We start from the raw sequence: 55,194 nt of genomic DNA on the forward strand, positions 1-55,194 counted from the left end.
CGGCGGCCGAGCTGGCGCTGACCGCAAGGGGCCAGGCTGCGGGCATCGAGGGCACGGTGCGCATCACCGCAAGCCGCGTGGTGTCGCATGCCATCCTGCCGCCGATCCTGGCCCGGCTGCGACAGAGCGAGCCGGGGATCCAGATCGACCTTGTCCCTTCGGACACGACCGAGAACCTTCTCTTCGGCGAGGCGGACATCGCGCTGAGGATGTATCGACCGACCCAAGGCGACCTTGTGGCGCGGCAGATCGGGGCGGTCCCTCTCGGTCTATACGCCGCGAGATCCTATCTTGACCGCCGGGGGCGCCCCGCAACCCTGGACGACCTGATGCACCACGATTTCATCGGCCAGGACCGGATGGACCAGATCATCCGGGTGATGCGGGCGCTGGGGATGGAGGTCGACCGCAGCTTCTTTCCGGTGCGCTGCGACGACCCGCTGACCTATGTCGAACTGGTCCGCGCGGGCTGCGGGCTGGGGGGCATCCTGCGCGCGGTGGGCGACCCCGACCCGGCGCTGGAGCGGATCGACCTGGTGGCCGATCTGCCCTCTCTGCCGGTCTGGCTGACGGCCGCGCCGCGCCTGCGCCAGTCGCCCCGGCTGCGGCGGGTCTGGGACGCGCTGGCCGAGGCCTTCGCCGCTTGAAGTTTTCCGGCCGAAGGGCTAGGCCCTCGCCCGACCCATCTCAGCGGAGCGTCCCATGCCCAACCCGTCCCTTTTGATCCTTGCCGGCGACGGCATCGGCCCCGAAGTCATGGCCGAGGTGAAGAAGATCATCGGCTGGATGGGCGAAAAGCGCGGCATCCACTTCGACGTGTCCGAGGACCTGGTCGGCGGCTGCGCCTATGACGCGCATGGGGTGCCCTTGACCGACGCGACGATGGCCAAGGCGCAGGCGGTGGACGCGGTGCTGCTGGGCGCGGTGGGCGGGCCGAAATACGACAAGCTGGACTTTTCCGTCAAACCCGAGCGGGGCCTTCTGCGTCTGCGCAAGGAGATGGACCTGTTTTCGAACCTGCGCCCGGCGCAGTGCTTTGACGCGCTGGCGGATTTCTCCAGCCTGAAGCGTGAGGTGGTGGCGGGCCTCGACATCGTCATCGTGCGCGAACTGACCAGTGGCGTCTATTTCGGCGAGCCGCGAGGGATCTTCAAGGAAGGCAACGAACGCGTCGGGATCAACACCCAGCGCTATACGGAATCGGAAATCGCCCGGGTGGCGAAATCGGCCTTCGAGCTGGCGCGCAAGCGCGCGAACAAGGTCTGCTCGATGGAGAAGGCAAACGTGATGGAATCGGGTATCCTGTGGCGCGAGGTGGTGCAGGAAGTGCATGACCGCGACTACCCGGATGTGGAGCTGAGCCACATGTATGCCGACAACGGCGCGATGCAGCTGGTGCGCTGGCCCAAGCAGTTCGACGTGATCGTGACCGACAACCTCTTTGGCGACGTGCTGTCGGATTGCGCGGCGATGCTGACCGGGTCGCTGGGGATGCTGCCCTCGGCCAGCCTGGGCGCGCCGATGGCCAACGGCCGCCCGAAGGCGTTGTACGAACCCGTCCACGGCTCGGCCCCGGACATTGCAGGTCAGGGAAAGGCGAACCCGATCGCCTGCATCCTGAGCTTTGCCATGGCGCTGCGCTACAGCTTCGACATGGGCGAAGAAGCGACCCGTGTCGAGAAGGCGGTGGAAAAGGTGCTGGCCGATGGTGTGCGCACGGCCGACCTGATGGGCCCCGAGGGCGGCACTCCGGTCTCCACCGCCCAGATGGGCGACGCGATCCTTGCCGCGCTGGACGCAAGCCTGTGATCCCCGCGCCCGGGGGCTGTCCCCGGGCCGCTGACCCCGCCCGGAGCCATCATGTCCCCTGCCCTGAAGGGTGCGCTTTACGGGCTGCTGGGCTTTGGCCTGTTCTCGCTGGCCGATGCCACCATCAAGTTCCTGGGCGGAACCTACAGTCCGGTGCAGATCGTGGCCTTTGCCGGGGCCTTCAGCCTGCCGCTGATCGGGCTTCTGTGGCTGCGGGCGCCGGTCAGTCTGCGGCCGGTGCATCCCTGGCTCATGGCGATTCGCACGGCGGCGCTGATCGGCAACGGGCTTCTGGTGACCTATACCTTCACGGTGATGCCGCTGGCACAGGCCTATGCGATCTTCTTCACCCTGCCCCTGGTGCTGACCCTTCTGGCCTGGCCGGTGCTGGGCGACCGGATCGACCTGATCTCGGGGCTGGCCGTCGTGGTCGGCCTTGTCGGCGTGATGGTCGCGCTGGACCCGGGCCGGATCGAGTTCGGCATCGGCCATGTCGCCGCCTTGGGCGGGGTGATCCTGGCCGCCGTCCACTATCTGATCGTGCGCAAGACCGGCGGGGACGAGGCGAATGTGCCGATGCTGCTTTATCCCGTGCTGGGGCAGACGATGTCGGCCTTCCTGCTGCTGCCGGGGCGCCATGTGCCGATGCCCGCCGCCGATCTGGCCACGGTCGCCGGGCTGGCGCTGGCGGGGTTCTGCGGCACGCTGATGATGTTCGCCGCCTACCGCGCCGCCGCACCGATCATCGTGGCCCCGACGCAGTATTCGCAGATCGCCTGGGCCGCCCTGTTCGGCGCCCTGCTCTTCGGCGAGCCGATGACCTGGCAGACGGGGTTCGGCATGGCGATCATCGCGCTGGCCGGGATCATGGTGCTGGTGCGCAAGGACGGGTCGCGTCAGACAGCCTGAGACGAACCGCTCACCCGCCCTTGTGGCCGGAGCCGATCCAAGCGATAGTGTTTGCGCAATCAGTCGTGGCCAATGTGCCGCGCGCCCAGGCGGACTGACCAACATGCATTCCCACCTTCGCGGTGCGCTTCTGTCGCTGGCCGCCTTTGCCTTCTACGCCACGCATGACGTGGTGGTGAAATATCTCGGCGGCCATTACTCGCCGTTCCAGACCATGTTCTTCGCGGGGCTGATGGGCTTTCCTCTCATCACCATCCTGCTCTTGTCCGACCGGCGCGACGGCACCCTGATCCCCCGGCATCCCTGGTGGACCGTGATCCGCACGGTCAGCGCGGTGGCCACGGGCGCGATGGGGTTCTACGCCTTTTCCGTCCTGCCGATGACGACCTGCTATGCGATCTTCTTCGCCATGCCGCTGCTCATCACGCTGATGGCGATTCCGATGCTGGGGGAAAAGGTCGGCCTGCGCCGCGGCATCGCGGTCATCGTCGGGCTACTGGGGGTGATCATCGTCCTGCGCCCCGGCAGCGGCGACGGGTTTTCGCTGGGCCATCTGGCGGCGCTGGGGGCGGCGACCACGGGATCGCTGAGTTCGATCATCGTGCGCAAGATCGGCAGGGATGAACGATCGGTCGTGCTGATGCTGTATCCGATGGTGCTGACCTTCCTTGCCACCGGGGCGCTGATGCCGCTGGTCTATCAGCCGATGCCGCTGACCGACCTGTCGCTGACCGCGGTGATGGCGCTTCTGGGCACGCTGGGCGCCCTGGCCAGCATCGCGGCCTATCGCACCGCGCCTGCCGTGATCGTGGCACCCATGCAGTATTCCCAGATCATCTGGGCGGCCCTTTACGGCTGGATGTTCTTCAACGAATCCATCGATCTGTACACCGGCATCGGTTCGGCCGTCATCATCGCGTCGGGCATCTACATCGTCCTGCGCGAAAGCACACCGTCGATCAGCCAGAACCGCCCCGTGCTGGAGAACCGCTCGCGCTGGGAGATCGGCACCTTCCCCCGGGTCTCGACCTGGCTGAAGCGGTTCGAAAGGGGCGGCGATCAGGCGTGAGCCCTCTTGCCAAAGCCGGGCTTAGGGTTTAACCCCCGGCGCACGGTCGGAGCGTAGCGCAGTCTGGTAGCGCACCTGCTTCGGGAGCAGGGGGTCGGAGGTTCGAATCCTCTCGCTCCGACCAATTTCCCGACATTCCCTATGCAGAACGATTGGCCCAGGCCCGGGCGATGTAGGTCGCCGTCATCAGGTCCAGATGCGCGCCGCCGCCGTTCTTGGCGATGGTGATCTCGTCCTCGGACCGGCGGGCGTAAAGCGCGGGGTCGTCGTAGAAATCGGCGATCACGTCGGCTTCGGTGATCGCGCCCGAAGCAATCGGGTCCATCAGCTCGCCGATGTGGTGGATCGTGGTGGCGCGGCTGTCCACGAAGACCCGCGCGCGGGCCATGGCGGTATCGTCCACCTCGCGCATGCCGGGCTTGTAGGCGCCGATCAGGTCCAGATGCTGGCCCGGTTGCAACCAGTCGCCCCGGATCAGCGGTTCGGTCGCCATGGTGGCGGTGCAGATGACATCGGCCCCGCGCACCGCCGTTTCCAGATCCTCGGCCACCGGCAGGCCCATCGCCTGAGCCGAAGCGCGGGACCGGCTCCAGACGGTGAAGCGCGCGTCGGGGAACAGGGCGGAATAGGCTTCGACCATGCTGCGCGCCACCGCCCCGGCGCCGACCAGGAGGAAATGGCGCGCATCCTTCCGCGCGAGGCGCGAGGCGGACAAGAGGCTGTCGCCCGCCGTCTTCCATTTGGTGACCAGATGGAAATCGACGATGGCCGAAAGATCGCCGGTCACATCGTCGAACAGCGTCACGGCGCCGAAGATCGTCGGCACGCCGCGGGCGGCATTGCCCGGGAAGATCGTCGCCACCTTGACCAGCGCACCCAGCCCGTCGATCCAGGCCGCACGGTCCAGCAGCGTATCCTGACCGCGATGGAGGAACATGTCCCTGATCTCGGCCCGGGGCAGGCGGTGCCCGGCTTCGAAGGCGTCCAGCAGGCCCTGCCAGGACAGAAGCGCCTCGGCCTCTTTCGGAACGATCTGGGTCATAGCCCTGCCTCTTCGTTGGTCAATAGTCCCTCGGCCACCAGTCGCGCGGCCCAGCCTTGCCAGCTTTCGAACTGATGCGTGCGCCAGCTGCGGCGCGCGGCGGCGGTGATGTTCTCGGCCTTGTCATCGGTGAACAGCAGGCGATCCGGCGCGATGCCGCAATCCTCTTCCACCGCCTGATAGATGCGGGGATCGGGTTTCGAGACCCGCAGTCGGCCCGAGACATATTCGCGGTCGAACTCGCCGAGGAAATCCAGCTTGGTCCGCGCCTCCTCGTAGGAATAGCTGCCGAAGTTTGTCAGGCAGAAGACCGGCACGCCCTTGCCCCGCAGCGCGCGCAGAAGGGCGATGGAGCCTTCGATGCGGGGCGAAGCCAGCTCGATCCAGCGGTCGTACCACATGCGGATTTCGGCGGCCCAGTCGGGGTGGCGGTCGGCCCAGTCGTAGATCGTCTCGCGGAACAGCGCGCCGTCATCGATCAGCGCGTTCATGCCGTGCAGATCGACCTCGGCAAACAGGCGACGGCGGCGGTCCTGGCCGATGACGCGGTCGTAGAAGGCCTCGGGCTGCCAGCGGGTCAGCACGTTGCCGATGTCGAAGATCACTGCCTCAGGCTGCATCGCTTTTCCGTCTGACCACCGTTTCGCGCCAGATCACATAAAGGCCCGAGCCGCAGATCAGCGCAATCCCGACCCAGGACACCGCGTCGGGAAAGGTGCCGAAGACGACCAGCCCCCAGAAGATCGCCAGCGGCATGCCCACATATTCGAAGGGCGCGATCAGCCCGGCCTCGGAGGTGCGGTAGGCCTGCGTGACCATCATCCCGCCGATGCCCACGGACAGGCCCGTGGCAAGGAAGATCGGCCAGTCGGCCAGCGGCGGCCAGATCCAGGGGCGGAACAGGAAGGCCCAGATCCCGTCTTCGGTGGCCAGATGGCCGTCTCCGGCCCAGGCGCCCATCGCCAGGCTGACGAGGACAAAGCCGAGCTGGACGTAGAAGGACAGCGTCATCGCGCTTTCGGTGCCGCCCATGTGGCGGGCCAGGAGGTTTCCGGTGGCGTAAAGGACGGCCGAGACCAGGACGAGGAGCGCGGCGGGCTGGATCACTCCCGCCCCGGGGCGCAGCATGACGATGACGCCGACCATGCCGACGAAGACGGCGGCCCAGCGCCGGGGGCCGACCTTTTCGCCCAGGACCAGGATCGACAGCAGCGTGATGACGATCGGGCTGACATAGGCCACGGCCACCGCATCGGCGAGGTCCATCACCGCAAGCCCGGTGAAATAGGTGACGTTCGACAGCATGACGATGGCCACGCGCAGTAGGTGCGTTGCGGGGCGACGCGTGACCAGCTGCGACCAGCCCCGGTCCGACCAGTGGATCACGCCCAGGATGAAGGCCATGGCGATGATGGCGCGGATCAGGATGACCTGATGCAGCGCATAGCCGCCCGACAGGAACTTGATCGAGACATCGTTGACCGAAAAGATCAGCGTGCCGCCGATGGCGAAGAGGATGCCGGTCAGGGCGGGGGAACGGGCCATGCGGCCACAGAAGCCGGGGGGCCGGGTTCCGTCTGTTCCGCCCGCGACATCAGGTGACGCGGGCAGGCCGGGGATCAGGGGTTGGTCGCCGGGGCTTCGGTCGCCGGGACTTCGGGGGCGGGTGCTTCGGCCGCCGGGACTTCGGGGGCCGGGGGGGCTGCGGGGGCCTCGGTCTGCGGCGGCGCAGCGGCGGCGGCCTCGATCGCGGCTTCAAGTTTGTCGCCGAGTTTGTCGACCTGAGCCTGAAGGTCAGCCACCTGCTTTTCCAGCGCCTCCTTCTCGGTCTCCTTCATCACGAGCGCGCTCTCTTTCGCCGCCAGTTCCTTTTGCAGGTCGGCGACCTTCTGGCTGGACTGATAGGCATAGAACCCGAGGATGGCGAGCGACGCCACGATGATGGCAACGAACAGATTCTTCATCCGCATCTCTCCGGAACTGCGATATCCGGCGGCACCTGACCACAAGCGTCGCCATCGCACAAGCGGCTTGGCAGGCGGAGTGGCGGTCCGGGAGGGACTGCCGCAACCGATCCAGAGATCAGAAAATGGTCAAGGTCTGAAGGACAGCTACCTGTCCACCGCCGTGACCTTGCGCAACAGGAACAGGGCGTAGAGGAGGTTCGGCATCACGATCGCCGTGGCCATGAGCAGGGCCTGCAAGGTCGGGGCCGGCTGGGGCTGCTGCTCGCCGACGGCCTCGAACGTCAGAAGCAGGAGGCCGAAGTTCCACAGCATGTGCATGGCGATGGACGGCCAGATCGATCCGGTGCGGATCAGAAGCGCACCCAGAAAAACGCCCGTCATCGTTGCCGCGACCGCCTGCACGCTGGACTGAGTCAGGTCGCCATAGGAGAAGCCGTTCAGCACATGCATCGACCCGAAGATGACCGAGGTCAGAAGAAGCGCGGGCCAGAGCCTTTGCCGGACGGCCATGGCTCGAAACAGGATGCCGCGGAACATCCATTCCTCGGACAGGGCGATCAGCAGCGTGTTCAGCGCCAGAAACCCGACCGCGCGCAAGGGTGGCAGGCCGATGGCGCTGGCCAGCGCGAAAATGGGCAGCAGCATCAGGACCGGAAACCAAAGGAGGCGCAGGGCGAGCCACAGCGGGGTCGGGCGGAAGCCGAGGTCCGACCAGCCGAAAAGGCGGGTGGCGATGGCCAGGACGGCCAGGCCGAGAAGAAGGTTCACGGCGACGCCTTGCGACAGGAGCGCGATCAGATCGGCCAGCGATGAGACACGCTCCTGACGCAACAGCAGGCCAAGCCCGAGGGTTGCGATGACCCACAGCGCAAGGGTCAGAAGCGCCTGCCGCAGACGGATGTCGATCGTCGCCTCTGGCCTGTCCATCCCGTGCAGTTCCGCCCCTTGTGGACCCGCGCGCCAGGTCCGTCCCATTCCCGCGAAACCGCCGGTCCGGCCCGCAAAAACCGCAGACTACGACCATAAACCCCCGGTTTCTACGACCATAGGGTGGTCCGCGCTTGACGCAAGTCAAACCCGTAGCCCTGTTCAGAGGCGCAGTCTGGCAGGGCAATCACCAGCCCCGGGAGGCCCTGCCATGCTCCGTTTCATCGCCCATCCGCTTGCCGTCGCCCTGACGATCCTGTCGCTGTCACCGGTGGCCGCTACGGCGGACGAGGCCGGGTCGTTCGGCCAGATCAAGATCGGTGCCGGCAAGGCCCTGTTCGAGGCCGAATGTCGCCGTTGCCACGCCACCGATGCCAGCGACCCAAGCTATGGCCCGCCGCTGGAGGGCGTCTTCGGCCGCAGGGCGGGAACCTTTGCGGGCTACCCCTATTCGGAGGCGTTGAAAACAGCCGGCTTTGTCTGGACTGCGGGCGCGTTGAAGGCCTGGATGGCGGACAATGACGGTTTTGTCCCGGGAACCAAGATGCGGCATGTGGGCATCGAGGATGCGACAGTGCAGGACTTCATCCTCGAATATCTGAAGTCGATCTCGGGCTGAAGGTTCGGCGGGTCCTCATCCCGGGCCCTCCAGGGGAGAGGGGCCGGTGTGGCCCCGGAACGGCGAAGGGGGCCGATGGCGTGCCTGCGGCGGGAGTGTTCGGGAGGTGAGCCGGCGCGGGGTGGCGGCAGATACGACCATTGGCCAATATCCCGGCCCGGCCTTGCGGCGCAAAGTGTCGCAGGACAGGAGCCCGGGGGAGGGACCGGCGCGCCGTCCTGTCGTGAAAACCCGAGGGAGGGATCCTGATGAACCGTTTTGTCGCTGCCGTCTCGGCGGCCCTGTTGCTTGCTGCCCCGGCCTATGCGGGGATCACCGAAGAGGACCTGGCGGGGGATGCGGCCTCGACCGGGGACGTGCTGACCAACGGCATGGGGCGCGATCTTCAGCGTTACAGCCCGCTGGCCACGATCAACAAGGACAACGTCGGCAAGATGGTCCCGGTCTGGGCCTTCTCCTTGGGCGGCGAGAAGCAGCGCGGGCAGGAGACCCAGCCCTTGATCCATGACGGGGTGATGTACATCACCGGGTCCTACAGCCGCCTCTATGCCATCGATGTGAAGACCGGGAAGGAGCTGTGGCAATACGACGCCCGCCTGCCCGAGGGCATCCTGCCCTGCTGCGACGTCATCAACCGGGGCGCGGCGCTGTACGGCGACAACATCTATTTCGGCACGCTGGACGCGCGTATCGTGGCGTTGAACGCCAAGACCGGAGATGTGGTCTGGAACAAGAAGATCGCGGAATACAAGGAAGGCTACAGCTACACCGCCGCGCCGCTGATCGTGAACGGGCTGGTCATCACCGGCAATTCGGGCGGCGAGTTCGGGATCGTGGGCGAAGTGCAGGCCCGCGATGCCGAGACCGGCGAGCTGGTGTGGACACGCCCGACCATCGAGGGCCACATGGGCACCTACATGGGCAAGGAAAGCACCATGACGGGGACGCTGAACGCCTCGTGGCCCGGCGATCTGTGGAAGACCGGCGGCGGGGCGACCTGGCTGGGCGGGTCCTATGACATCGAGACCAACACCATCGTCTTCGGCGCGGGCAACCCCGCGCCCTGGAACAGCTGGCTGCGCGATGCGGGGCAGAAGAACGACGGCACGGGCGACAACCTGTATGCCGCCTCGCGGCTGGGGCTGGACCCGGCGACGGGCGAGATCAAGTGGCACTACCAGACCACGCCGCGCGAGGGCTGGGACTATGACGGGGTGAACGAGGTCGTCGCCTTCACCGACAAGGACGGCAAGAAGAAGTTCGCCACCGCCGACCGCAACGGGTTCTTCTATGTGCTGAACCGCGAGGACGGGAAGTTCCTGAACGCCTGGCCCTTCGTGAAGGACATCACCTGGGCCAGCGGCATCGACGAGAACGGTCGGCCGATCTACAACGAGGCGAACCGTCCGGGGAACCCTGCCGCCGCGGCAGACGGGGCGAAGGGCGAGGTGATCTTCGCCTCGCCGTCGTTCCTGGGCGGCAAGAACTGGATGCCGATGGCCTACAGCCAGCGGACGGGGCTGTTCTATGTGCCCTCGAACGAATGGGGCATGGACATCTGGAACGAGCCGATCACCTACAAGAAGGGCGCGGCCTATCTGGGCGCGGGGTTTACCATCAAGCCGAACTACGAGGACCACATCGGCAGCCTGAAGGCGATCGACCCGATGACCGGCGAGTGGAAGTGGGAATACAAGAACCCCGCACCGCTCTGGGGCGGGGTGATGACCACGGCCGGCGGGCTGGTGTTCTTCGGCACCCCCGAGGGCGAGTTCAAGGCGCTGGACGACGAGACGGGCAAGGAGCTGTTCAGCTTCCAGACCGGATCGGGAATCGTGGGCCAGCCCGTCACCTGGGAGATGGACGGCGAGCAGTATGTGGCCGTGGTCTCGGGCTGGGGCGGTGCCGTGCCTCTGTGGGGCGGCGAGGTGGCCAGCAAGGTCAACTATCTGAACCAGGGCGGCATGGTCTGGGTGTTCAAGCTGCCCAAGGAACTGGCGATGGCGAACTGACCCCCTCTGGTCGATTGCTGCGCAGGGCCATGCGCGTCCGGGAAACCGGGCGCGCATGTGCTTTCGGGGCATAGGACTTTTGGCCTGTATCGGGCAGGGGCAGAGGGGGTTAGAGTTGGTCATGGACTTTGAAGGTTGAAGATCATGGTTCCACAGGCTGACCTCCGCCCGATGCATTCGGCCCTGATCGTGGACGACCATCCGCTGTTCTGCGACGCGCTGTCGATGACGCTGAAGTCGGTCGCGGGGATCGAGGAGATCGAGACGGCGGACCGGCTGGAGACGGCGATCCACCGCGTCGATCTGAGCCCGGCGCCGGATGCCATCGTGCTGGACCTGAACCTTCCGGACGTCAACGGGATCGACGGGTTGATCCGGTTGCGGCAGGCGGCGGGCGAGGTGCCGGTGCTGGTGGTGTCCTCGCTGGCGGACAACCGGGTGATCGGGGCCTGTCTTGCGGCAGGGGCGGCGGGCTTCGTGCCGAAACATTCCCGGCGCGAAGTCTTTCGTGCGGCCTTTGATGCCCTGCGCGAAGGCAGGCGTTTCCTTCCCGAAGGCTATGAGCCGGTGCCGGAGGGCAAGGCCAAGGGCTCGGCGAAGGAAGAGGCCATCGGGCGGCTGTCGCTGCTGACGCGGCAGCAGGCGAAGATATTGCAACTTATCTGCGAGGGGCTTCTGAACAAGCAGATCGCCTATGAGCTGTCGATCGCCGAGACCACGGTGAAGGCCCATGTCACCGCGATCATGCGCAAGCTGGGGGTTCAGAGCCGGACACAGGCGGTGCTGATCGCGCGCGAGACCAATTTCTCCAGCCTGATGCCCGAGGACGGCTGAACGCGCCCCAAATCCCTTGCCCTGATCGGACCCGGCACCGTAGCATCGGCGTCGGGAGAAGGACCAGATGATCGCGCCCGACAGCTTGGCCCCTGCCGATGCCGCTTCGGTGATGCCGCGCGCCCATGCCGGGGCGCGTGACCCGGACGCCCTGGCAAAGATTGCCCGCGACCTGGGACCCGGGCCCTTCGCGGCGGTGATCCTGTTCGTCTCGCCCGAAGCCGACCGCGCCGCGCTGGAGGCCGGGCTGCCGCTGGCCTTTCCGGGAGTGACGGTGATCGGCTGCACCACGGCGGGGGAAATCTCGCCCGAGGGCTATTGCGAAGGCGAGATCGTCGCGGTCGCCCTGCCCCGCTCATGCTTTGCGGTCGACTGTCTTGGGATCGACCTGACCGCGCTGGACGGGCAGGAATTGATCGGAAGGCTGATCCGGGCGCGGGCCGGTCTTGCGCGGGCGCATCCCGGCTGGGAGGACGAGTTCGCCTTCGTTCTGGTGGACGGCTTGTCGATCCGCGAGGACGAGTTGACGGCCGCTCTGGGGCCGGGTCTCGGGCCGGTGCAGCTTTTTGGCGGCTCGGCCGGGGACGGGACGCGGTTCGCCGAGACCTATGTCCTGCAGGACCGGCAGTTCCGGCAAGGCTGGGCCGTGCTGATGCTGGTGCGCACGGCCTGCAAGGTGCGGGTCTTCAGCCTGAACCACCTGACCCCGACAAACCGGCGCATGGTTGTGACCGGGGCCGATCCGGCGCGGCGCATCGTGCATCAGATCAACGCCGAACCGGCGGCGCAGGAATATGCCCGCCTTCTGGGCAAGGACCCCGCGCAACTGACCACCTTCACCTTCGCCGCCCATCCCGTTGTCGTGCGGATCGGCGGCAGCCACCACGTCCGCGCGATCCAGCAGATGGCCGACAACGGCGATCTGGTGTTCTTCTCGGCCATCGACGAGGGGCTGGTCCTGACCCTGGCCGAGCCGCAGGACATGGCCCTGCACCTGGACCGCGCGCTGTCCGACCTGTCGGCAGAGCGCAAACCGGCGGCGATCCTGGCTTGCGACTGCATCCTGCGGCGGATCGAGGCGATGGAGAACCAACGCTTCGGCGCGGTGTCAAACCTGCTGAAGCGGCACGGTGTCGTGGGCTTTTCCACCTATGGTGAGCAGTTGAACTCGATGCATGTCAACCAGACGATGACCGGGGTGGCGATCTACCCGCCGAAGGCAGGGTCATGAGGGCGGGCGCATGATCGAGACGCTGATCAACCCGGCCGACAGCGCCGAGCGGCGGGCGGAAAAGCTGCTTACCATCGCCGAGGCGCTGATGCGGCGGGTCGAACAGGCGACGGATGACAGCGGCGCGGCCTACGCCCAGTTCCAGCGCGCCGCGCTGCTGGAGGATCAGGTCCGCGAGCGCACGCATGATCTGGGCCGGGCGCTGGACCTGTTGAACGATTCGAACGCTCGGCTGGCCGAGGCGATGCGCGAGGCGGAAACCGCGCGGCAGAACCTGTCGAACGCCATCGAGACGGTGCAGGAGGGCTTTGCGCTTTTCGACCGCGAGGATCGGCTGGTGATGTGCAACAGCCGGTTCGCCATGCACATGCCGGATGTCCATGCCCGGTTGCAGCCCGGGCTGGCCTTTGCAGAGTATGTGGCGATGGTCAGCCTCTCGCCGCATCTGGCGCTGCCCGATGGCGAGGCTGCGCAGGATTGGGCGCAGTCCCGGATGCGGCGGCACAAGGACCGGCATGTCATCTTCAACGTGCGGATGACCGGCGACCACTGGGTGCAGGTCAGCGAGCATCGCACGGCGGACGGCGGCACGGTGATCCTTCAGACCGACGTGACCGACATCATCCGCGCCGAGCGGCACGAGCGCGGCAAGCTTCTGGACGATCAGGCGCGGGTGATCCGGGCGACGCTGGACCATATCAACCAGGGCGTTGGCATCTTCGACGCCGAAGCGCGGCTGATCGGCTGGAATCAGCGGCTTGGGGCGCTTCTGTCGCTGCCGATGGGGCGGCTGCGCATCGGGGCGAGCTTCGAGAACCTGTTCAGCAGGTTCCGGGCCGAGATGCAGTCCGACGACATCAGCGTCGAGGCGCTGATGGCCTGGGTCACGGCGGGGGGCGTGCGACCGCCCCTGGAGTTCGAGGTGCGGCGCGGCGAGGACCTGATCCTGGACGTCTTTGCGCAAGGGATGCCCGACGGGGGCTTCGTGTTCAGTTTCACCGATGTCACGGCAGAGCGTGCCGCGCTGGTGGCGCTGAGCCGGGCGAACGAGACGCTGGAAGCCCGGGTGATGGAGCGGACGCTGGAGCTGGAGGACGCGCTGGCCCATGCCGAACGCGCCAATGCCAGCCGGTCGCGCTTTGTGGCGGCGGCGAGCCATGACCTGTTGCAACCCCTGTCGGCGGCGAAGCTGTTCATCTCCTCGATCAGCGGCGAGGGGCTGGAGCCGGGGGCGCGGGTCGCGCTGGAGAAGGCGCAGAATGCGCTGATGTCGGTGGAGGGCATCCTGGATGCTCTTCTGGACATCTCGAAGCTGGAATCGGGGAAGGCGGCGGTCAGCGTGGGGGCGGTGCAGCTGAACCGTCTGCTGCGGACCCTGTCCGAGGAATTCGCGCCGATGGCAGCGGCCAAGGGGCTGAAGCTGGTGGTGGTCCCCTGCGGCGCGGTGGTCGAAAGCGACCCGGCCTATCTGCGGCGCATCCTGCAGAACCTGATCGGCAACGCAATCCGCTATACCGCGAAGGGCCGGGTGCTGGTGGGGGCGCGCAGGCGCGGCGCGGCGGTGCGGCTGGAGGTCTGGGATACGGGGCCGGGTATCCCGGAAGAGGCGCAGAACGACATCTTCAAGGAGTTCCACCGGCTGAACGCCCGCGCTTCGGCCAGCGAGGGGATGGGGCTGGGGCTGGCGATCGTGGAGCGGGCCTGCGCGCTGCTGGGGCATCCCCTGGGCCTGCGGTCCGAGGTGGGGCGCGGGACCTGCTTCATGCTGCAGCTGCCCCTGTCCGAGGCGGGCGAGGGTCTGCCGCTGCCGGTGGAAGTGCCCGAGCGGCGCAGCGGCCCGGTGGCGGCGGAGAAGATCGCGTTTCTGGTGGAGAACGACGCCGAATTGCTGCGGGCGCTGAGCCTGTTGCTGGAGAAATGGGGGATGACGGTGCTGGAGGCGGCTTCGGGCGAGGAGGCACTGGCGCTGATCGAGGAGATCGGCATCCTGCCGGATATCTTCCTGGTGGATCACCAGCTGGGTGCGGGGATGACGGGGATCGAGTTCCTGATCCGCATCCGCGCGGCACATGGGCCGGTGCCCGCCAAGCTTATCACCGCGCACCGGGGCTGGGACCTGCGGGCGGCCGCGACCTCGGCGGGGATCGAGGTGCTGTACAAGCCCATCGACCCCCGCGCGCTGGAGGCGGTGGTGGCGCGGCTTTGACGGGTAGATCTTGCCTCGCGCCTTGCTTTTCGTCGCGGGCGCGGAGAACCGAAGGGCCCGAGGAGCGGTCAGCCCTTACTGCGGGTGAAGCCGCGGGCAGGGTCGTAGCCGTACAGCGCCGCGGCGGCGAAGGCGGCAGTGGCAAGGCAGGTCCAGCCTAAGGCGGGCCAGTTCGGCGCAAGGTAGAGCGAGAAGCGGATCAGTTCGACCGCCTGGGTGAAGGGGTTGATCGCACAGGCCTTTGCGAGGGCGGGGCTCGCTTCGGCCATCTTCCACAGCGGGTAGAGCGCGGAGGAGAGGAAGAACATCGGGAAGATCACGAAGTTCATCACCCCGGCGAAGTTTTCCAGCTGGCGGATGAGCGAGGAGAGGAGGAGGCCGAGCGCTCCCAGCATCAGGCCGGTCAGCAGGAGAGCGGGGATCACTGCGATCAGGCCCATCAGCGGCGGACGGATGCCCCAGGCGTAGCCGATGGCCAGGAATACCGCGCATTGCAGCAGGCTGATGAGCGTGCCAGCGAGGAGTTTCGCGAACAGAAGCCAGCCGCGCGGCAAGGGCGCCGTCAGGAGGAGCCGCATCGAGCCCATCTCGCGGTCATAGACGAGGGAGAGCGAGGACTGCATGCCGTTGAAGAGGCAGATCATGCCGAGCAGGCCGGGGAGGATGTAGGTCTCGTAGGTGATGTAGGTCTGATAGGGCGGCGTGATCGACAGGCCAAGCGCGGCGCGAAAGCCTGCGGCGAAGACGAGAAGCCAGACGAGCGGGCGGACGAGGGCGGCGATGAGGCGGCTTTTCTGGCCGAGGAAACGCGAGAGTTCGCGGTGGAGGATGGCTTTCAGCGCGATGAGGTAGCGCCCCTTGGCAGGCCCCGGGGGGCGTGCGCCGCCCCCCGGCCCCCCCTGCGGGATATTTGTGGACAGATGAAAGGGATCGGGAGTCATGCGCTTGCCCCGATCAGGGCGAGGAAGCGGTCGGTGAGCGTGGTGCCTTCGGCGAGCGCGGCGGCGGTGTCATCGGCCAGAAGGCGGCCCCTGTGCAGGATCAGGCAGCGGTCGGTGGGGGAGACCTCGTCGGTCAGATGGGTGGCCCAGAGGACGGTGGTGCCGTCCCGCGCCAGTTGGTGCGCGTGGTCGGTGATCGCCCGACGCGAGGCGGCGTCGAGGCCGACGGTGGGTTCGTCGAGGAGAAGGACCTGCGGGCGGTGGATCAGCGCCCGGGCGAGTTCGACGCGGCGGCGCTGTCCTCCGGAGAGGCTGCGGGCGGGGGTGTCGGCGCGGTCGGTGAGACCCAGGGTTGCCAGCACCTCGTCGGCGCGGAACCGGGCGGCGGCGCCGGTCAGGCCGTGCAGCGCGGCGTAGTAGAGAAGGTTGCGCCGGGTGGTCAGGTCGAGGTCGAGGGTGGGCTGCTGGAAGACGACGCCAAGGGCGGCAAGAGCCTTGAGCGGCGTCTTGTTCAGGTCGTGGCCGGCGATGGTGATCCGGCCCTGCGGCGCGGTGAAGAGGCGGGTCAGAAGAGAGAACAGGGTGGATTTGCCAGCCCCGTTCGGGCCGAGGAGCGCGGTGAAGCTGCCGGGGTCGAGCGTGAAGGACAGGCCATCAAGCGCCTTGCGCGGTCCGTAGGCGAAGGAAAGGTTCTCGACGGCAAGGGTCATCGGCTGGGTCCTTCGGGGACGGCAGGCGCGGCCCGGCGCGGCGCCATCCTTCCCCATCCCCTCTCTACAAGGGGGGAGGGCAGGTGCACTTGCCCCACGGTTTCGCGTTGAAGCCAACGAATCTTGCGCATCGTCTGGCTCATTCGATGGTGATCCGCAGGGTCTGGGTCTCGCCGCCCTGCGGGGTGCGCAGGGTGTAGGTGCCGGGCTTGATGGCGATGAAGCCGATCTCCATCGTCCCGGCCTCGTCGAATTCCACGCTGTCCAAGCCGAGGGGGCGGATCTCCAGACCCTCGATCACGATCTCGTCGATCCAGATCGCGCGGAAGAAGTCGGGGCCGGACAGGGCAAGTTCCTGAGAGCCGTCCGAAGTGATCTCGACCTCGTAATAGGTGCCGGACTTCAGCACCCAGGGGGGGCCGAGGGGTTCGCCTGCGGAGAGGATGATCTCGGGCAGGTCCTGCTTGTTCGTGGCGGCGAAGAGGCCGGCGGGGGCGTCCTGGGCCTGGGCGGGGAGGGCCAGCAGGGCCAGAATCGCGGCCCCCCTCCCCCATCCCCTCCCCATAGGGGGGAGGGGAGGCGCGGGGCGCTGGTGTCGGGCGGGATCGGGCATCGGTCATTCCGTGGGGCGGAAGGCGGCGCCCCAGGGGAAGCGGCCGACCTTGATGGATTTGAGTGCGGTGCGCGAGGCGACGTCGATCACGGTCACGTCGCCCGACACGCCGTTTGTGGTGAAGAGCTGCGAATGGTCGCGGTTGAAGGCCAGATGCCAGACGCGACGGCCGACGAGGATGTAGGTCTCGACCTGATAGGTCTGCATGTTCACCACGGCGACATGGTTCGAGGGGCCGAGCGCCACGAAGGCGGTGGAATGGTCGGGGGTGAATTCGAAGCCGACGGGCTGGATCAGGTCCTTGTTGACGCCCGGAATCTCGAAGCGGATCTTCGCCTTTTCGGCCTTGGTCGCGATGTCGAAGACGGTCACCGTGCCGCCGACTTCGGAAGAGACCCAAAGTTCGGTGTCGGTGAATTCGGCGTGGCGGGGGCGGCTGTCCACCAGGGTGTTGGCGATGATCTGATGCGTCGCGGTGTCGATCCAGTGCGCCATGTTCGTCGTCTCGGAGGTGGTGACGACGATGGAGCCGTCGCGCGAGACGCCCATGCCTTCGGGCTCGATCCCGACGTTGATCTGGGCCACGACCTTGCGGGTGTCCACATCGACAACGGTGGTCACGGCGTCGTCCTCGTTGGCGATCCAGAGATGGCGGTCGTCGGGGTGGAGGACGAATTGCTCCGGGTCCTCGCCCGAGGGCAGGTCGTGCAGGACTTCCCCCGTGGCCGGGTCCATCACCTGCACGGTGTCGCTGTCGGAGGCACAGATGTAGACGCGGGAGAAGTCGTGGGAGAAGGTGATCCCGCGCGGGCGTTCGCCGGTGGGGATGGTGCGGATGACCTCGAGCGTTTCAGTGTCGATCACGCTGATCGTGTCGTCCTTTTCGTTGGTCACCCAGATTTCGTCGGCCATGGCCGGGGCGGCGAGAAGGCACAGTGTGAGGGCGCGGATCATGCGGGGTCCTTGAAGGCGGTGCAGGCGGATTCGGGGGCGTCGAGGCCGAGAGTGTCCATCTCGTTGCGCTGGTGCAGGAAGCCCTCGACCGGGGCGAGGGTGACGAGCGCGCGGGCGTTCACCACGGCGATGGGCTGACGCAGCTGACCGTTCCAGGCGCGGAAAGAAAGGCCGCGGCCCTTGAAGCCGTCCATCTGGAAGGCGGGGTCCAGCAGGAAGGCGCGCAGCGTCGCAGGGTCGTTGGCGTTGGTGCGGGTGACGGCCTCGCCGATGGCGCGGACGGCGGCCCAGGCGGCATAGTCCTGGCCGCGCATGGGGCGATGGGCATGGGCTTCGAACCGGTTCTGCAACTGGACGGCGCCCCAGCTTTCGATCACGGGACTCCAGGCGGTCGGGACCATGCCGTCCGAGCCCGCGACGGGGCGGGGAAGCCAGGAGTTGTGCTCGACATAGCGGCCGAAGTCGTCCGTCTCGTCGGCCACAAGGATCACGTCATGGTCGGGGAAATCCTGGGTAAACCGCGGGACTTCGTCCATCGTGGAGTCGCGCAGGTCGGTGTCGAAGGTCCATTCCTTTTCGGCCGCGATGGTGATGCCGAACTTGGTCGCCGAGCGACGGAGGGCCTCGGCGAAGGCCAGGTCGGCGGGTTTCGGGCCGGTGATGAGGACGGTGGTCTGCCACTGCTTGCGTTGCAGAACCTGCATCAGGGCATCGGTGCGCGCGGCATCTTCGGGGATCGTGTGCAGCAGGTTCGCGCGACAGTCGGCAGAGCGGAGGCTTTCGGCGCCGGAGGAGACGTTGAAGAGCAGAGCGTCCTGCGCCTGAGGCAGGTCGGCGACGGACAGGATCGCGGCGGGGTCGGCGTCGATCAGGATGAGGCGAGAGGTCTTCAACACCTCTCGGGCGGCGGCGGGAAAGTCGCCTTCCGGGGGAACCGAGACCACGGTCAGACTGTAGCCGTGGCCGAGGAAGCTGCCGGTGGTCTGGGTATCCTTCACGGCGATCTCCGCCCCGGCGAGGCCGAGATCCTCGGGCACCGGATCGAGGTTGGACAGGACCGGGGGGCGGTCCACCTCGAGCCGCAGATAGGTGATGGCCACCGGTAGATCGGCCCAGGCGGGCGCGGCGACCGCCAGGGTGGCGACGGTGAACAATCGGCGGAACATGGAGCCCTCCCTCCAGTCCTTGCAGCCTGCGGCAGGGGGGCGGCGGGGCCAATACGACCATCGTCGCACGGCCGACGCGGGCGGGTTGCACCTTGGTCGAATGGCGGGGTGGACGGGTCGGCGTTACGCCTTGGGCCGAGGACCTGGAGGAGGACCCCCGAATGAAGCGCATGACCCTGGCGGGCCCCGCCTTTCTGGCAACCCTGACCTTGACCGCGACGCTGGCCTTCGGCCATGGCGACGTGGCCCCTCAGCCGGTGAACACCGATGCCCTGCCGGATGTGGGCGAGGAATGGCTGACCGAAAACCCCTACCGGGCCGAGAAGGCAGGCGAGGAGGTCTGGTGGCAGGCGGTGCTGATCGGGGATTCGGGCTACAACCAGAACTGCGCGCGCTGCCACGGGCTGGGCGTCGTCTCGGGCGGGCTGGCGCCGGATCTGCGCTATCTGGAGGCGGCGGAATACGGCGACGAATGGTTCGCCGAACGCTTCCAGCACGGTTTCACGCAGAACGGGACGACGAAGATGCCGGCCTTCGGCGAGATCCTGGGCCAGAAAGCGGCCTGGGCGATCCGCACCTACATCGAGACCCGGCCCGAGGATGGCGCCCTGGACGCCCACAAGGAGAGGCTGGGCGCGATCCGGGACCAGCTGAATGCAGGCGAAGGCGACGAGGCGGAACTGAAGGCGGAACTGATGGAAATCGCGGCGGGGATCGCCACGGCCTCGGGCGCGCCCAAGGCGGACTCGGCGGCCCTGCGGGCGGCGCTTGCGCTGGACGGGACGCCGGCAGCAAAGAAGCACGCGGCCGAGATGCTGACGATCGGGCTGTCGGCTGCGCACTAGGATGTGGCGCGCGGCGGTTCTAGCTCTTGTGCTTTCGGCGGGTCTGGCACAGGCCCGCTGCGAGGATCATGTGCCGGGCGCGAGGCCGCAGAATACCCCGCGTCAGGATGTCGGCCAGACACTGGACAGCATCGTCGAACGCGGCTGGATCGAGATCGCCGTCTATGAGGACTTTCCGCCCTATTCCTGGCAGGACGGCAGCACCCCGAAGGGTGTCGATGTCGAGGTCGGCCGGATCATCGCGGAAAGCCTGGGGGTCGAACCCCGCTTTCGCTTTGTCCAGTCCGGCGAGACGCTGGAGGCGGATCTTCTGAATTATGTCTGGAAGGGGGCGGCGATCGGCGGGCATGTGTCAAACCTGATGATGCGGGTGCCCTACAACAGCGATTTCACCTGCCGGGTCGAGCAGGTGATCTTCACCGGCCAGTATGCCGGCGAGAAGGTGGGCATCGCCTATCGGATCGACGCCTATCCCGATGCGGTGCAGAAGCCCAATGCGGATGGACGTCACCCCGATGCTCCGGTCCCGTCGTTCTTCGTCTATGATCCGGTGGGGGTCGAGAACGACTCGATCTCGGATTTCTACCTGACCGCGACCTTCGGGGCCTCGGCGAAGATGACGCGCTACAAGACCACGGGCGCGGCGATGGCGGCGCTGAACGCGGGCGAGGTCTGGGCGGTGATGGGGCCGCTGTCCCAGCTTGAAGCGGGGGCCGGCCCGGGAGTTGCGGTGCATGCGCCCCTGCTGCCTGGGTTCCAGCTGTCGCACTGGACGCTGGGCGTGGCGGTGCATCAAAGCCACCGGGACCTTGGCTATGCCGTGGACGATGCCGTGGCGGCGGCGTTGGCCGACGGACGGATCGCGGCGATCTTCGCCGACTACGGGCTGGACTTCACGCCACCTGACCGCTGAACCTACGACTTAGGCAGCATAGCCGCAGCCTGCCCGGCCCCTTAGGCTATGCCCCAACAGAGGGATCAATCCGATGAAACTGACCGACACCCGCGAGATCAAGGCGGACCCGAAGGTCGTCTGGGACGCCATCCTGAACCCCGAGGTCCTGAAGGCGTGCATCCCCGGCTGCGAAAGCATGTCCGGGTCCGTGGCCGAGGGCTATGAGGCGGTGGTCAAGCAGAAGGTAGGCCCCGTGTCGGCGACCTTCACCGGGTTGGTGCAGCTGTCCGACATCGTCGAGGGCCGGTCGCTGAGGATTTCCGGCGAGGGCAAGGGCGGCGTCGCGGGCTTTGCCAAGGGCGGCGCCAATGTCGCCTTCGAGCCGATCGAGGGCGGCACCCGCCTCACCTACGAGGCCGAGGCCAATGTCGGCGGCAAGATCGCCCAGCTGGGCAGCCGGATCATCGACAGCTTTGCCAAGAAGCTGGCGGACGAGTTCTTCGCCCGCTTTCAGGCCGCGGTCGAGGAGCCCGAGCCCGAGCCCGAGCCGGAACATGTGACCGAAGAAGCTGTTGCCGATTCGGGAGAAAAGAAGAAGGGTTGGTTCAAACGACTGATCGGTTGAACCGACGGATAGCCAGGACGACCCAGGGAGGAACAAGGATGACCAAGGTCTCGATGACCGTGAACGGCAAGGCCGTTTCCGGCGAGGTGGAAGGGCGGACGCTTTTGTCCTCTTTCCTGCGTGAGGGGCTGGGCCTGACCGGCACCCATGTCGGCTGCGACACCAGCCAGTGCGGCGCCTGCGTGGTGCACGTGGACGGCAAGCCGGTGAAAAGCTGCACCGTCTTTGCGGCGGACGTCGCGGGGGCGAGCGTCAGGACCATCGAGGGGATGGCCAACCCGGACGGCTCCCTGTCGGTGATCCAGCAGGCGTTTCAGGACCATCATGGGCTGCAATGCGGCTTCTGCACGCCGGGCATGGTGATGTCGACGGCCGCACTTCTGGCGGAAAACCCGAAGCCCACCGAGGCGGAGGTGCGCCATTACCTGGACGGCAACATCTGCCGCTGCACCGGCTATCATAACATCGTCAAGGCCGTGATGGCTGCCTCGGGGCAGGACGTCTCGGCTCTGGCTGCGGAATAGGGGGGAAGGATGCCGAAGGATCATGGGATTGGCGCGTCAAGCAAGCGCCGTGAGGATGTCCGCTTTCTGACCGGGCGCGGGGTCTATACCGACGACATGGCGCTGCATGGGCAGACCTATGCGGTCTTCGTGCGCTCGACCGTGGCGCATGGGCGGATCAAGTCCATCAAGACCGCGAATGCGGCCGGGATGCCCGGCGTGCTGGCGGTGTTCACGGGCGAGGATTTCAAGGATGTCGGCGGCAACCCGGCGGGTTGGCTGATCAACAGCCGTGACGGCACGCCGATGCGCGAGCCCAAGCGCCCGGTTCTGGCCTATAGCAAGGTGCGGCATGTGGGCGATGCCTATGCCGCAGTGGTGGCCGAGACCTATGCCCAGGCGCGGGATGCGGCGGAACAGCTGGCCGCCGACAGCGAGATCGAGGAACTGCCCGCGATCATCGACATGAAGGCGGCGGTGGCCGACCCGTCGAACCGCGTGCATGACGAGATTCCGGACAACCTGTGTTTCGACTGGGGCTGGATCGAGGACAACCGCGCCGCCGTGGATGCCGCGATGAAGGCCGCGCCGCATGTGGTGACGCTGGAGCTGGTGAACAACCGCCTGGTGCCGAATGCGATGGAGCCGCGGGCCAGTATCGGCGAATACAACCCGGGCACGGGCGATTACAAGCTGACCACGACCAGCCAGAACCCGCACCTGACGCGGCTCTTGGTTGCGGCCTTCGTCCTCGGCATCCCCGAGAACAAGCTGCAGGTCGTGGCCCCGGATGTGGGCGGCGGGTTCGGGTCGAAGATCTACCACTACGGCGAAGAGGCGCTGGTGCTGGCGGCGGCGAAGAAGCTGGGCCGCCCGGTGCGCTGGACGGCGGAGCGCAGCGAGTCCTTCCTGACCGATGCGCATGGCCGCGACCATGTGACGAAGATCGAGCTGGGCTGCACGAAGGACGGGCAGATCCTGGCGATCCGCACCGAGACGCTGGCCAATGTGGGGGCGTATCTGTCGAACTTCTCGACCGCGACGCCGACCTTCCTGCACGGCACGCTGATGGCCGGGCCCTACAAGGTGCCACATGTCTATGTGAACGTGAAAACCGTTTTCACAAACACGGCACCCGTCGATGCCTATCGCGGCGCGGGCCGGCCCGAGGCGACCTACAGCCTGGAGCGGGTGATCGACAAGATGTGCCGCGAGCTGAACCTCGACCCGTTCGAGGTGCGGCGGAAGAACCTGCTGACGCCCGACCAGTTCCCCTACACCACGCCGGTCGGCCTGGTCTATGACACCGGCAACTATCAGGCGACGCTGGACCGCGTGATGGCGATGGCCGATGTCGCGGGCTTCGAGAAGCGCGCGGCGGAGTCGAAGAAGCGCGGCAAGCTGCGCGGCATGGGGCTTTCGACCTGGATCGAGGCCTGCGGCATCGCGCCGTCGCATCTGGTGGGTGTGCTGGGGTCGCGCGTTGGCCTTTACGATGCGGCAACGGTGCGGGTGAACGCCACCGGCAACATCAGCGTGATGACCGGGGCGCACAGCCACGGCCAGGGGCACGAGACGGTCTTCGCGCAGATCGTGGCGGAAAAGCTGGGCATCCCGGAGTCCTCGGTCGAGATCGTGCATGGCGACACCGCGAAGATCCCGTTCGGGATGGGCTCTTACGGGTCGCGGTCGCTGGCGGTCTGCGGCACGGCGATGGCCAAGGCGGTGGACAAGATCATCGCCAAGGGCAAGAAGATCGCCGCCCACATGCTGGAGGCGTCCGAAGGCGACATCACCTTCGAGAACGGCAAGTTCCAGGTGGCGGGCACCGACAAGGCCAAGACCTTCGGCGAGATCGCCTTCTCGGCCTACGTCCCGCACAACTACCCGCTGGAGACGCTGGAACCGGGGCTGGAAGAGACCGCCTTCTACGACCCGGCCAACTTCACCTATCCGGCGGGCGCCTATATCTGCGAGGTCGAGGTGGACGAGGGCACCGGCAAGGTCGATGTCGTGGCCTTCCACTGCGCCGACGACTTCGGCAATGTGATGAACCCGATGATCGTCGAGGGTCAGGTGCATGGCGGCGTGGGCCAGGGGATCGGACAGGCGCTCTGCGAGTTCACCGCCTATGACGAGACCGGCCAGCTGCTGACGGGGTCCTACATGGACTACCCGATGCCGCGGGCCGAGGACGTGCCGTTCTACAACGTGGACTATTCCTGCCAGACGCCCTGCACGCACAACCCGCTTGGTGTGAAGGGCTGCGGCGAGGCGGGGGCGATCGGGTCGCCTCCGGCGGTGGTCAACGCGGTGATCGACGCGCTGCATCGCGGGGGACACACCCACGTGACACATATCGACATGCCGGTCTCGCCGTCGCGGGTCTGGTCGGCGATCAACGGGTAAGGGGGACACCATGCACAACTTCGATTTCGCAAAACCCTCGACCATCGCGGATGCGGCCAGGGCCCTGGCAGCGGAAGGCGCGCAGGCGCTGTCCGGTGGGCAGACGCTGATCCCGACGATGAAGCAGCGGCTGGCTGCGCCTTCGGTGCTGGTCAGCCTGACCGGCATCAAGGAGATGCAGGGCGTCTGCCTGGGCGAGGGCGGGCTGCATGTGGGTGCCGCCACGCCGCATGCCGTGGTCGCGAAGGAGGCCCGCGCGCATTACCCGGCGCTGGCCGATCTTGCGGGGGGGATCGGCGATCCCTCGGTGCGCTCGCGCGGGACGATCGGCGGGTCGATCGCCAACAACGACCCGGCGGCCTGCTATCCGTCTGCGGTGCTGGCATCCGGCGCGACGGTGGTGACCAACAAGCGCAGGATCGCGGCGGACGACTACTTCCAGGGCCTGTTCACCACGGCGCTGGAGGCGGGCGAGATCGTCACCAGCGTGATCTTCCCGATCCCGCAGAAGGCGGCCTATGTGAAGTTCAACCAGCCCGCCAGCCGCTTTGCCCTGACCGGGGTCTTCGTCGCCAAGTTCGCAAGCGGCGTCCGGGTCGCGGTGACGGGCGCGGGCAATGACGGCGTGTTCCGTTGGGCCGAAGCGGAACGCGCTCTCTCCGCGGACTTCTCGGCCTCGGCCCTGTCGGGGCTGAGCGTCGATCCCGCCGGCATGAACAGCGACCTGCACGGGTCGGCCGAGTATCGGGCGAACCTCGTCAAGGTGCTGACCGGCCGCGCGGTGACGGCGGCGGGCTGACTGGCCCGGATCAGGCAAAGGCCCGGCAGAGCGATCTGCCGGGCCTTCTGCATTTCAGATCGTGGTCAGGTTGCCGTCATGATCGACCAGAGTGACGCGGATCAGGCCGGGATGGCGCAGGGCGGCGATCCGGGTCCGCGTCAGGAACACGAGCGCGGTTGACAAGGCGTCGGCCAGCGCAGCCGTGGTGGCCTCGACCGACACGGTGGACCACAGGGGCGGCAGGCCCTGCGGGTGCAGGATATGCGGCTGGCCGTTGACCAGCGTCGCGCGGGGCGAGGAGGTCGCGATGGCGGTGCCGGTCAGCGTGCGGGTGGCGAGGCGGCCGTAGGCCGGGTCCTCGACCGCCAGGCGGAACGGGCCTCCCAGTGCGGCGGTTTCGCCCATGTCGACCAGCGCGTGGTCAAAACCGTGGGCCGCAAGGTGGGCCTTCACCGCATCGGCGCCGAAGCCCTGGGCGATGCCGTTGAAGGTCAGCGCCATGCCTGGTTTCAGGGTGATGCCGGTATCGCGGTGGATCTGATGCCAGCCGATGGGCGCGGTGTTCGGGCGCCCCTCGGCGGCGGCCTGCCAGAGCGGCTGAACCGTCGGGTCGAAGGCGCCATCCGTGATGCGGTGGATGGAGTGAGCCAGATCAACCATGGCGCGGAAGGCGGTGGAGAGGGTGTCAAGCCTTCCGCTGGCATTCAGCCGCGTCAGGGCCGAGGGGCGATGGAGCGAGAAATCGGCCTCGATGGCCTCGATCAGGGCTGGCAGGGTGGCGAGAGCGGCCTCGGCCTGACGCGGGGGGCCAGAAAGGGTAAGCGCGCAGTCAGCGCCGAAGGCCCGGCCCTGCCAGCTGGTCTGCGCCTGCGCGCGAGAGGCGAAAGCGGCAGCGGAGAGGGCGAGGAAGCGGCGGCGGTTCATCATGGCCGGGCCTCGCGCAGGACGGGGACGGCGGGCGGCGGCTCTGGCGTCAGTCTGCGGCCCTTCGCCGCCAGCACCAGCGGCACACAGGCGGTCGGCGAGTTGTGGATCGTCACGCAGTCGAGGCACTGGAAGCATTCGGAATACTGCACCTGCCCCGTCGCCTTGATTGCCCCGTATTTGCAGCGCACCCGGCAGAGTTGGCAGGGCGATCCGCATTCCTTGCGCCGTGCGATCCAGTCACGGCCCCGGATCAGGCCGCCGATGGCCATGAGGGCGCCAAGCGGGCATACCCAGCGGCAGAAGCCCTTGAAGGTGAGCGTTCCCAGGACCAGCCACAACGCGGCATAGGCGACATAGGGCCATTCGCGGAGGAAGAAGGTGGTGATGGCAGTCTTGAACGGCTCGACCTCGGCGGCCTTGTCCAGATGGGTGGGCGCGAAGACCGTCACGCCGACAAGGGCGGCAAGGAGCAGGTATTTCAGGGATTTGAGCCGGCTGTCCCAGCGCGCGGATGGCTCCCACACGGGCAGGCGGAGAAGGCGGCCCAGGTGGTGGGCGAATTCCTGGAGCGCGCCGAAGGGGCAGAGCCAGCCGCAGAACAGGCCCCTGCCCCAGAGAACGAAGCCCAGGATGGCGGCGGCCCAGATCAGGAGGGAGAACGGGTCATAAAGGAGGAAGGCCAGCGACCCACCGTCCAGCGCGGTGCGGAGCGTGGCAAGCGGGGTGACGATGGAAAGTTGCCCCTGCCCCCACCAGCCGATGAAGCCGAGGACGACGGCAAGGCTGGTCAGGCGGATCGGGGTGAACAGCGGATGGTCGGCAAGGCGGTTCATGCCGGGGCCGAGGGCGGCAAGCATCAGGGCAAGCAGGCCCGCCAGCGCCCAGAGATCGGCCTGCCGGTTCAGGATGGCCTCGCGCCAGGGGCTGAGCTTTTCGGGCGGGGTCTCGCGCAGGAAGAAGCGTTCGGGGGCGGCCAGCGTGACGGTGAAATGCGCGCTGCCGATCTCGGGCTGGAACTGGCCGTGTTCGCGGATGGCTGTTGCGGAAAGCTCCCAATCCGCGGCGGGGTCAAAGCCGAGGCGGCGGTCGATGCGCAGGATCATCGCGGTGCCTTCGGGGACCTGCGGCTGGGTCTCGAACAGAAGGTCTGCGTCACGCAGCGCCAGCGGCAGGCCGCCTTGCGTGGCCGACAGAAGGTCGGGCGCCGTGTTGCGGACGAAACTGTCCGAGACAAGGCCGTGGCGGGCAGTATCGATCACAAGGATCGGTTCTTCCTGCGGCGAGACGGCAAGAAAGCGGTTCAGGTCGATCAGGCTTTCCGGGGTCAGCACGGCACGGGCGACCGAGGGCGGGCCAAGGTCCACCGCCCACAGGTCGAGGTAGAGGCCCTGGGGGTCAGCCCGCGCCTCGGGGTCGTCGGAGGCCCAGCGGGTCCCGGCGAAGGCGGCGTCGGCCTGCGCATTGGTCACGCGCAGGTTCCGCGCGATGCCCTGGGCAACGAGGTCCTCCCAGGTCAGCGGCTCGTCGATATCCGGGTTCGGGTGGGCGGGCGGCGCGGACTGGATGCCTTGCATCCGTTCGCGTGCGACGGCCAGGGTGGCGGCAAGGATCGATTCATGCGCGATGCGGACCGAAGCGGTCGCCTTTGTCACCCCGTCCAGATAGACAAGATCCGCCCCTCCGCCGCTGCCGTAGGGGGTGCCGACCACGAGCGACTCGTTGATCGAATGGCCCCGGTATTGTTCGAGGAACTTCAGGAACGGCGCTTCGCCCAGGCCCGAGACGAAGATCGGCTCGTTATGGTCCAGCAGGCGGACGTCGATGAATGTGCCCTGCAAATCGAGCATCACCAGCATGTTGATCGGTCCGCCCGAGAAGCCCGGCAAAGGGGCCAGGGGGCCGGTCTCGAACACATAGCCCGCCTCGGCCCCGCCCGAGTTCAGCAGGCTGTAGACCCCCTTGTCGTCCAGCGCGTCACCCAGGGCATAGGGCGGGACGATCAGGGGAGCGATGCGATCGCGCGGGGATGGATCGGCCAGCGCCGCAAGGGCGGACAGGCAGAGCCAGAGAAGGCAGAACAGGATGCGCATGGCCGCAGATTAGGACCGTGGGGCCGTTCCGCGTATCCGACCATAGTCGGTCCTCAGACCGGGAAGAAGCCGCCCCGCGTCGGGTCATATCCCTCCAGCAGTCCCTCGCCCGTGTCGTTCCAAAGCCCGTGCAGGGTCAGCCGATCGTCCTTGACCGCGGCCTGGACGAAGGGGAAGGTCATCAGGTTTTCAAGGCTGGTCAGGACCGCCTGCTTTTCCAGCGCCTGCAGGATTTCCCCATCGGGCAGATGCGCGACCTTGTCGAAGCCGGGGCGCAGGATGTCCATCCAGCGGCCGACGAAACTGCTGCGTTCTTCCAGCGCCGGGGCATGGCCGCGGCACATGTCGTGGCAGCCCTTGACTCCGCCGCAGTTGGAATGTCCCAGCACCACGATATGCGCGACGCCAAGGCTGGTGACCGCATATTCGACCGCTGCCGACGTGCCGTGATATTCGCCGTCCGGGTTGTAGGGCGGCACGAGGTTGGCCACGTTGCGGTGGATGAAGAACTCGCCCTCGTCCGCGCCGAAGATCGAGGTGACGTGGACCCGGCTGTCGCAGCACGAGATCACCATGGCCCGGGGATGCTGGCCGCTTTCGGCAAGGCGACGGTACCAGGCGCGGTTGTCCTGATAGGTGGTGGCGCGCCAGCCGTGAAACCGTTGGACGAGGTAACTGGGCAGCGGCCGGATATAGTTGGTCATGGTCGGTGAGTCCTTCGTCAGCCTCTGGCTATGCTGCATTTGCGGAAAATTCGAGGGGCAAATTCAGCCCGGGTCGTGCCAAAGGCAACCAATTCTTCAGCATGGTGGCAGAGGCTGGGATCGGGTGTGTTGCAACTTGGGTGTATGCGATGGGTGAGATTTCCACTCTCAGACCGCGCGAGGTCGTGCATCAGGACGTCGAGGCGATCGCGGTGATCTACCGCAATCTTGGCGCGCCGGTGGCCGAACAGATGGTGACGCGGGCCTTGGGCGAACTGGCACTGACCATGGCGGGGATCGCCGAAAAGGTCCGGTCTCAGGAATTGCGCGATCTGGCGCGGCAACTGGGTCGGCTGACGCGGCTGGCCGGGGATCTGGGGCTGTCCAGCCTGGCCACGGTGGCCGGGGACGCCAAGACCTGTCTGGAGCGCGCCGACAGCACGGCTTTCTCGGCGGTCTGGGCGCGGCTCTTGCGGGTGGCCGAGCGGTCTTTGGTCCTGCAGGCACAGCCTGCAGATCATTTCCGATAGTGGACAATGGCAGTCGGCCGCGCGGCCCGCTGTCGGACCGCTTCCGGGTCGTGACGCCTGCCCGGGACCGACTCTCACAGCCCTGGGTTGTATGCCGATCGCCGGACGCAATCCCTTGGCTGAAGACCCATTTCCACGTTTGCGACAGTGCGGGCGTGCTGCATCAGTTTGGCGGCGTTTGTCGGAGAATCTGCTGTAATCCTTAGAGGATGCTTGATTTTCCGACGGGAAGCACGGCATCTGGCGGATAGCGTTTTCAGACAACTTCAAGGATGTCCAGTCGCGTGACCTTCGCTTTCGCCGATTCCTCGCCCGCCGCAAAGCCTCTGCATGTCCTGCGCCAGGAAGAACTTTCACGATTCCTGGACGGGCCGGGGGCGGCCTGGGCCGGTTGGCTCACGGCCACAGGCTTCGAGGCTGGCCTTGGCGAGCTGCGCCTGTTGCCGGGGCCGGACGGCGGAATTGCGGGCGCGGTGGCAGGCTATGGCACGGCCCAGGCGCGGCGGAGGCAGCGGTTCGGGCTGGCCAAGGCCGTGACCGGGCTGCCCGAGGGTGACTGGCGGCTGGAAGGGGTGCTGGATAGCGCCGAGAAGACCGAGGCGGCGCTGGCCTGGCTGCTGTCGGGCTACCGTTTTGACCGCTATCGCACGGCCCGCAAGACCGCGCCGCAGCCTCGGCTGGTCTGCCCGGACGGGTTGAACCCCGCGCGGCTGATCGCGATGGCCGAGGGCGAGGCGCTGACGCGCGATCTCATCAACACGCCCGCCGAGGACATGGGCCCGGCCGAGCTTGAGGCCGCGCTGGCGGCACTGGCGGCAGAGTTCGGGGCCTCGTTCGAGGCAACGCGGGGCGAGGACCTGCTGGAGCGGAACTTTCCGATGATCCATGCCGTGGGCCGCGCCAGCCCGCGGGCTCCGCGCCTGCTGGATTTGCGCTGGGGCCAGCGCGGGCCGAAGCTGGCGCTCGTCGGCAAGGGGGTCTGTTTCGACACCGGCGGGCTGAACCTGAAGCCCTCGTCAGGCATGAACCTGATGAAGAAGGACATGGGCGGCGCGGCGACCGTGATGGGCCTGGCGCGGATGATAATGGCGCTGGACCTGCCGTTGCGGCTGCGGGTGCTGATCCCGGCGGTGGAGAACCTGGTGGCGGGAAATGCGATCAAGCCTAAGGACATCCTGACCAGCCGCAAGGGGCTGACGGTCGAGGTCAACGACACCGATGCAGAGGGGCGGCTGGTGCTGGCCGATGCGCTGGCCCTGGCCTGTGAGGATGCGCCGGACGTTCTGGTCAGCATGGCGACGCTGACCGGGGCGGCGCGGGTGGCCGTGGGGCCGGACCTTGCGCCCTACTACACCGACGATCCGGGTCTGGCCGCAGCGCTGGAGGCCGGGGCGAGGGCCGGATTCGATCCGGTCTGGCGGATGCCGTTCCATGACCCCTATGAGACCGTGATCGAACCCGGCATCGCCGATCTGGACAATGCCCCGGGCTTCGGCTTTGCCGGGTCGATCACCGCAGCCCTGTTCCTGCGCCGGTTTGTCGACGGGCCGCGCTATCTGCACTTCGACATCTACGGGCACACGCCGACGGATCAGCCCGCCCGACCGAAGGGCGGCGTGGGTCAGGGCGCGCGTGCGCTGCTTGAAGGGCTGGCGGAAATGGTGAAGCTGTAGGAACCGCGATCCATGCCAGGTTGGACGTTCTGATCGGTGTGAAGTGGCAGGACGAGTTGAGGAGCGCATGATGGACAGACGGCTGACCCCCTATTCCGGTCGCGTGGCGCATGTGTCGCTGTCCGGCGTGGTCAATGCGCCGCTGACCGAGGGATTGCAGGCTCAGGTCACGGTGCCGGTTGCCAACCTGTGCGAAAGCCCCGGCGGATTGCGCGACCGTCAGCTGTTGCTGGGCGATGCCGTCACCGTCATCGACCGCGACAATGGCCATGTCTTCGTGATGTCGGCAAAGGACGGCTATTGCGGCTGGATGGCGGAAAGCGATCTGGGCCAGGGTCCGGCACCGACGCATTGGGTCGCCTCGCCGGGGACGCATCTCTACTCCGAGCCGCAGGTGCAGGCGCCGGAACGGATGGCGCTGAGCCTGGGCTCGCGGCTGACGGTTGTGGGGTCCTGGGGGGCCTGGGCGAACACCCCGCACGGCTTCGTGCCGCTGCGCCACCTGCGGGCGCTGGGGGATTGGGCCAGCGATCCGGTGGCGGTGGCGGAAAGTCTGCTGGGCACGCCCTATCTCTGGGGCGGCAATTCGCGGTTCGGCGTGGATTGTTCGGGACTGGTGCAGCTGTCGCTGCATGCCTGCGGCCTGCCCTGCCCCGGCGACAGCGACATGCAGATGGCGCTGGGCCGCCAGCTTTCCCCCAACGAGCCGATGAAGCGCGGTGATCTGATCTTCTGGAAGGGCCATGTCGCAATGGTCGTCGATCGTGACCGGATGATCCATGCCAACGGACACACGATGTCGGTGTCCTACGAGGGCATGAAGGAAGCGGTCGCGCGGATCTCGGCCGGAGGGGGCGGGCTGGTGCAGACGCGGCAGCGGCTCTAGGCGGGAGAGCTTTCAGACCGGCCCGATCAGGCGGCGCTCGAACATCTTCAGCACCTGATCCAGATCCTGCCCCCGGCGCAGCACCCGGCCGTCCATGCCGACAACGGCGTATAGCCCCTGGCGCGCCCGCAGTTTCGGGCGTTTCTCGATCCGGTAGAGCGGGGTTTCGGCGCTACGACGGAAGACGGCGAAGACCGCCAGGTCGCGCATCGCGGCGATGGCATAGTCGCGCCATTCCCCCGCCGCGACCATGCGGCCATAGACCCGAAGGATCTGGTTCAGTTCCTTGCGGTCAAAGCGGACCTCGTCCGCGATGCGGTCAGCCTGTGGAAAGGGGATCGGCGCCTCGGCGTTCATTGCGAAAGCTTACGCACCTGCCCCCCGAAATCAACCGGGAAAGCCCGGGGCCAGGCGGTAGAACCCGGTCTCCAGCCCGCGCCAGTTGCGCTGCACCCCGGCCATGCGCTTGACCGCCGCCGGATGCGCGGGATCAAGGACACCGATCTTCGCCAGAAGCGCAGCCACCGCCGCCTCGGACGCGCGATAGCCGCCGTCCACCACTTTCAGGGCGATACCCAGGCCCTTCTCCGGCACGATGGCGACATAGACGGCCTCGGCCCCGCCCTTGATCGCGACCCGCCCCCCCATCGCCCGCATCAGTTCGGTGCAGGCCTGCCCCTCGCCCGAGACGAGGTGCGGATGCGCGGCCATCGCGCGGGTCAGACGGACCATCGCATCCTCGCGCGCGCCATGGCCTTCGCGGGCGGCGGCGAATTTCGCCATCCCGCGGGCGAGCGCCCCCGCCGTCATTGCGAAGTTCGGGGCCGAGCAGCCATCGACACCCCAGCCTGCCACCGTCTCGTCCGTGACCTCTTCGGTCGCGGCGCGGATGGCCTTTTGCAGCGGGTGGTCGATCTCGACATATTCCGGCCCGGCCTTCAGGTGTTGGGTGACGGTCAGGAAACCGGAATGCTTGCCCGAACAGTTGTTGTGCAGCTGGCAGGGCTGTTCGCGTGCGCGGATCAGACGATCGCGCTCCTCGACATCGCCCGGCTCATGTGCGCCGCAGCGCAGATCGGATTCGGACAGGCCAAGGTCGGCAATCCAGCGCCCGGCAAGTTCGACATGGACATGCGCGCCGCGATGGCTGGCACAGGCCAGCGCCAGGTGCTGTTGCGTCAGCCCGCGCGCGTCGGCGGCCCCGGTTTCGATCAAGGGCAGGGCCTGGATCATCTTGCAGGAGGACCGCGGGAAGATCACCGCATCGGGGTTGCCCCAGGCGGCAACGATGCCCTTGGTGTCGCAGATCACCGCATGGCCCTGATGGACGCATTCCAGCAGCCCGCCGCGCCAGACTTCCAGCAGGGGAACCGCTCCGTCACTGACCTTTGCCATTGATCCTCCGTCACATATGCGCGAATTGTCGCCCACAGGGCTTTCCCGCCCGGGTGCTTTTGATTATGGCTGCAATATCGGGTAGAACGGCGCCGCGCCAGTCAAAAGGGCCAACGGGCAGGTCGGGACGGCGAGGCACGAAGACAGCTTGGAGGCTGCGTCAACCATGACATCCCTTTTCGGTCGCATGCTTGCGATTGCCGCGATCAGCGTCAGCGGGGCAACCGCCCAGGCTCAGGAATCCACCAACCGCGTCGCCACGATGACGGACTGGAACGTTTTCACCGAGGAAAGCCCCAAGGAGTGCTGGGGCGTCTCGAAGCCGAAGGAAACCGTCAACACCCGAGACGGCCAGCCCGTCAGCGTGCGGCGTGGCGACATCCTGCTGTTCGTGACCTTCCGCCCCGGAAAACCGGGTGAGATCAGCTTTACCGGCGGCTATCCCTTTGCCAGCGGCTCGACGGTCGATGTCGCGATCGACGGCACGTCCTATCAGCTTTTCACCGATGGCGAATGGGCCTGGCCGGGCAGCGCGGAGGAGGACGCCAAACTGCTGGCGGCGATGAAGAAAGGCACGACAGCGGTGCTGACCGCGCGGTCGGGCAAGGGCACGCAGACGAAGGACACCTTCTCGCTGCGCGGCTTCACTGCGGCGATGACGGACGCCGAGACCCGCTGCAAGTAAGCCTTGCCGCATGACCATGGGGCGCCCCCATCGCGGGGCGCTTTTCTTTTGCCTGGCCCTGCCCTATACCCACGCCACACCAGATCGCCTGTGACAAGGCCCCGTGAAAGGATCTGCCAGATGACCGCTCCCATCAGCCCCGACGTGCTGACCATCCCGCGCAAGCTGCCCGCGACGGGCAAGACGAACATCGTCGGCCTGACCCGCGCCGCCCTGCGCGATGCCTTGATCGCTGCGGGCACGCCCGAGAAGCAGGCCAAGATGCGGCTGGGGCAGGTCTGGCAATGGGTCTACCACTGGGGCGTCCGCGATTTCGCGCTGATGACGAACCTGTCCAAGGACTACCGCGCGCTGTTGGCCGAGAACTTCACCATCGAGATCCCCGAGGTCGTGACCCGCCAGATCAGTGCAGACGGCACCCGCAAGTATCTTGTGCGCATCGCCGGCGGGCATGAGGTCGAGGTGGTCTACATCCCGGAAACCGACCGGGGAACTTTGTGCATCTCCTCGCAGGTCGGCTGCACGCTGACCTGTTCCTTCTGCCACACCGGCACGCAGAAGCTGGTCCGCAACCTGACGGCGGCAGAGATCGTCGGCCAGGTGATGATGGCGCGCGACGATCTGGACGAATGGCCTGTGCCGGGCGCACCGAAGGAAGAGATCCGCCTCATCTCCAACATCGTCCTCATGGGGATGGGCGAGCCGCTTTACAACTTTGAAAACGTCCGCGACGCGATGCAGATCGTGATGGACGGCGAGGGAATCGCCCTTGGTCGGCGGCGGATCACCCTGTCCACGTCGGGCGTTGTCCCGGAAATCGCCCGCACCGCGACGGAAATCGGCTGCCAGCTGGCGATCAGCTTCCACGCCACCACCGACGAGGTGCGCGACGTGCTTGTGCCGATCAACAAGCGCTGGAACATCGCAACCCTGCTGGAGGCGCTGAAGGCCTATCCGAACCTGTCGAACAGCGAGCGGATCACCTTCGAATATGTGATGCTGGACGGCGTCAACGACACCAAGGAAGACGCGCACCGCCTGGTGAAGCTGCTGGAAGGCATCCCGGCCAAGGTGAACCTGATCCCCTTCAACGAATGGCCCGGCGCGCCCTACAGGCGGTCCTCGAACAATCGCATCCATGCCTTTGCCGACATTCTTTATCATGCGGGCTTTGCCACCCCCATCCGCACCCCGCGCGGTGAGGACATCATGGCGGCCTGCGGGCAGCTGAAATCGGCGACCGAGCGCGCGCGGAAGTCGAAGGCCCAGATCGAGGCCGAGGCCGGTTTGGGCTGACCCCGGCGCATGATCCCCAGGCTGCGCCAGGGTCAGAGATCCGGCCAAGCAAGCCCTCCCGACAGCGCGAAGAGGACAGCGCCGGATCAGCCCTGCAGGTCGAAGCGATCTTCGCGGTGCAAGCCGGGAAGGATCGGCGCTGCGTCCTTAAAAGTCATGTCTCAGACCCAGCATGACCGAGACGACATTGTCGCGCTTGACGATCGGGCTGGCGGTAACGCTGTCGGGCAGGAAGTCCGCCGTCAGGCCGCCGACCAGCGCGGTCTTGTCGGTCAGGGCATAGTTCGCGGTGACCCCGACGGTGGGAATCAGCGCCTCTTTCACCGAATAGGCGGCAAGGCCGGGGCGCGCTTCCGAGGACAGCACGCCGTAGCTGTAGGTCGCCAGCTTGCGATCCATCCAGGTTGCCCCGGCCTGCGCGTGGATCGACAGGCGATCGGTGCATTCGAAAGTGGTCCCGACCATAGCCGTCACCGCCATCCCGTCATGCGTGTCCGAGACGTCCTTCAGGGCTTCCAGGCTCAGTTCGGTGGAACCAAGCGCCAGGCTTGCGGCGAAACCTGCCTCAACCGCGATGTCGCGTTTCAGGTGCTCAAGACCCGCGACATCCGCCGGATCGGCCACGACAAACCGCGGTGCCAGCCGCGCCGAAAGGGTGAACTGTCCGGTCTCGACAAGATCGTAGGTCAATCCGTTCGTGCCGAAGCTGAAACTCTCTCCCTCGATCCGGAAATCGGGGGCCGCAGTTCCTTTGACCTTGTCGGCATCGAAGGGAGAGGACGTGGCGACACCGTAGAGGCCAAGCGAGTATTTCAGGCCCTCGGCGGCGGCGCCATCGGGCTGGCAAAGGGCGCCCAGGGCCAGGAGGGAAAGTACGGGGCCCAAAGCAGGACGTGAGGAGGTGGCAAGATGAAGCATGAAGATTTCCTGTCGTTTCAGCCCGGAAATGGGCTGCCGCGCGGCCATGCCACAGGTTTCACGCGCGCGCGTCCGGACGGGCAGGCCCGGACAGTCCGGCGACCTGACGGGACGGATAGGACGTCAGCCCAGGCGGCGCATTCCGGTCGGTGATGTGTCGCGGTGCTTTCGGATCGCAGCGTTGAACGTCGACCGCGAGTTAAAGCCGACCTCGAAGGCGATGTTCGTGACCGGGGTATCGGTCTTGCGCAACAGCCGCTCGGCCTCTTCGACGCGGAAGCCGTTCACGAAGTCGAAGAAGCTGACACCCAGATGGTCGTTCAGCGTCTGCGAGACATAGTTGGGGCTTGCGCCCACGGCGTCGGACAGGCCGCGCAGCGAAAGGTTGGGGTCACGGTGCAGCGCCTGGCTGCGCATCACCTGCACCATCCGTTCGGCAAGCCTTTGCATCCGCTCGGGATCCAGAGCCGAACGCGCGTATTTCTCGGCCACTTGCGGGGCCGACGGGGCGGGCAGGTCGGCCTCTTGCAACGCCGGGCGCTGGCGGAGGCCGAAATGCGCGAGGAGGCCGGCCACGAGCAGGGTGATCGCGCCATTCACTGTCGCCGGCCAGCCGCCACCCAGTTGCGGGACCTGTTCGAAGAGCCCCTGCACCGCCACCCAGCCCGCGGCCGCAACGATCAGGATCATCACCCCACGCAGCCAGCCCATGCTTCTGTCCTCGATGGAGGAGAACAGCCCGCTGAGCCGCCTGAGGTTGTCGTCCAGCGCCCGCCATGAGGCGACCAGAAAGCCGAGGAGCAACAGCAGATAGCTGATCCGCATCACCCAGGCGACGACTCCGGCCACCAGAGCCTGATCTGCGTCGGTGATCGGGGTGCCCAGCTGAAGGTCGATCCGGGTCTGCGGAGGCAGGATCAGGAAGGCCGACAGGAGTGCCATCCCCAAGGCCAGCGAGCCCCCGAGGCTGCCTGCGATCCGCCGCGTCGTGGGGGCCTTTCCGGTCGCGGTCAGGATGTAAAGGTAGATCGCCGGGCCATAAAGGATGGTCAGAAGAAGTTCCAGCGCGCAGATCCAGCTGGCCTGCGGGGCGTGGCGCCACAGCTCGTCAAGGGTGACAAGACTGTCAAACGCCGCGATCCCCAGGAACAGCGCAAGCGCCCAGGCCAGAGACCGCTTCATGCGGTCGGCCAGAAGCTCGACCGCGCCGAAGAGCGCGATGGCAAGCCCGGCCGACCGGAGCGTGAAGGTGAGCATCGTACTGTCGATCAAGGCATGCGTTCCGGCGTTCGAACGGTCGTCTGGTCACTTCCGCTGAGGCTGCGTACTCCCGGGCGGTCGACCGGGCAAGTCAGGCAAGCCGACCCGCGATTGCACCTCTTGCAGGTCGGAACGGTTTCGCGCCTTGTGTCGTTAAAGTTCCATAGGACGGGCACCATGGTGAAGGCAGACGAGAAGACCCCCGCACGGAAAGCCGTCGCCAGCAAGGCGCCAGTCCGGCCGAAAAGCCCCGCAGAATGGGCGCACGACCGGCTGGTGGCCTGTATCCGCCAGTTCGAGGCCACGCTGGATGCGAAACAGGAAATCGCGATGGGCTTTGCCTCGGACGACTCCGGCGTCATTCGGATCGAGGGTCTGGGCTATTTCGACCCGGACATCATCACCTTCTACGGCCGCGACGAAAACGGGGCAAAGACCCAGCTGATCCAGCATGTGACGCAGCTGTCTGTGACCTTGCGCGCGGTGCCGAAAGAGACCGAGGCCGAGCCCCCGCGCCGGATCGGCTTTCAACTGGACGCGGGATGGCTTGGCGGCGATTCCGGCGACGGCTCGGCAGGATGAACTGCCGGGCCAGCTGGACTGCGACGCACCCGTGACAGGCCGTGGAGAATCCGGTATCAGGCAGTCAAACGCCGGTTTTCAAGGGAACGCGACCATGGCCGATCATCACAATGCAGACCACGTTCATGGCACGATGGACATCCGTGCGCACGAAAAGACCTTTGAGGGCTTCGTCCGCATGGCGGTCTGGGTGGCCTGCATCGTGATCGGCGTCCTGATCTTCATGGGCCTGGTCAACGCCTGACCGACAGCCGTTCCGTGGGTCGCCTGATTCGTGCTGTCTTCGGACTTGTGATCGCCCTGGCGCTTGCCGCCTGCGGGGCCGAGCCGAAATGGGCGCCGCAAGAGCAGGTCGATGCCGCCCGGTTCGTTTCGCAGGAACCGCCGTCGATCACGCTTTACACGGTGGTCAACACCCGCACCGGGTCGGGGGCGCATTCGGCGATCCTGGTCAATGCGTCCGAACGCGTCATCTTCGACCCGGCGGGCACCTGGTATCATCCGAAACTGCCGGAACGGAACGATGTGCATTTCGGCATGACCGACAAGGCGGTGGCCTTCTACCTCGATTACCACACCCGCATCACCTACAACACGATCGAGCAGAAGATCTACGTCTCGCCTGAAACAGCCGAACTGGTGCTGGAACGGGTCAAGGCCTATGGCGCGGTGCCCAAGGCGATGTGTACGCAAGCGACATCGTCAGTCCTTCGCGGGGTGCCTGGATTCGAAAGCCTGCCGCAGACCTTTTACCCCAAGAAGCTGTCCGAGGCCTTCGGCCGTCTGCCCGGCGTCACGACGCGGGTCATCACCGACGACGACGCCGACGACAACCACGGCGTGCTTCTGGTGCAGCGCGACGGGACCCCGCTTTAGGCGGGCGGCGCTTGCTTGAACCGGGCGCGGGATGCGGTAGGGTGCCCGCCGAAGACAGCGGAAAGGCGGGCAGGTTGCGCATCTTCGGGGTGATCCTGGCGGGTGGGGAGGGCCGACGGATGGGCGGGGTGGACAAGGCCCTGGTGCCCTTGGCCGGCCGCCCGCTGATCGCCCATGTCCTTGACCGGCTGGAGCCTCAGGTGGAGCGGGTGCTGATCTCGGCCAATGGCGATCCTGCGCGCTTTGCGGGATTCGGCTGTAGCGTTCTGCCCGATGCCCGCCCGCAAGGACCGCTGTCGGGGGTGCTTGCGGCCCTGACCCTTGCCGCCGAACTGGGCGCGACCCATGTCGTCTCGACCCCGGTGGACACTCCGTTCCTGCCCGGCGACCTGGTGCCGCACTTGCTGCTGGCTGCCGAAAACGCGCCCGAGGGCCTTGCCATTGCGTCGGACGAGACAGGCGATCATCCCGCAACCGCGCTCTGGCCCCTTGGCCTTGCCCCCGCACTGGCCGAATTCCTTGGCTCGGGCGAAGCGCGCGTGCTGCGCTTTGCCGAGGCCCACCACGCCGCCCGCGCCCGCTTTCCCGATGCGCGTGCCTTTCGGAACCTGAACACACCCGACGACCTTGCCGCCGCCGAGGCCCTGATCCGGGGGACGGCATGAAGGTCTATGGCGTGATGGGCTGGAAGAATTCGGGCAAGACCAGCCTGATGGAACGGCTGGTGAGCGAGATCACCGGGCGGGGGTTTTCGGTATCCACGGTCAAGCATGTCCACCACGACGTCGATCTGGATCAGCCGGGAAAGGACACGTTCCGTCACCGCGCCGCCGGAGCGCGTGAGGTCGTGCTGGCCTCTGCCGACCGACTGGCGATTCTGGTGGAGCATCGGGGACCCGAGCCGGAACTTCCCGCCGTGCTGGCCCGCCTCGCCCCGGTCGATCTTGTGCTTGTCGAGGGTTACAAGCGCGATGCCCATCCCAAGGTAGAAGTCTGGCGCGCGGAGACGGGTCAGCCGCTGATCCAGCCCGGCGATCCGCTGGTGCGCGCGGTGGCGACGGATGCTGCGCTGTCCCTGCCGGTGCCGGTGCTGGACCTGAACGACACGCAGGCCGTCGCCGATTTCATCCTGCGCGAGGTGGGGCTTGTTTGACCGGGTGATCGTGGTCGACTGGTCGGCAGCGAACCTGCCCACCAGCCCGACCTATCGGGCCAACGCCGTCTGGGTCGGCTGCCACGACTCCGAGGGCGGGGCCGAATGGCACCACCGCACACGCGCCGCCGCCGAGGCGCAGCTTGCAACGCTGATCGACACCGCACAAGCCAATGGGATGCGGGTCCTGATCGGCTTCGACTTCGCGATGGGCTACCCCGCAGGCTTTGCCGCCCGGCTGACCGGCCAGGCGCGCGCCGAGGCCGTCTGGCGCTGGCTGGATGCGGCGATCACCGATGTGGACAACCGCAACAACCGCTTCGAGGTCGCAACCCGCATCAACGCCGCCTTCCCGGAAGGCCCCGGTCCGTTCTGGAGCCACCCACGCGGGCAAAGCTGGCCCGGCCTGCCCTTTCGCCGCGCGGGCATCGACTATGCCATGCTGAGCCTGTCGGAGACCCGCCTGGCCGAGGCCGCCGTGCCCCGTGCGAAAAGCCCCTGGATGCTGTTCAACCCAGGCTCGGTCGGCTCGCAAAGCCTGCTCGGCCTGCCGATGATCCATCGGCTGTCGCAGCGGCCCGGCGTCGCCGTCTGGCCCTTCGCAGCGCCCGACGCGCCCATCGTGCTGGCCGAGGTCTACCCTTCGCTGATCGCAGGGCCGGTGGCGATGCTTGCCAATGCCGGGGGGCTGACTGCCGACCAGGCCCAGGTGCGGCTCTTGTCGCGGGCCTTGTATCGGCTGGCGCAGCGGGGGCACCTGGCCCCCTTGTTCGAAGCCCCTCCGGAAGCGGTCGAAGAGGGCTGGATCCTCGGCGCCGGGCACGCCCCCCACCTTGCCGAGGCGCTGACATGGGCGTGACCATCTTCCGCGGCCTGCATCCCCAGCTCCGCCCACAGGCGGCGCGGCTGTATTGGGAGGCATTCGGGGGCAAACTGGGGCGGGTCCTCGGGCCGGACGACCGGGCGCTGCGGTTCTTCGAACGGGTGATCCGGGGGGATCTCTGTTTCTCGGCGGTGGGCGATGGTGGAGAGCTGATCGGGATCGCGGGTTACAAGACCCCGGCTGGCAGCTTTGCCGGCGGGACCTGGGAGGACCTGACCCAGGTCTACGGCCGGGTCGGTGGGCGGTTGCGCGGCAGTGTTCTCTGGGCCTTGGGGCGCGATGTCGACAACGACCGCTTTCTGATCGACGGGATCTGCGTTGCCAGCGCGCACCGGGGCAAGGGGGTGGGGTCGATGCTGCTGCGTGCCCTTTATCAGGAGGCCGCAGAGCGGGGGTATGGGTCGGTCAGGCTGGACGTGGTCCAGGAGAACTTCCGCGCCCGGGCCTTGTACGAGAGGCAGGGGTTCCGGGCGGTGCGGACCGATAGGCTGGGGGTCTTGCGGTTCCTGTTCGGATTCGCCTCCTCGACAGTGATGGTGCGGCCTCTGGCGGGACCTGGGGAGTAGCCGCCCGCGCGCGGGCACTTGTTCGATCCTTTCCAAATCAATGGGTTGTTTGCAGGTATCCGGCTCCAGACCCGGTAATAGACCAGGACGGAACCTTCCGGTAAAGCTGCGGGCGACAGCGCAGAAGAAGACGTGCGGGCAACAGTCGTCGCGGGCCTGCGGTCCGGGCGGCGTCCGGCCGCGGCGGGACTGGTGCCCGGATTTGATCAGCTGGATCAAGCCATGCCAGCGCGGGCGTATCCCACGGTGTTTCAATGCCTTCCCATGGCCAGTCGCCGCCTTGGCCCCCGTCGGCGATCAACCCTGCAGCGACGGGCAGGCTGGGTAACCCTTCCGCTGCACGGGTTCGGCCACGATCATCGCCGCAGTGCCGCGGGCGCGATCCAGAAGATACTTGCCGAAAGGCGGCCCCGGCATCCCCTGATCCGACATGTTGGCGGTGTGGGCGCCAAAGACGATGCGGTTTCGCAGCGCATGGTCGCAGAGTTTCATGGGGAAAATCAGGCGGGGATGCCGGGTCATCCGGGCCTCCGTTTGCCCGCATGACGGCGTCTCTCGACACCTGTGTCACGTTTTCTGGGGTCGCCGGAATTCTCAAGAATTCCGGACCGGAGCCTTCATAGGCTCCGATGCGATTTCTTTGAAGAAATCGCCTACTCCGCCGCCAGGTCCCAGCCCGAGATCGCCTTGACCTCCAGGAACTCCTCGATCCCCCAGACGCCCCCCTCGCGTGCCCGGCCCGATGCCTTCACGCCCCCGAATGGCGCCCCGGCCCCGCGAGACTTTCCGTTCATTTCGACCATCCCGGCGCGAAGCTGGCGTGCCAACCGGTTCCGCCGCGCGCCGTCCGCCGACTGGACATAGTTCGTAAGCCCGTAGGGCGTGTCATTGGCGATCCGCACCGCTTCCTCTTCGCTGTCGAAGGGGATCATGCACAGCACCGGCCCAAAGATCTCTTCGCGTTCGATGGTCATGCCGGGCTTCACATCGGCGAACACGGTCGGCCGGACATAGTAGCCCTTGTTCATCCCCTCTGGCAGCCCAAGACCCCCGGCGACCAGACGGGCGCCCTCGTCGATGCCCTTCTGGATGTAGCCCTGGATCTGCTCCCACTGACGCTTGTTCACCACCGGCCCGATATGGTTGCCGGGTTCGCTTGCGGGGCCGACCTTGATGCCATTGGCGACCTCGACCGCGATCTCCACCGCGCGGTCGTAGACGCTGCGTTCCACCAGCATCCGGCTCGGCGCGTTGCAGGACTGGCCCGAGTTGTTCATCATGTGCCGCACGCCACGCTCCACGGCCCGCGCATCGGCGTCGGCGAAGACCAGGTTCGCCCCTTTGCCCCCCAGTTCCAGCGTGACCCGCTTCAGGGTCTCGGCCGCCGCCTTCGAGATCGCCCGTCCGGCCCGTGTGCTGCCGGTAAAGCTGATCATCTCCACATCCGGGTGGCTGGAAAGCCGCGTCCCCACCCCCGCGCCGTCGCCGTTCACCAGGTTGAACACGCCCGGCGGAACCCCGGCGTCATGGCAGAATTCTGCAAAAAGCATCGAGGACAGCGGCGATTCCTCGGACGGTTTCAGCACACAAGTGCAACCGGCCAGCAGGGCAGGGATCACCTTCAGCGTCACCTGGTTCATCGGCCAGTTCCACGGCGTGATGAGACCGACCACGCCGATCGGCTCCAGCGCGATCATCGTGTCGGGCGCATGTGGACCCAATGGCCGGATCCACTCAATATGGTCGAAGGCCTTGAGGAAGTTCTTCAGATGCCATGGCAGGCATTCCGCCTGATCGTTGCGGCTCATGTCGATGGGCGCACCCATTTCCAGGCTGATCGCCTGCGCCATCTCTTCCTTGCGCTGATAGTACTGTTCCAGGATGCCTTCGACGGCCTTGCGGCGCACCGCCGGATCGGTCGCCGCCCAGGCCGGGAAGGCCGCCTTGGCCGCCGCTACGGCGCGGTCGGTATCAGCGTCGGACCCCAACGAGATCACCGCGCAGGGCTCCTCGGTCGAGGGGTCGATGACCGGGCAATCCCGTGCCACCAGCGGCGCGACCCATTGCCCGTCGATGTAGAACTCACGCCTGGCGATCATGCTGCAGCCTCCACGGGGATCAGATTTGATCATATCCTGACAGGTGCGGACAGAACCCACAAGGCCGCCCGCCCCAGTGGAGGCAGCAGGGACAGACCGGCCCCCCTACGGATTCGCCGCGATCACCTCGTTCAGCCAGGGGACGAATTTCGAAATGTCGGTGTAGGCCGAAAAGAGAGCCGTCTCCTCGCAGCCGCGGCCCGTGGTGGCAGAGAGGCCCCAGCTGACGATTCCCGCCTGGATGTAGCCGCCGCCCTCCACCGGGACGACCAGCGGGCCGCCGGAATCGCCGTTGCAAGAGGTCTTGCCGCCTTCGAAGGTGCCCGAGCAGATCATGTTTTCGGACACGGCATCGGGGGCGCGGGCCATCAGCTCGTCCCAGATCGCGTAGGCGTCCTCATCCGCGACACCAAGGGTCTGGACGGCGTAGCCGAAGCCTTCGGCGGCGTCCTGGGCCTTGGCTTCCAGCATGGCAGTGTTGCAAAGCGCGCGGTCGAGGACCTGGATCCGGGCCTGGCGGAGTTGGGGGGATGGTTGTGCGCCCTCGGTCAGGCCCCAGCCTGTGACGATGGTGGTGACGCCCTGCCGGTTCAGAAGGTCGCCGTATTCGGCGTCGGGGACCTCGATGGTCTGGTAGGCGACCTGCGGCGCACGGGCCAGTTTGATGAGGGCGATGTCGTAGTCGAACTGGGTGCCGGAGTAGGAGGGATGGCGAAAGATCGCTTCGGTCGGGATCAGCTCGCCCGAGCCGGGGGTCAGGGTGTTGGTGCCGACGAGGATGGAGACCTCTTCGGGCTTCAGGTCGGCGAAGCTGCCATCGCTCTGGGGCATGTGGATGCAGTGGGCGGCGGTGAGCACCCAGCGGTCCATCACCAGCGAGCCGCCACAGAATTGCGCATCAGTTCCGACAGGGGCACCACCGACAAGGAGCGCGACCTGCCAGGGCCAGGCGCCCTCGGCCGCGACTTCGCCGCCGATGACCTTGGCCCCGGCCTCGGTGGCCTGTGCGGCGCGGACGGCCTTGGCGCCGGACTTGGCGTAGAGGTAGGGCGAGGCGGTGGCGGGGTTCGGAGGGCTGAACGGTTTGTCCTCGGCCAAGAGGGGTGTGGCGAAGAAGGTCAAGGCAAGGGCGGAGAGCAGGCGGAACATTCAGTTCTCCATCATGGTTGCCGGCGCGGCGGGGAGGCCGGGGGTCAGGCGGATGATCTGGCGAAGCATGGTCAGGGGAGCAGGTTTCGTGGAGAAGCCGCGAGAGGTGGCGCCGGGGTCGAGACGGGCCTCCAACCAGGCGGTCATCGGGTCCGCCGGCGCGGCGCGGGTTTTATCGGGGCTGGCGAGGCGGGTAAGGTCGGCGCGAGGGGCGTCGGGGGAGGCGGGGACGGCGAGCGTCCAGATTTCCTCGATTCCCCCGGTGCTGCCGGGTTCGATCATCAGGCCGACTCGGGTGGTTTCACCTGGGGCAAGGCGGTTTGACAGGTTCCGGGTGGGGTAGATCGGCTGCACGCGGAAATCGGCTGTGAAGTAGAGGACCGAGACATCCTGGGCAGTGCCGGAGGTGTTGGTGATGGTAAGCCAGAGCTGATCGCAGGGGGCGACGGGCTGGGCGGGGTTGAAGGGTGTGGCGGGGCCGGTCTGGTCGCAGGTCAGGGCGGCGCGGCGTTCGGTTGCCACGGAGAGGGGGGCCTTGCCGGTGAGACTGCGACCGGTGGCCCCGGCGAGGGTCTTGCGAAGGGCGAGGCCGTGGGCGGCTTCGGCCAGGGTGCGGTCGACAGCCTCGGCTTCGGTTTCTCCGGGTTCACGGCGGATGCGGGGGGTAGAGCCGGGTCCCTGCGGGTCAAGGGTGCCGTCGGCGTTGGCAAGGGCGATGGCTCCGTCGGTGAGAATGGGGACGAGGTCGGGGGTGTCTCCGGGGGTCGGAAGGGCAGCGGTCCATGCGCTGTAGTCGCGGCTGTCTGCGGGGTCGGCGAGGACGGGGGCGGCAAGGGTCAGGATCGCGGGGGGTGGGGCGGAGGTGACTTCGGCCCATCTGGCGTCATCTGGGGCGGTAAGCCTCGCGCTGCGGGCGGTGACATTCGTGAGGGTGGCGGTGGCGAGGGGGGTGCCGCCGGTGGGGGTGGTGTAGAGCGCAAGCTCGGTGCCCTCGGTCAGGCCTTCAAGAAGGCCGGCGGAGAGGTGGCCGTCCTCGACGGGGAAGCGTCGGGTGGTGGGTCCGGTGCCGAAGACCCTTGCCGTCAGAAGTGGGCCTTCGCCGTCGGGCATCTGCCTGGCGGGGCCCTGGACCATGGCTTCGGTGGTGGCAGACAGGACCTGCGCCCAGCTGGCGTCCTGCGTGTCGCGCAGGGTTTGCGCAAGCCGCAGGGTGAATTCGCCGTGCCAGGTGCCGTCGGTCATCGGATATTCGAAAGAGCGCTGGTCGGACTGCGAGGAGTACAGGAAGACGAAATCCCCCGTCAGCGGGGGCGCAGGGCTGCCTTGAACGGGGGTGACGTCGGCAGGAATGCCGAGTTGGGCTTCGTCGATGACCTTGGCGACCCCCTGCCCGCCCACGGCGCGGAAGCCGGTGGCGGAGTGGCAGGCGTCGATCAGCGCGATGACCTGGATGCCTTTGGCCAGGGTTTGTTGTGCCCAGATTTGCAGATCGTCGTCGCTGAGGGCGTTCTCGACACTGCCGATCGCGCCCTTCCAGCCGCTGGCGTCGGCAGGCAGGAGGAGTTCATCGTAACCGCCGCCCTCGTCGCCAGAAAGGTCCGGGGCCTGGGCACCGTGGCCGGAGAAGGTGAAGACGATGGTGTCGCCTTCGGCTGAGGCCAAAGTGGCGGCCGCGAGGGCGTTCAGGATCGCGTCGCGGGTAGGTCGGGCAGTTCCGGCTCCGTCCGCGAGGCCGGTGGGGTCGGAGGTGAGGACGGTCATGTTCGTCGGCAAGACGCCGCGCAGAGCAAGGGTCTCGGCCATCAGCCGGGCATCATTGGCGGGGCCTCTGAGGTCGGCATCGAGACTGAGGTAGTCCGAGACGCCGACGATCACCGCACGGATTTCGGCATGGGCGGGCGCGGCCAGAAGGGCCAGGGTCACGGAAAGGAAGAAGAGCCGCGCACGCATGGTCGGCAGATTACGCCTGCCGCGGAACGGGGCAAGTGGGGCGCTGCGCGTGACGGGATTTGTCATCAGCCCGACCAGGGTGCCGCCCTTGTCCATTCCCTGCCGACCGTGGGGATGGAAGGCGCCCGGGACGGGCGGTGGTCTGCAACGCCCGACGGGTCAGTTCAGCGGCGTCACGCGGCGGCCTCCGGCGGCGATGCCAGACTGGATGCGGGCATCGACGGGATTGGCTTTGAGGGAAGCGAGGAAGCCGTTGAACTCGGGCGTTGCGCGGGTGGCAAGGCGACCGGCCTTGATGACCATGTCGACTTGTTCGGGCCTGAGTTTGAGGCGGGTCGGGACGGCGTCGAGCTGGTCGCGGAGGTCGGTCGGCAGAGCAGAGGAGCTGACTTCGCCGACGAAGAGTTTCACGTCCTTGCAGTCCCAGCCTTGCGTCGTGCCGCGCAATTGCCGGACGTCCGACAACGGCAAGGAGCAGCGCCAGTCGATAAGCTCGGATTCCCAGAGCCGCAACTCGCCGCGCATCGAATCGTAGCCGGAGCGGGAGGCCGCGGCCATGGCTGAGGTTGCGATCGACATGGCGAGGTTGACGCCTCCCGGTCCCTGAACCTTTCTAGTCCAGTCATAGTCGCGGCTGACCCCGGCGTTGGCGACGAGGAAGAGCATGCGTTTCAGCTTGACGGCCTCTTCGGCGGTGAGAGGGGCGTAGGGGACCTGGGCGCGGGCGCGTTCGACCGCAAGGCCAGTGGTGCCGAAGTTGTCGGTGATGCCGCCGTCCAGGAGTTTGACGAACTTCACCTCATCGGGGTTGGTGTAGCTTTCCAAAGCCCGGGCGTGGGCGCGCATGGCGGCTGTGGCCTCGGGGTTGTAGCGGGCGGCGGTCAGCCAGTCAGGTTCGCGGTAGCTGCATTTGCCTTGATGGGCCTGCAGCACGATGGGGGTAAAGACCAGGGGGTAGGCGGCGGAGGCAGCGACGGCCTCGGAGAGTTTGACCTTCGAAAGGTCGGAGCAGAGGGCGTCGAAAGTTTCGGGAGAGAAGAGGAACGGCGTGTTGTTCGCCATGTCGGTGGCGTTGATCCAGGTCTTGATGCCGGTACGGCGGAGGTCAGCGAAGGTGGCGCCTTTGAACAGTGTCTCGTCAAGGGTGCGGCCGAAGGTGTCGCGGCCGTTGACCCCACCGGCGATGCCCTTGGCGATGGTCAGGGGGTTGAGGGCCGAGGTGGTCATCCGGGCCTCGCCGTCGGTGGTCAGGAACGCCTCGCGGAAGCCCTGCATCCCTTGCGGGCCTCTGAGGCCGAGCTGCGCGGCCATGACCGAGCCGCCGGAGACGCCGGAGACGAGGCGGACATTGTCGAGGAGGCCGTTCGGGGTGCCGGTTTGTACGGTCTGGAGTTCCTGGAGCATCCCGTAGGCGAAGGCCGTGGCGCGCATGCCGCCGCCGGAAAAGGCGAGGCCGATGTAGAGGTCGTCACCGGGGGCTGCGTCGGTGAGGGGGGCGTTCTCTCCCTGAAGGGGTTGGTTCTGCGGCTGGTTCCAGGGCGCGCAGCCGAGAAGGATCAGGAGGGAGAGAAGGGCGCGGCGCATCGAGGCTCCTGACGGTCAATCCGATTGCTGCAGCCTGGGCCAGCGGATTTCAAGGGCGAAACCCTTGTCGGTGGGTGGAAGGGTCAGGCGTGCACCATGGCGGGCGGCGATGGCGCGGACGAGGGCAAGGCCGAGGCCGTGGCCCGGGGTGGCGCGGTCACGCTCGGCGCGCGTGAAGCGGTCGAAGGCCTCGGGTTTGAGCGCGTCGGGAAGGCCGGGGCCGGTGTCGGCGACGCGCATCAGGATACGGTCGTCTTGGGGGGTGAGGTCGAGGGTGAGGTGGTCGCCAGCGGCACAGTATTTGATGGCGTTGTCGAGGAGGTTCGACAGGACCTGGGCGATCAGGTTGCGGTCGCCGAGGATGGTGAGGCCCGGGGTGATCCGGGCTTGTGCGATGAGACCCTTGTCCTCAAGCAGGGGGTCGTAGAGGTCCCAGACCTCGGACGCGGTGGCGGAGAGGTCGACGGGGACAAGACCACCGCCGGTGCCCTGGTCGGCCTCGGCGCGGCTGATGTCGAGGAGGCTGTCGAACATGCGGATCGCCTGACGCATCTCGGCCTTCAGATCGGCGGCAAGGTCGGATTGGCCCTCGATCTTGCTCAGCTTCTGGAGCATCCGGTTGAGAGGGGTGCGCAGTTCGTGGGCGATGGTGTCCGAGAGGCGGTGGGTGGCGCGGTTCAGGTTCTCGATCCGGTCAAGCATGGCGTGGACGTGGGTTTCGAGGAGGCCGAATTCGTCATCCGAGCGGGGGCCGGGAAGACGGGCGTCCAAGGCGCCATCGGCGACGCGGTCGGCAAGCATGTTGATCCGGTTGATCCGGGTCATGACCAAGCGGGCGGCCAGTCCGCCGACTAGCGCGCCCGCGACGAGGAGGGCGGCAAGGAGGGCGAGCATCCCGCGCTTCAGGGCGGCGAGGGTATCGTCGACGGGTTGGAGGCTGCGGGCGACGAGGAGGGGGAAGCCTCCGGGAAGTTCGCGCGCGACGGCGAGCCAGCGGGTTGCGCCTTCGGTGAAGATCGTGGCGTTGTCGCTGGTGAAGGTGTCACCCTTGGGGGCGAGGGTCCTTGGCCAGTCGGGACGGGTTCCGGCAAGGGCTGCGCCGGTCCGGTCCATGAGGAGGAGCATTTCGTCCCCCGTGGCCGCCGTGGCACGATAGTCGATGGCTTGCCGCAGCGCGATGATGCGGCGCTGGTCGTAAAGTGCGGCAAGGCCGTTCAGGTCGGCGGTGAGCAGGGTTTGCTGGGCCTGCATGAGGCGGGTCTCCACCAGCCGGTATTGCAGGGCCATGGCAGCGAGGGAGAGGAGGGTGACGGCCAGCGCCATGAGGGCGGCGAGGCGCAGGGTGGCGCGGGCGGCGATGGGCCTTGCGCTGCTCACGCGGGGAGGGGCGCAAAGATGTAGCCCTCGCCCCGGGCGGTCTGGATGGCGGTTGCTCCGGCGTCCTCCAGCTTGCGGCGCAGGCGGCCGACGTGGACGTCGACCACATTGGTGCCGGGGTCGAAGTGGAGATTCCAGACGTTTTCAAGGAGTTGCATCCGGGTCACCACCTGACCGGCGTTGCGGGCAAAGTAGGTGAGGAGGTCGAATTCCCTGGGGCTGATAGGGACATGGGCGCGACGGAAGTGGACAGTGCGGGCCTTGAGACGGATTTCAAGGTCGCCAAAGGCCATGAGGTCGTTGTCGAGGACCTGAATCGTGCCCCGGCGCAGAAGGGCGCGAAGGCGGGCGCGAAGCTCTTCGGGTTCGAAAGGTTTGGGAAGGTAGTCATCGGCGCCCTTCTCCAGACCTTCCACCCGGTTGGCAGCGCGGCCGAGGGCGGAGAGGATGAGGATCAGGGCGGTCGATCCCCCGGCGCGGATGCGGGCCATCGCGTCCACTCCGTCGCCTCCCGGGAGCATACGGTCAAGGACGATGACCTGGTATTGTGCGCTGGTGGCGGCCTCGATGCCCGAGGGGAGCGTGTCGCGGTGGTCGGTGGCGCAGCCCAGGGCCTCGGCCTCGGCGCGGATCGCGGCGGCGGTCTCGGGGTCGTCTTCGATGATCAGGATGCGGTCCATGTGCGACATTCAGAATACCACCACGTCGGGGTCAAGGACATTTGCGCCCCCGACAGGGCGGACGCCCTCGGGCGCGTGCCAGGGGTCGAGGCGGATGTGCCGGGTCGCGCCGCCTGGGGCCTGGAGGAGGAGGAGCGCGGGGGCGGTGAACTGGTAGGTGGTCAGGTCCTGCGGGGCGCCGTTGATCGCAAGGATGCGGTCGCCCTTGGCAAGGCCTGCAAGAAGGGCGGGAGAGGTATCGGTGAGCGCGGTGACGATACCCTGCCCGTCCAGCGTCACGCCAAGTTCGGCGAGGCTGTAGGCGCTCACGGTCGCGGGGGCACGGGGGGCCTCGCGGGTGCGGAGGCTAGCGGGGTCCCTGGCGGTGAGGGCGAGGGTTAGGCTCTGCTCTTGCCCGGCGCGGAGGAGGGTGACGGTCGCCATGCCCTGTGCGCTGGCTTTCTCGATGGCGAAGGCGAAATCGCCGGGTTTGGCAAGTGGGATGTCGTCGGTGGCGGTGAGGATGTCACCGGGTTTCAGGCCAGCGGCTGCGGCCAGGCTGCCGGGGGCGACTGCGTCGATGAGGAGGCCTTGGGCTTCGATGCCAAGTGTCTCGGCGATCTGGCGGTCGACAGGGCGGGCGGTGAGGCCGAGGGTGGGGAACGGGGGGAGGGTTTCGTCGATGAGACCCTGGACGATGCGGTGTAGTTCGGCCGTGGGGATGGCGTAGGCGATGCCGACGAACATCCGGCTGCCATCGGCGATGCGGGAGTTCATGCCGAGAAGCCGGCCTTGGGCGTCGACCAGCGGGCCGCCGGAGGAGCCGGGGTTCACGGCGGCATCGTGTTGCAGCATCAGGATCGGGACCGCGATGTCTGTCTGCCGCGCAAGAGAGGAGATGCGGCCCTCGGTCAGGGTGAACTCGATCCCGAGGGGCGCGCCGAGGGCGAAGACTTCATCGCCGAGTTCCGGAGTGTCGGGGGAGAGGCGCAGGCCCTTGGTGGAGGTCGGGAGGGAGATCACGGCAACGTCGCGGACGGGGTCGCGGGCGATGACGAGGGCTGTCCGGTCAAGCCCTTTGCGGTCGATCAGGCGGACCTCCTCGGCGTCGGCGACCACATGGGCGTTGGTGACGGCGACCTCGCCGGTTGCCCAGAGGAAGGCCGAGCCGAGGAAGCGGTCGTTCGCGTCGGCAGAGCGGACGGTAAAGACCTTGTTCATCGCGTCGTCGAGCGGCGAGGCGCTGGCGGGGCCGAGGACGACGACCAGCGCCACGACCACCAGCACGGCCAGCGCCTCGATGGTGTAGAGCGGTCTCTGCCGCCTTGGTTTGGCCTGCATTATGAAAACCCTTGTTCTGCCTTGATGCGGCCTTGCTAGCGGTCAGGGTGCTGCGGGTCCCGTGACAAAACCTGTCATCCGGAATTCCCGCATTTACAGGCAGGAAACGGGACCGCATGTTCGACGCACCAAAAGCCGGAAGAGTGCTACGATGCGCCCATTGCTTGCCCTTTGCCTTGTCAGCCTTGCCCTGCCCGCCTGGGCAGAAGCTCCGTCCCCGGTGAAGGTGGCGGAACTGTCGGCGCGTTTGTATGCGGCGGGGATGGAGGCAGGCGATCCCCTGCTGGTTCTGTCGGCGGCGAAGCTGCGCAAGGGGCTGTCGCCGGTGAAGGGGCCGCGTGCAGCGGTGGATGGCGTGGCCGGAGAGGGCCGCCCGCTGGGCTGGGAGGAAATGCTCGCCTCTGCTGCGGCGCTGGCGGCGGGGGATGCGGTTATACTGGGTCTTGTCCAGGATGCCTTGGTCGAGACGACGAAGGGCGTGGCCTCCGGGCCGGTCTACAACATCGGGTCACTCGGCAACGGCAAGGGCGACACCTATCCGCCGATCGAGTTCCGGGGCGGGGAATATGCCGAGGTCTATGTCGAGGCGAAGGCTGCGGTGAACCTGAACCTCAGCGTCTTTGACGACAGGGGGCGGCTGGTCTGTTCGGACACCGATATCAGCCACATCGCCTATTGCGGCTGGACCCCGGCCACGGGCGGCAGCTTTACGCTGAAGGTGGAGAACAAGGGCCCGGCCGGGGCCGAGTATGCGTTGATGACAAACTGATGAGAATAATTTTCACCCTCGCACTGTGCCTGGCCGTCGGACCTGCAATGGCGCGGGAAAACTATGCGCTGCTGATCGGGGCGAACCAGTATCCGTCGCTGGAGCAGCAGTGGTGGCTGAAGGGTCCGGCGAACGACGTGCAGCTGGTGGCGACCTATCTGACCACGGCGGCTCCGGTGGCTTTCGCTGCGCAGAATGTGACGGTGCTGTCCGACGGGGTGGCGGGGGCGAAGGCTCCAACCCTGGCGGCGATCCGGGGGGCGTTTGCAGAGCTCGCGGCAAAGGTGCGGCCGGGGGATTTCGTCTATCTGCATTTCTCGGGACACGGCACCCAGGCCCCGGCGGTAGACCCCGCGACCGAGTTGGACGGGCTGGACGAGTTGTTTCTGCCGGTGGACATAGGGCCCTGGTCGGATCAGGTCGGCTCGGTCGAGAATGCGCTGGTCGATGACGAGATCGGGGCGCTGATCGACGGGTTGCGGGTCAAGGGCGCCGACGTCTGGGCGGTGTTTGATTCGTGTCATTCGGGGACAGCGACGCGGGCGGTTGAGGCCGAGGATGTCCGGGTGCGGCAACTGTCGCCCGAGGTGCTGGGGATAGACATGGGCGCGGTCGGGCTGTCGCGGTCGGTGGACCCGCGGGCCACGGAGGCACCATTCGATGCGGGGTCGGGCGACGGATCGTTTGTGGCGTTCTTCGCGGCCCAGACCAACGAGGTAACGCCGGAGAAGAACCTGCCGAGGGGCAAGCCGGGGCGGAAGCCGCAAGGGGTGTTCACCTGGACGCTGATGGAGGTGCTGGCAGAGTATCCCAACGCGACCTATGGGCAGATCGGGCAAGAGGTGCTGCGGCGCTATGCGGTAAAGAACCTGGCGAAATCGACGCCGCTGTTCGAGGGCGATCTGGACCGGGTGGTCTTTGGGGGCAAAGGCGGGGCGCGGGTGTCGCAGTGGCAGGCGGAGGTGGCCGACGGTCAGTTTACAATCCCTGCGGGGGCGCTGCATGGGCTGACGACGGGCACGGTGCTGGCGGTGATGGGCTCGGCGGCCGACCCGGATGCGGCGGCGCTGGGGTTTGTGGAACTGACCTCTGTCGAGAGTTTCACCTCGCTGGGTCGGGCGGTGGAGAAGGACGGGAAGGTCCTGCCTGCGGACTTGCCGAAGGGCGTCACGCTGCGGAAGCTGAACGAGACGCTGGACTTCACGCTGACTGTGGCGCTGCCTGCGGCGGGGACGGCTCCGGCGGATGCGTTGCTGGCGGCCATGGGAGCGTTGCAGGAAGCCTCGGGTTCTCGGCTGGCTTTCGTCGCGCCGGATCAGGAGGCGGACTTGCGGCTGGCGGTGCTGCCGGACAGCCCGCGGCCGGATGCGATCTGGGTGCTGCCCTCGACCGGGCTGGCCGAGGATCTGGCGGGGACGCCCTCGGTGTCGACGGACGACAAGGACGGGGCGGCGCTGGCGGCAGTGCTGGCGGATACGCTGATCACGATGGCGCGGGCGCAGAACCTGTTGAAGCTGGCGGGGGCGGTGGGGTCAGTGACCCCGGATGTCGAGGTGGAACTGCTGACGCGGACGCCCGAGGACCGGACGCTGCGGCCCCTGCCCTTCGCGCCGGTGCCGGTGCTGGTACCGGATGACGAAGTGCATGTGCTGGCGCGGAATAATGGCGCGGGGCCGGTGGACGTGAATGTCCTTTATATCGGCGCGGACTGGTCGATCAGCCATTGGTTCAGTGGCCGGTTGCAGCCCGGTGACGCGTTGAAGAAGGGATTGTTCAAGATTTCGGCAGATGTCCTGGGGCAGGAGCGGATGCTGGTGGTGGTAACCCCTGCCCGCCCGCAAATCCCGGTGGAGGACCTGAGCTATCTGGCGCAAGACGCGCTGGATGTGTCGCGGACGGTGGGTGGCTCGGCGTTCGATGCGGCGCTGGCGGAGGCGGGGTTCGGTCAGACGACCCGGGGAGCGATTGCCCTGACGGATGACGTTGCGGAGTCCGGGTCGGGGCCTGCGATCCTGTCGCTGGAACTGCGGACGGTCGCCCGGGAATAAGGCTTTGATCTGCAAGCATTGCTGCGCAGCATTGGGTGCAGCATTGCTTCGCCTTTGCTGCGCAGAAGCTAGCGCCGGTCGGCGACCCGGAGCGAGGCGGCTCCGATCAGCGAGGCGGCCACGCCGAAAAGCGCCACGGCGCCATAGCCCGACAGTGTCGTGCCGAGGGAAAAGCAGCCTGCCGCGATCACGTCCCCTGCAAGCCGCTGGACCGCCATGAGCGACGCCCCTGCCCCGGGACGGTCGGCAAGCAGATCCTGGAGATAGGCGATGGGGACGGTCAGGATGACGGCCCCGCCGATCGCAGCAGGCAGGACGAGGAGCCAGACGAGGGGCGAACCGGCAAGTGCCGGCAGCAGCGCCACATGCAGGCAGTAGAGCGCGGCACCTGCGAAGATCAGTCGGGTGCTCGGGATGCCGCGGGTCAGGCCGGGGATCATCAGCATGAAGGGGACCTCCAGACCGGCTACGAGGCCGACATAGAGCGCGACATCCTGCGGGCCACGCCCGACCGACCGCACCATGACCAGCGAGACGATGGCCATGTAGACTGTCGAGGCGCTGAACACGGCGCCCAGCGCGATGACGCGGGCGGCGACGCGCGGCTGGCCCATCTCGCTCAGCGCGGCACGGAAGGACAGGCCCGAGGGGCGGTCGTCCCATCGGGCCGTGCCATCGGCGGGCCAAAGCCGCAGCACCGCAGCAAGCATCAGGATCGACAGCACGA

The 55,194-nt window shown here is 67.1% G+C and carries 55 protein-coding genes and 1 tRNA gene (2 of these 56 only partly in view); 30 read left to right on the top strand and 26 right to left on the bottom strand.

Annotation, left to right across the window (positions count from 1 at the left end; all coding sequences use genetic code 11):
* From D5084_RS05365 to D5084_RS05385, 5 genes are all read left to right on the top strand, one after another.
* On the top strand, window positions 1–647 hold the 3' portion of the coding sequence (locus tag D5084_RS05365) for a LysR family transcriptional regulator (RefSeq protein WP_354001213.1). 223 nt of this gene lie to the left of the window's left edge; the window shows 647 of its 870 coding nt (coding positions 224–870); its start codon lies beyond the left edge, outside the window; the stop codon is at window positions 645–647.
* 55 nt (window positions 648–702) lie between these two features.
* A complete protein-coding gene (gene leuB / locus D5084_RS05370) occupies window positions 703–1,809 on the top strand; it encodes a 3-isopropylmalate dehydrogenase (RefSeq protein WP_128514487.1) in 1,107 nt (368 codons plus the stop codon).
* A gap of 51 nt (window positions 1,810–1,860) precedes the next feature.
* Complete coding sequence (locus D5084_RS05375; RefSeq protein WP_128514488.1) at window positions 1,861–2,718, top strand: DMT family transporter; 858 nt, start codon at window positions 1,861–1,863, stop codon at window positions 2,716–2,718.
* 103 nt (window positions 2,719–2,821) lie between these two features.
* Window positions 2,822–3,787, top strand: a complete 966-nt coding sequence (locus D5084_RS05380; protein ID WP_128514489.1) for a DMT family transporter — start codon at window positions 2,822–2,824, stop codon at window positions 3,785–3,787.
* 47 nt (window positions 3,788–3,834) lie between these two features.
* Window positions 3,835–3,911 (top strand) — tRNA-Pro (locus tag D5084_RS05385).
* Between the two features lie 15 nt (window positions 3,912–3,926).
* On the opposite strand, the gene D5084_RS05390 is transcribed toward D5084_RS05385, so the two are convergent.
* The 5 genes from D5084_RS05390 to D5084_RS05410 form a co-directional block, all read right to left on the bottom strand.
* Entirely contained in the window at window positions 3,927–4,829 is a 903-nt protein-coding gene (locus D5084_RS05390) for an ornithine cyclodeaminase family protein (protein WP_128514490.1), read from the bottom strand.
* Window positions 4,826–5,449: an HAD-IA family hydrolase gene (locus tag D5084_RS05395; RefSeq protein WP_128514491.1), complete on the bottom strand. Its 624-nt coding sequence runs from the start codon at window positions 5,447–5,449 to the stop codon at window positions 4,826–4,828. The genes D5084_RS05390 and D5084_RS05395 overlap by 4 nt, the downstream gene beginning before the upstream one ends.
* Complete coding sequence (locus D5084_RS05400; protein ID WP_128514492.1) at window positions 5,439–6,374, bottom strand: DMT family transporter; 936 nt, start codon at window positions 6,372–6,374, stop codon at window positions 5,439–5,441. The genes D5084_RS05395 and D5084_RS05400 overlap by 11 nt, the downstream gene beginning before the upstream one ends.
* A gap of 74 nt (window positions 6,375–6,448) precedes the next feature.
* The gene (locus D5084_RS05405; RefSeq protein WP_128514493.1) at window positions 6,449–6,793 is read right to left on the bottom strand and encodes a hypothetical protein; all 345 of its coding nucleotides are present in this window, start codon (window positions 6,791–6,793) and stop codon (window positions 6,449–6,451) included.
* A gap of 147 nt (window positions 6,794–6,940) precedes the next feature.
* Entirely contained in the window at window positions 6,941–7,771 is an 831-nt protein-coding gene (locus D5084_RS05410) for a CPBP family intramembrane glutamic endopeptidase (protein WP_128514494.1), read from the bottom strand.
* A 163-nt stretch (window positions 7,772–7,934) separates the two neighbouring features.
* Here D5084_RS05410 and D5084_RS05415 point away from each other — a divergent pair, with 163 nt between their 5' ends.
* The 5 genes from D5084_RS05415 (at window position 7,935) to D5084_RS05435 (ending at window position 14,625) form a co-directional block, all read left to right on the top strand.
* Window positions 7,935–8,342 carry a c-type cytochrome gene (locus tag D5084_RS05415; RefSeq protein ID WP_128514495.1) on the top strand — a complete coding sequence of 136 codons (408 nt, stop codon included), beginning with the start codon at window positions 7,935–7,937 and terminating at the stop codon, window positions 8,340–8,342.
* A gap of 248 nt (window positions 8,343–8,590) precedes the next feature.
* Entirely contained in the window at window positions 8,591–10,354 is a 1,764-nt protein-coding gene (locus D5084_RS05420; protein WP_128514496.1) for a PQQ-dependent methanol/ethanol family dehydrogenase, read from the top strand.
* A 171-nt stretch (window positions 10,355–10,525) separates the two neighbouring features.
* Window positions 10,526–11,188, top strand: coding sequence for a response regulator transcription factor (locus tag D5084_RS05425; protein WP_238382537.1), 663 nt, complete (start codon window positions 10,526–10,528; stop codon window positions 11,186–11,188).
* Between the two features lie 67 nt (window positions 11,189–11,255).
* On the top strand, window positions 11,256–12,419 hold the full coding sequence (locus D5084_RS05430) for an FIST N-terminal domain-containing protein (RefSeq protein WP_128514498.1): 1,164 nt from the start codon (window positions 11,256–11,258) through the stop codon (window positions 12,417–12,419).
* 10 nt (window positions 12,420–12,429) lie between these two features.
* Window positions 12,430–14,625, top strand: coding sequence for a hybrid sensor histidine kinase/response regulator (locus tag D5084_RS05435; RefSeq protein WP_128514499.1), 2,196 nt, complete (start codon window positions 12,430–12,432; stop codon window positions 14,623–14,625).
* Window positions 14,626–14,693: 68 nt separating this feature from the next.
* Here D5084_RS05435 and D5084_RS05440 read toward each other — a convergent pair whose 3' ends face one another.
* The 5 genes from D5084_RS05440 to D5084_RS05460 form a co-directional block, all read right to left on the bottom strand.
* Window positions 14,694–15,566: an ABC transporter permease gene (locus D5084_RS05440; RefSeq protein WP_128514500.1), complete on the bottom strand. Its 873-nt coding sequence runs from the start codon at window positions 15,564–15,566 to the stop codon at window positions 14,694–14,696.
* Window positions 15,563–16,276 carry an ABC transporter ATP-binding protein gene (locus tag D5084_RS05445; protein WP_128514501.1) on the bottom strand — a complete coding sequence of 238 codons (714 nt, stop codon included), beginning with the start codon at window positions 16,274–16,276 and terminating at the stop codon, window positions 15,563–15,565. Before D5084_RS05445 ends, D5084_RS05440 begins: the two co-directional genes overlap by 4 nt.
* A 139-nt stretch (window positions 16,277–16,415) precedes the next feature.
* The gene (locus D5084_RS05450) at window positions 16,416–16,841 is read right to left on the bottom strand and encodes a cupredoxin domain-containing protein (protein ID WP_128514502.1); all 426 of its coding nucleotides are present in this window, start codon (window positions 16,839–16,841) and stop codon (window positions 16,416–16,418) included.
* A gap of 51 nt (window positions 16,842–16,892) precedes the next feature.
* A complete protein-coding gene (locus D5084_RS05455; protein ID WP_128514503.1) occupies window positions 16,893–17,843 on the bottom strand; it encodes a YVTN family beta-propeller repeat protein in 951 nt (316 codons plus the stop codon).
* The gene (locus D5084_RS05460) at window positions 17,840–19,009 is read right to left on the bottom strand and encodes an ABC transporter substrate-binding protein (RefSeq protein WP_128514504.1); all 1,170 of its coding nucleotides are present in this window, start codon (window positions 19,007–19,009) and stop codon (window positions 17,840–17,842) included. The genes D5084_RS05455 and D5084_RS05460 overlap by 4 nt, the downstream gene beginning before the upstream one ends.
* Window positions 19,010–19,170: 161 nt before the next feature.
* Between D5084_RS05460 and pedF the strand changes: the two genes are divergently transcribed.
* From pedF to D5084_RS05490, 6 genes are all read left to right on the top strand, one after another.
* Window positions 19,171–19,854 (top strand): cytochrome c-550 PedF, encoded by a 684-nt coding sequence (gene pedF, locus D5084_RS05465; protein ID WP_128514505.1) that lies wholly within the window; start codon window positions 19,171–19,173, stop codon window positions 19,852–19,854.
* A 1-nt stretch (window position 19,855) separates the two neighbouring features.
* A complete protein-coding gene (locus D5084_RS05470; RefSeq protein ID WP_128514506.1) occupies window positions 19,856–20,767 on the top strand; it encodes a transporter substrate-binding domain-containing protein in 912 nt (303 codons plus the stop codon).
* Between the two features lie 73 nt (window positions 20,768–20,840).
* Complete coding sequence (locus D5084_RS05475; RefSeq protein WP_128514507.1) at window positions 20,841–21,374, top strand: SRPBCC family protein; 534 nt, start codon at window positions 20,841–20,843, stop codon at window positions 21,372–21,374.
* Between the two features lie 38 nt (window positions 21,375–21,412).
* Window positions 21,413–21,898 carry a (2Fe-2S)-binding protein gene (locus D5084_RS05480; RefSeq protein ID WP_128514508.1) on the top strand — a complete coding sequence of 162 codons (486 nt, stop codon included), beginning with the start codon at window positions 21,413–21,415 and terminating at the stop codon, window positions 21,896–21,898.
* 9 nt (window positions 21,899–21,907) lie between these two features.
* Window positions 21,908–24,286, top strand: coding sequence for a xanthine dehydrogenase family protein molybdopterin-binding subunit (locus D5084_RS05485; protein WP_128514509.1), 2,379 nt, complete (start codon window positions 21,908–21,910; stop codon window positions 24,284–24,286).
* A gap of 10 nt (window positions 24,287–24,296) precedes the next feature.
* On the top strand, window positions 24,297–25,085 hold the full coding sequence (locus D5084_RS05490; protein WP_128514510.1) for an FAD binding domain-containing protein: 789 nt from the start codon (window positions 24,297–24,299) through the stop codon (window positions 25,083–25,085).
* 54 nt (window positions 25,086–25,139) lie between these two features.
* On the opposite strand, the gene D5084_RS05495 is transcribed toward D5084_RS05490, so the two are convergent.
* Genes D5084_RS05495 through D5084_RS05505 form a run of 3 tightly spaced genes read right to left on the bottom strand, consistent with a single transcriptional unit; the run spans window position 25,140 to window position 28,788 of the window.
* Window positions 25,140–25,994 (bottom strand): FAD:protein FMN transferase, encoded by an 855-nt coding sequence (locus tag D5084_RS05495; RefSeq protein WP_128514511.1) that lies wholly within the window; start codon window positions 25,992–25,994, stop codon window positions 25,140–25,142.
* Window positions 25,991–28,084, bottom strand: coding sequence for a 4Fe-4S binding protein (locus D5084_RS05500; RefSeq protein ID WP_128514512.1), 2,094 nt, complete (start codon window positions 28,082–28,084; stop codon window positions 25,991–25,993). Before D5084_RS05500 ends, D5084_RS05495 begins: the two co-directional genes overlap by 4 nt.
* Window positions 28,085–28,137: 53 nt before the next feature.
* Window positions 28,138–28,788 carry a carbonic anhydrase gene (locus D5084_RS05505; protein WP_128514513.1) on the bottom strand — a complete coding sequence of 217 codons (651 nt, stop codon included), beginning with the start codon at window positions 28,786–28,788 and terminating at the stop codon, window positions 28,138–28,140.
* Between the two features lie 149 nt (window positions 28,789–28,937).
* Here D5084_RS05505 and D5084_RS05510 point away from each other — a divergent pair, with 149 nt between their 5' ends.
* The 3 genes from D5084_RS05510 to D5084_RS05520 all read left to right on the top strand — a co-directional run bounded on the left by D5084_RS05510 (window position 28,938) and on the right by D5084_RS05520 (window position 31,877).
* Window positions 28,938–29,318, top strand: a complete 381-nt coding sequence (locus D5084_RS05510; protein ID WP_128514514.1) for a hypothetical protein — start codon at window positions 28,938–28,940, stop codon at window positions 29,316–29,318.
* 284 nt (window positions 29,319–29,602) lie between these two features.
* A complete protein-coding gene (locus D5084_RS05515; protein ID WP_128514515.1) occupies window positions 29,603–30,991 on the top strand; it encodes a leucyl aminopeptidase family protein in 1,389 nt (462 codons plus the stop codon).
* Between the two features lie 70 nt (window positions 30,992–31,061).
* Window positions 31,062–31,877 carry a C40 family peptidase gene (locus tag D5084_RS05520; protein WP_128514516.1) on the top strand — a complete coding sequence of 272 codons (816 nt, stop codon included), beginning with the start codon at window positions 31,062–31,064 and terminating at the stop codon, window positions 31,875–31,877.
* Between the two features lie 12 nt (window positions 31,878–31,889).
* Here D5084_RS05520 and D5084_RS05525 read toward each other — a convergent pair whose 3' ends face one another.
* Window positions 31,890–32,234, bottom strand: coding sequence for a DUF2794 domain-containing protein (locus D5084_RS05525; RefSeq protein WP_128514517.1), 345 nt, complete (start codon window positions 32,232–32,234; stop codon window positions 31,890–31,892).
* 30 nt (window positions 32,235–32,264) lie between these two features.
* Window positions 32,265–33,272: an asparaginase gene (locus D5084_RS05530; protein ID WP_128514518.1), complete on the bottom strand. Its 1,008-nt coding sequence runs from the start codon at window positions 33,270–33,272 to the stop codon at window positions 32,265–32,267.
* Between the two features lie 166 nt (window positions 33,273–33,438).
* Here D5084_RS05530 and D5084_RS05535 point away from each other — a divergent pair, with 166 nt between their 5' ends.
* Together D5084_RS05535 and rlmN are read left to right on the top strand one after the other, a co-directional pair.
* On the top strand, window positions 33,439–33,957 hold the full coding sequence (locus D5084_RS05535) for an invasion associated locus B family protein (protein ID WP_128514519.1): 519 nt from the start codon (window positions 33,439–33,441) through the stop codon (window positions 33,955–33,957).
* Between the two features lie 120 nt (window positions 33,958–34,077).
* Window positions 34,078–35,253, top strand: coding sequence for a dual-specificity RNA methyltransferase RlmN (gene rlmN, locus D5084_RS05540; protein WP_128514520.1), 1,176 nt, complete (start codon window positions 34,078–34,080; stop codon window positions 35,251–35,253).
* A gap of 147 nt (window positions 35,254–35,400) precedes the next feature.
* Here the strand turns inward: rlmN and D5084_RS05545 are convergent, their stop codons facing one another.
* Complete coding sequence (locus D5084_RS05545) at window positions 35,401–36,171, bottom strand: MipA/OmpV family protein (RefSeq protein WP_162302383.1); 771 nt, start codon at window positions 36,169–36,171, stop codon at window positions 35,401–35,403.
* A 123-nt stretch (window positions 36,172–36,294) separates the two neighbouring features.
* Window positions 36,295–37,443: a helix-turn-helix domain-containing protein gene (locus tag D5084_RS05550; RefSeq protein WP_128514522.1), complete on the bottom strand. Its 1,149-nt coding sequence runs from the start codon at window positions 37,441–37,443 to the stop codon at window positions 36,295–36,297.
* A 165-nt stretch (window positions 37,444–37,608) separates the two neighbouring features.
* Here D5084_RS05550 and D5084_RS05555 point away from each other — a divergent pair, with 165 nt between their 5' ends.
* The 7 genes from D5084_RS05555 (at window position 37,609) to D5084_RS05585 (ending at window position 41,491) form a co-directional block, all read left to right on the top strand.
* The gene (locus D5084_RS05555) at window positions 37,609–38,013 is read left to right on the top strand and encodes a DUF6173 family protein (protein ID WP_128514523.1); all 405 of its coding nucleotides are present in this window, start codon (window positions 37,609–37,611) and stop codon (window positions 38,011–38,013) included.
* Window positions 38,014–38,107: 94 nt separating this feature from the next.
* A complete protein-coding gene (locus tag D5084_RS05560; protein ID WP_128514524.1) occupies window positions 38,108–38,257 on the top strand; it encodes an aa3-type cytochrome c oxidase subunit IV in 150 nt (49 codons plus the stop codon).
* A 14-nt stretch (window positions 38,258–38,271) separates the two neighbouring features.
* Window positions 38,272–38,889: a hypothetical protein gene (locus D5084_RS05565; protein ID WP_354001214.1), complete on the top strand. Its 618-nt coding sequence runs from the start codon at window positions 38,272–38,274 to the stop codon at window positions 38,887–38,889.
* 74 nt (window positions 38,890–38,963) lie between these two features.
* Window positions 38,964–39,554: a molybdenum cofactor guanylyltransferase MobA gene (mobA, locus tag D5084_RS05570; protein ID WP_128514912.1), complete on the top strand. Its 591-nt coding sequence runs from the start codon at window positions 38,964–38,966 to the stop codon at window positions 39,552–39,554.
* Window positions 39,551–40,042, top strand: a complete 492-nt coding sequence (gene mobB, locus D5084_RS05575; protein WP_128514525.1) for a molybdopterin-guanine dinucleotide biosynthesis protein B — start codon at window positions 39,551–39,553, stop codon at window positions 40,040–40,042. Before mobA ends, mobB begins: the two co-directional genes overlap by 4 nt.
* Window positions 40,035–40,901, top strand: coding sequence for a molybdopterin guanine dinucleotide synthesis (locus tag D5084_RS05580; protein WP_128514526.1), 867 nt, complete (start codon window positions 40,035–40,037; stop codon window positions 40,899–40,901). Before mobB ends, D5084_RS05580 begins: the two co-directional genes overlap by 8 nt.
* Window positions 40,892–41,491, top strand: coding sequence for a GNAT family N-acetyltransferase (locus tag D5084_RS05585; protein WP_128514527.1), 600 nt, complete (start codon window positions 40,892–40,894; stop codon window positions 41,489–41,491). The genes D5084_RS05580 and D5084_RS05585 overlap by 10 nt, the downstream gene beginning before the upstream one ends.
* 297 nt (window positions 41,492–41,788) lie before the next feature.
* Here D5084_RS05585 and D5084_RS05590 read toward each other — a convergent pair whose 3' ends face one another.
* From D5084_RS05590 to D5084_RS05625, 8 genes are all read right to left on the bottom strand, one after another.
* Window positions 41,789–42,013, bottom strand: a complete 225-nt coding sequence (locus tag D5084_RS05590; protein WP_128514528.1) for a hypothetical protein — start codon at window positions 42,011–42,013, stop codon at window positions 41,789–41,791.
* Window positions 42,014–42,144: 131 nt separating this feature from the next.
* On the bottom strand, window positions 42,145–43,590 hold the full coding sequence (locus D5084_RS05595) for an aldehyde dehydrogenase family protein (protein ID WP_128514529.1): 1,446 nt from the start codon (window positions 43,588–43,590) through the stop codon (window positions 42,145–42,147).
* Window positions 43,591–43,695: 105 nt separating this feature from the next.
* Complete coding sequence (locus tag D5084_RS05600) at window positions 43,696–44,739, bottom strand: serine protease (RefSeq protein WP_128514530.1); 1,044 nt, start codon at window positions 44,737–44,739, stop codon at window positions 43,696–43,698.
* Window positions 44,740–46,689, bottom strand: coding sequence for a caspase family protein (locus D5084_RS05605; RefSeq protein WP_162302384.1), 1,950 nt, complete (start codon window positions 46,687–46,689; stop codon window positions 44,740–44,742).
* Between the two features lie 159 nt (window positions 46,690–46,848).
* The gene (locus D5084_RS05610) at window positions 46,849–48,273 is read right to left on the bottom strand and encodes a patatin-like phospholipase family protein (protein ID WP_128514532.1); all 1,425 of its coding nucleotides are present in this window, start codon (window positions 48,271–48,273) and stop codon (window positions 46,849–46,851) included.
* A 15-nt stretch (window positions 48,274–48,288) separates the two neighbouring features.
* A complete protein-coding gene (locus D5084_RS05615; protein ID WP_128514533.1) occupies window positions 48,289–49,650 on the bottom strand; it encodes a sensor histidine kinase in 1,362 nt (453 codons plus the stop codon).
* A complete protein-coding gene (locus D5084_RS05620) occupies window positions 49,647–50,330 on the bottom strand; it encodes a response regulator transcription factor (protein ID WP_238382538.1) in 684 nt (227 codons plus the stop codon). The genes D5084_RS05615 and D5084_RS05620 overlap by 4 nt, the downstream gene beginning before the upstream one ends.
* Window positions 50,331–50,339: 9 nt before the next feature.
* Window positions 50,340–51,650 carry a trypsin-like peptidase domain-containing protein gene (locus D5084_RS05625; protein WP_128514535.1) on the bottom strand — a complete coding sequence of 437 codons (1,311 nt, stop codon included), beginning with the start codon at window positions 51,648–51,650 and terminating at the stop codon, window positions 50,340–50,342.
* A gap of 151 nt (window positions 51,651–51,801) precedes the next feature.
* On the opposite strand from D5084_RS05625, the gene D5084_RS05630 reads away from it, so the two are divergent.
* A complete protein-coding gene (locus tag D5084_RS05630; protein WP_128514536.1) occupies window positions 51,802–52,419 on the top strand; it encodes a hypothetical protein in 618 nt (205 codons plus the stop codon).
* Entirely contained in the window at window positions 52,419–54,467 is a 2,049-nt protein-coding gene (locus D5084_RS18845; RefSeq protein ID WP_128514537.1) for a caspase family protein, read from the top strand. Before D5084_RS05630 ends, D5084_RS18845 begins: the two co-directional genes overlap by 1 nt.
* Before the next feature lie 68 nt (window positions 54,468–54,535).
* Here the strand turns inward: D5084_RS18845 and D5084_RS05640 are convergent, their stop codons facing one another.
* A protein-coding gene (locus D5084_RS05640) for an MFS transporter (protein WP_128514538.1) crosses the window boundary here: on the bottom strand, window positions 54,536–55,194 show its 3' portion. 532 nt of this gene lie beyond the right edge of the window; 659 of the gene's 1,191 nt are visible here — the last part of the coding sequence; its start codon lies beyond the right edge, outside the window; its stop codon occupies window positions 54,536–54,538.

Source organism: Tabrizicola thermarum (assembly GCF_003574395.1).
Taxonomy (GTDB): Bacteria; Pseudomonadota; Alphaproteobacteria; order Rhodobacterales; family Rhodobacteraceae; genus Tabrizicola; species Tabrizicola thermarum.

Excerpts from the sequence above, each read along its gene's own strand:
- leuB (WP_128514487.1), top strand. The coding sequence starts at position 703 with ATGCCCAACCCGTCCCTTTTGATCCTTGCCGGCGACGGCATCGGCCCC.
- D5084_RS05375 (WP_128514488.1), top strand. The coding sequence starts at position 1,861 with ATGTCCCCTGCCCTGAAGGGTGCGCTTTACGGGCTGCTGGGCTTTGGC.
- D5084_RS05380 (WP_128514489.1), top strand. The coding sequence starts at position 2,822 with ATGCATTCCCACCTTCGCGGTGCGCTTCTGTCGCTGGCCGCCTTTGCC.
- D5084_RS05390 (WP_128514490.1), bottom strand. The coding sequence starts at position 4,829 with ATGACCCAGATCGTTCCGAAAGAGGCCGAGGCGCTTCTGTCCTGGCAG.
- D5084_RS05395 (WP_128514491.1), bottom strand. The coding sequence starts at position 5,449 with ATGCAGCCTGAGGCAGTGATCTTCGACATCGGCAACGTGCTGACCCGC.
- D5084_RS05400 (WP_128514492.1), bottom strand. The coding sequence starts at position 6,374 with ATGGCCCGTTCCCCCGCCCTGACCGGCATCCTCTTCGCCATCGGCGGC.
- D5084_RS05405 (WP_128514493.1), bottom strand. The coding sequence starts at position 6,793 with ATGAAGAATCTGTTCGTTGCCATCATCGTGGCGTCGCTCGCCATCCTC.
- D5084_RS05410 (WP_128514494.1), bottom strand. The coding sequence starts at position 7,771 with ATGGGACGGACCTGGCGCGCGGGTCCACAAGGGGCGGAACTGCACGGG.
- D5084_RS05415 (WP_128514495.1), top strand. The coding sequence starts at position 7,935 with ATGCTCCGTTTCATCGCCCATCCGCTTGCCGTCGCCCTGACGATCCTG.
- D5084_RS05420 (WP_128514496.1), top strand. The coding sequence starts at position 8,591 with ATGAACCGTTTTGTCGCTGCCGTCTCGGCGGCCCTGTTGCTTGCTGCC.
- D5084_RS05425 (WP_238382537.1), top strand. The coding sequence starts at position 10,526 with ATGCATTCGGCCCTGATCGTGGACGACCATCCGCTGTTCTGCGACGCG.
- D5084_RS05430 (WP_128514498.1), top strand. The coding sequence starts at position 11,256 with ATGATCGCGCCCGACAGCTTGGCCCCTGCCGATGCCGCTTCGGTGATG.
- D5084_RS05435 (WP_128514499.1), top strand. The coding sequence starts at position 12,430 with ATGATCGAGACGCTGATCAACCCGGCCGACAGCGCCGAGCGGCGGGCG.
- D5084_RS05440 (WP_128514500.1), bottom strand. The coding sequence starts at position 15,566 with ATGACTCCCGATCCCTTTCATCTGTCCACAAATATCCCGCAGGGGGGG.
- D5084_RS05445 (WP_128514501.1), bottom strand. The coding sequence starts at position 16,276 with ATGACCCTTGCCGTCGAGAACCTTTCCTTCGCCTACGGACCGCGCAAG.
- D5084_RS05450 (WP_128514502.1), bottom strand. The coding sequence starts at position 16,841 with ATGGGGAGGGGATGGGGGAGGGGGGCCGCGATTCTGGCCCTGCTGGCC.
- D5084_RS05455 (WP_128514503.1), bottom strand. The coding sequence starts at position 17,843 with ATGATCCGCGCCCTCACACTGTGCCTTCTCGCCGCCCCGGCCATGGCC.
- D5084_RS05460 (WP_128514504.1), bottom strand. The coding sequence starts at position 19,009 with ATGTTCCGCCGATTGTTCACCGTCGCCACCCTGGCGGTCGCCGCGCCC.
- pedF (WP_128514505.1), top strand. The coding sequence starts at position 19,171 with ATGAAGCGCATGACCCTGGCGGGCCCCGCCTTTCTGGCAACCCTGACC.
- D5084_RS05470 (WP_128514506.1), top strand. The coding sequence starts at position 19,856 with ATGTGGCGCGCGGCGGTTCTAGCTCTTGTGCTTTCGGCGGGTCTGGCA.
- D5084_RS05475 (WP_128514507.1), top strand. The coding sequence starts at position 20,841 with ATGAAACTGACCGACACCCGCGAGATCAAGGCGGACCCGAAGGTCGTC.
- D5084_RS05480 (WP_128514508.1), top strand. The coding sequence starts at position 21,413 with ATGACCAAGGTCTCGATGACCGTGAACGGCAAGGCCGTTTCCGGCGAG.
- D5084_RS05485 (WP_128514509.1), top strand. The coding sequence starts at position 21,908 with ATGCCGAAGGATCATGGGATTGGCGCGTCAAGCAAGCGCCGTGAGGAT.
- D5084_RS05490 (WP_128514510.1), top strand. The coding sequence starts at position 24,297 with ATGCACAACTTCGATTTCGCAAAACCCTCGACCATCGCGGATGCGGCC.
- D5084_RS05495 (WP_128514511.1), bottom strand. The coding sequence starts at position 25,994 with ATGATGAACCGCCGCCGCTTCCTCGCCCTCTCCGCTGCCGCTTTCGCC.
- D5084_RS05500 (WP_128514512.1), bottom strand. The coding sequence starts at position 28,084 with ATGCGCATCCTGTTCTGCCTTCTCTGGCTCTGCCTGTCCGCCCTTGCG.
- D5084_RS05505 (WP_128514513.1), bottom strand. The coding sequence starts at position 28,788 with ATGACCAACTATATCCGGCCGCTGCCCAGTTACCTCGTCCAACGGTTT.
- D5084_RS05510 (WP_128514514.1), top strand. The coding sequence starts at position 28,938 with ATGGGTGAGATTTCCACTCTCAGACCGCGCGAGGTCGTGCATCAGGAC.
- D5084_RS05520 (WP_128514516.1), top strand. The coding sequence starts at position 31,062 with ATGGACAGACGGCTGACCCCCTATTCCGGTCGCGTGGCGCATGTGTCG.
- D5084_RS05525 (WP_128514517.1), bottom strand. The coding sequence starts at position 32,234 with ATGAACGCCGAGGCGCCGATCCCCTTTCCACAGGCTGACCGCATCGCG.
- D5084_RS05530 (WP_128514518.1), bottom strand. The coding sequence starts at position 33,272 with ATGGCAAAGGTCAGTGACGGAGCGGTTCCCCTGCTGGAAGTCTGGCGC.
- D5084_RS05535 (WP_128514519.1), top strand. The coding sequence starts at position 33,439 with ATGACATCCCTTTTCGGTCGCATGCTTGCGATTGCCGCGATCAGCGTC.
- rlmN (WP_128514520.1), top strand. The coding sequence starts at position 34,078 with ATGACCGCTCCCATCAGCCCCGACGTGCTGACCATCCCGCGCAAGCTG.
- D5084_RS05545 (WP_162302383.1), bottom strand. The coding sequence starts at position 36,171 with ATGCTTCATCTTGCCACCTCCTCACGTCCTGCTTTGGGCCCCGTACTT.
- D5084_RS05555 (WP_128514523.1), top strand. The coding sequence starts at position 37,609 with ATGGTGAAGGCAGACGAGAAGACCCCCGCACGGAAAGCCGTCGCCAGC.
- D5084_RS05560 (WP_128514524.1), top strand. The coding sequence starts at position 38,108 with ATGGCCGATCATCACAATGCAGACCACGTTCATGGCACGATGGACATC.
- mobB (WP_128514525.1), top strand. The coding sequence starts at position 39,551 with ATGAAGGTCTATGGCGTGATGGGCTGGAAGAATTCGGGCAAGACCAGC.
- D5084_RS05585 (WP_128514527.1), top strand. The coding sequence starts at position 40,892 with ATGGGCGTGACCATCTTCCGCGGCCTGCATCCCCAGCTCCGCCCACAG.
- D5084_RS05590 (WP_128514528.1), bottom strand. The coding sequence starts at position 42,013 with ATGACCCGGCATCCCCGCCTGATTTTCCCCATGAAACTCTGCGACCAT.
- D5084_RS05595 (WP_128514529.1), bottom strand. The coding sequence starts at position 43,590 with ATGATCGCCAGGCGTGAGTTCTACATCGACGGGCAATGGGTCGCGCCG.
- D5084_RS05600 (WP_128514530.1), bottom strand. The coding sequence starts at position 44,739 with ATGTTCCGCCTGCTCTCCGCCCTTGCCTTGACCTTCTTCGCCACACCC.
- D5084_RS05605 (WP_162302384.1), bottom strand. The coding sequence starts at position 46,689 with ATGCGTGCGCGGCTCTTCTTCCTTTCCGTGACCCTGGCCCTTCTGGCC.
- D5084_RS05610 (WP_128514532.1), bottom strand. The coding sequence starts at position 48,273 with ATGCGCCGCGCCCTTCTCTCCCTCCTGATCCTTCTCGGCTGCGCGCCC.
- D5084_RS05620 (WP_238382538.1), bottom strand. The coding sequence starts at position 50,330 with ATGGACCGCATCCTGATCATCGAAGACGACCCCGAGACCGCCGCCGCG.
- D5084_RS05625 (WP_128514535.1), bottom strand. The coding sequence starts at position 51,650 with ATGCAGGCCAAACCAAGGCGGCAGAGACCGCTCTACACCATCGAGGCG.
- D5084_RS05630 (WP_128514536.1), top strand. The coding sequence starts at position 51,802 with ATGCGCCCATTGCTTGCCCTTTGCCTTGTCAGCCTTGCCCTGCCCGCC.
- D5084_RS18845 (WP_128514537.1), top strand. The coding sequence starts at position 52,419 with ATGAGAATAATTTTCACCCTCGCACTGTGCCTGGCCGTCGGACCTGCA.